This is a genomic window from Kitasatospora sp. NPDC096147 (assembly GCF_044763225.1).
Taxonomy (GTDB): domain Bacteria; phylum Actinomycetota; class Actinomycetes; order Streptomycetales; family Streptomycetaceae; genus Kitasatospora.
Genome location: NZ_JBIWFX010000003.1, coordinates 502548 through 556615, shown reverse-complemented (window position 1 = coordinate 556615; position 54068 = coordinate 502548). Strand labels below are relative to the sequence as shown.

General features: G+C 73.5%; 56 protein-coding genes and 3 tRNA genes (2 of these 59 cut by a window edge). 24 read left to right on the top strand and 35 right to left on the bottom strand.

The window, feature by feature from the left end:
- Positions 1–1113 carry the 5' portion of an ATP-binding protein gene (locus tag ACIRBX_RS13195; RefSeq protein ID WP_402296141.1) on the bottom strand. The gene continues 240 nt to the left of window position 1, outside the view, so only the first 1113 of its 1353 coding nucleotides appear in the window; its start codon is at positions 1111–1113; its stop codon lies off the left edge, out of view.
- 233 nt (positions 1114–1346) lie between these two features.
- On the opposite strand from ACIRBX_RS13195, the gene ACIRBX_RS13190 reads away from it, so the two are divergent.
- The 4 genes from ACIRBX_RS13190 (at position 1347) to ACIRBX_RS13175 (ending at position 6349) form a co-directional block, all read left to right on the top strand.
- Positions 1347–2627 (top strand): deoxyguanosinetriphosphate triphosphohydrolase, encoded by a 1281-nt coding sequence (locus tag ACIRBX_RS13190; RefSeq protein ID WP_402296140.1) that lies wholly within the window; start codon positions 1347–1349, stop codon positions 2625–2627.
- Between the two features lie 9 nt (positions 2628–2636).
- Positions 2637–4547 carry a DNA primase gene (gene dnaG / locus ACIRBX_RS13185; RefSeq protein WP_402296138.1) on the top strand — a complete coding sequence of 637 codons (1911 nt, stop codon included), beginning with the start codon at positions 2637–2639 and terminating at the stop codon, positions 4545–4547.
- A gap of 109 nt (positions 4548–4656) precedes the next feature.
- On the top strand, positions 4657–5718 hold the full coding sequence (locus tag ACIRBX_RS13180) for an RNA polymerase sigma factor (protein WP_402296137.1): 1062 nt from the start codon (positions 4657–4659) through the stop codon (positions 5716–5718).
- Between the two features lie 202 nt (positions 5719–5920).
- Positions 5921–6349 (top strand): nuclear transport factor 2 family protein, encoded by a 429-nt coding sequence (locus tag ACIRBX_RS13175; protein ID WP_402296477.1) that lies wholly within the window; start codon positions 5921–5923, stop codon positions 6347–6349.
- Positions 6350–6355: 6 nt separating this feature from the next.
- Here ACIRBX_RS13175 and ACIRBX_RS13170 read toward each other — a convergent pair whose 3' ends face one another.
- From ACIRBX_RS13170 to ACIRBX_RS13160, 3 genes are all read right to left on the bottom strand, one after another.
- Positions 6356–7099 (bottom strand): polyprenol monophosphomannose synthase, encoded by a 744-nt coding sequence (locus ACIRBX_RS13170; RefSeq protein WP_402296136.1) that lies wholly within the window; start codon positions 7097–7099, stop codon positions 6356–6358.
- Positions 7100–7291: 192 nt separating this feature from the next.
- Positions 7292–8728, bottom strand: a complete 1437-nt coding sequence (locus ACIRBX_RS13165) for an FGGY family carbohydrate kinase (protein WP_402296134.1) — start codon at positions 8726–8728, stop codon at positions 7292–7294.
- 150 nt (positions 8729–8878) lie between these two features.
- Positions 8879–9178 carry a hypothetical protein gene (locus tag ACIRBX_RS13160; RefSeq protein ID WP_402296132.1) on the bottom strand — a complete coding sequence of 100 codons (300 nt, stop codon included), beginning with the start codon at positions 9176–9178 and terminating at the stop codon, positions 8879–8881.
- Between the two features lie 304 nt (positions 9179–9482).
- On the opposite strand from ACIRBX_RS13160, the gene ACIRBX_RS13155 reads away from it, so the two are divergent.
- Positions 9483–9555 (top strand) — tRNA-Asn (locus ACIRBX_RS13155).
- 39 nt (positions 9556–9594) lie between these two features.
- Positions 9595–9667: transfer RNA gene (locus ACIRBX_RS13150), tRNA-Asn, on the top strand.
- A 121-nt stretch (positions 9668–9788) separates the two neighbouring features.
- On the opposite strand, the gene ACIRBX_RS13145 is transcribed toward ACIRBX_RS13150, so the two are convergent.
- Both ACIRBX_RS13145 and ACIRBX_RS13140 read right to left on the bottom strand, forming a co-directional pair.
- On the bottom strand, positions 9789–10628 hold the full coding sequence (locus tag ACIRBX_RS13145; protein WP_402296131.1) for a trypsin-like serine peptidase: 840 nt from the start codon (positions 10626–10628) through the stop codon (positions 9789–9791).
- Between the two features lie 132 nt (positions 10629–10760).
- Positions 10761–11639, bottom strand: coding sequence for a trypsin-like serine peptidase (locus ACIRBX_RS13140; RefSeq protein WP_402296129.1), 879 nt, complete (start codon positions 11637–11639; stop codon positions 10761–10763).
- Positions 11640–11860: 221 nt separating this feature from the next.
- On the opposite strand from ACIRBX_RS13140, the gene ACIRBX_RS13135 reads away from it, so the two are divergent.
- Together ACIRBX_RS13135 and ACIRBX_RS13130 are read left to right on the top strand one after the other, a co-directional pair.
- A tRNA-Ile gene (locus tag ACIRBX_RS13135) sits at positions 11861–11934 on the top strand.
- Between the two features lie 272 nt (positions 11935–12206).
- On the top strand, positions 12207–13613 hold the full coding sequence (locus tag ACIRBX_RS13130; RefSeq protein WP_402296127.1) for a hypothetical protein: 1407 nt from the start codon (positions 12207–12209) through the stop codon (positions 13611–13613).
- Positions 13614–14365: 752 nt separating this feature from the next.
- Here the strand turns inward: ACIRBX_RS13130 and ACIRBX_RS13125 are convergent.
- Positions 14366–14566: a hypothetical protein gene (locus tag ACIRBX_RS13125; RefSeq protein WP_402296125.1), complete on the bottom strand. Its 201-nt coding sequence runs from the start codon at positions 14564–14566 to the stop codon at positions 14366–14368.
- A 574-nt stretch (positions 14567–15140) separates the two neighbouring features.
- Here ACIRBX_RS13125 and ACIRBX_RS13120 point away from each other — a divergent pair.
- Positions 15141–16070 (top strand): pyridoxal-phosphate dependent enzyme, encoded by a 930-nt coding sequence (locus tag ACIRBX_RS13120; protein ID WP_402296123.1) that lies wholly within the window; start codon positions 15141–15143, stop codon positions 16068–16070.
- 106 nt (positions 16071–16176) lie between these two features.
- On the opposite strand, the gene ACIRBX_RS13115 is transcribed toward ACIRBX_RS13120, so the two are convergent.
- The 3 genes from ACIRBX_RS13115 to ACIRBX_RS13105 all read right to left on the bottom strand — a co-directional run bounded on the left by ACIRBX_RS13115 (position 16177) and on the right by ACIRBX_RS13105 (position 19578).
- A complete protein-coding gene (locus ACIRBX_RS13115; RefSeq protein ID WP_402296122.1) occupies positions 16177–17085 on the bottom strand; it encodes an EamA family transporter in 909 nt (302 codons plus the stop codon).
- A 240-nt stretch (positions 17086–17325) separates the two neighbouring features.
- Positions 17326–18912 carry an LCP family protein gene (locus tag ACIRBX_RS13110; protein WP_402296121.1) on the bottom strand — a complete coding sequence of 529 codons (1587 nt, stop codon included), beginning with the start codon at positions 18910–18912 and terminating at the stop codon, positions 17326–17328.
- A gap of 189 nt (positions 18913–19101) precedes the next feature.
- Positions 19102–19578: a MarR family winged helix-turn-helix transcriptional regulator gene (locus ACIRBX_RS13105; RefSeq protein WP_402296119.1), complete on the bottom strand. Its 477-nt coding sequence runs from the start codon at positions 19576–19578 to the stop codon at positions 19102–19104.
- Positions 19579–19674: 96 nt separating this feature from the next.
- Here ACIRBX_RS13105 and ACIRBX_RS13100 point away from each other — a divergent pair, with 96 nt between their 5' ends.
- Positions 19675–20721, top strand: a complete 1047-nt coding sequence (locus tag ACIRBX_RS13100; RefSeq protein WP_402296118.1) for an NADP-dependent oxidoreductase — start codon at positions 19675–19677, stop codon at positions 20719–20721.
- A gap of 424 nt (positions 20722–21145) precedes the next feature.
- A complete protein-coding gene (locus ACIRBX_RS13095; RefSeq protein ID WP_402296116.1) occupies positions 21146–21640 on the top strand; it encodes a DUF3145 domain-containing protein in 495 nt (164 codons plus the stop codon).
- 16 nt (positions 21641–21656) lie between these two features.
- Here the strand turns inward: ACIRBX_RS13095 and ACIRBX_RS13090 are convergent, their stop codons facing one another.
- From ACIRBX_RS13090 to ACIRBX_RS13065, 6 genes are all read right to left on the bottom strand, one after another.
- Positions 21657–22352, bottom strand: a complete 696-nt coding sequence (locus ACIRBX_RS13090; RefSeq protein WP_402296114.1) for a DUF4253 domain-containing protein — start codon at positions 22350–22352, stop codon at positions 21657–21659.
- Between the two features lie 70 nt (positions 22353–22422).
- Positions 22423–23688 (bottom strand): beta-ketoacyl-[acyl-carrier-protein] synthase family protein, encoded by a 1266-nt coding sequence (locus tag ACIRBX_RS13085; RefSeq protein ID WP_402296112.1) that lies wholly within the window; start codon positions 23686–23688, stop codon positions 22423–22425.
- A 114-nt stretch (positions 23689–23802) separates the two neighbouring features.
- Positions 23803–24051, bottom strand: a complete 249-nt coding sequence (locus tag ACIRBX_RS13080; protein WP_350668078.1) for an acyl carrier protein — start codon at positions 24049–24051, stop codon at positions 23803–23805.
- Positions 24052–24134: 83 nt separating this feature from the next.
- On the bottom strand, positions 24135–25166 hold the full coding sequence (locus ACIRBX_RS13075; RefSeq protein ID WP_402296110.1) for a beta-ketoacyl-ACP synthase III: 1032 nt from the start codon (positions 25164–25166) through the stop codon (positions 24135–24137).
- Complete coding sequence (locus ACIRBX_RS13070; RefSeq protein ID WP_402296108.1) at positions 25163–26101, bottom strand: ACP S-malonyltransferase; 939 nt, start codon at positions 26099–26101, stop codon at positions 25163–25165. The genes ACIRBX_RS13075 and ACIRBX_RS13070 overlap by 4 nt, the downstream gene beginning before the upstream one ends.
- Before the next feature lie 90 nt (positions 26102–26191).
- Positions 26192–27388: a PucR family transcriptional regulator gene (locus ACIRBX_RS13065; protein ID WP_402296475.1), complete on the bottom strand. Its 1197-nt coding sequence runs from the start codon at positions 27386–27388 to the stop codon at positions 26192–26194.
- 188 nt (positions 27389–27576) lie between these two features.
- Here ACIRBX_RS13065 and ACIRBX_RS13060 point away from each other — a divergent pair, with 188 nt between their 5' ends.
- Positions 27577–28356, top strand: a complete 780-nt coding sequence (locus ACIRBX_RS13060; RefSeq protein ID WP_402296106.1) for a pirin family protein — start codon at positions 27577–27579, stop codon at positions 28354–28356.
- Here ACIRBX_RS13060 and ACIRBX_RS13055 read toward each other — a convergent pair.
- Positions 28347–28796, bottom strand: a complete 450-nt coding sequence (locus ACIRBX_RS13055) for a hypothetical protein (protein ID WP_402296104.1) — start codon at positions 28794–28796, stop codon at positions 28347–28349. The genes ACIRBX_RS13060 and ACIRBX_RS13055 overlap by 10 nt on opposite strands.
- Positions 28797–28919: 123 nt before the next feature.
- Between ACIRBX_RS13055 and ACIRBX_RS13050 the strand changes: the two genes are divergently transcribed.
- Both ACIRBX_RS13050 and ACIRBX_RS13045 read left to right on the top strand, forming a co-directional pair.
- The gene (locus ACIRBX_RS13050) at positions 28920–30137 is read left to right on the top strand and encodes a sensor histidine kinase (protein ID WP_402296102.1); all 1218 of its coding nucleotides are present in this window, start codon (positions 28920–28922) and stop codon (positions 30135–30137) included.
- A complete protein-coding gene (locus ACIRBX_RS13045) occupies positions 30134–30835 on the top strand; it encodes a response regulator (protein WP_402296100.1) in 702 nt (233 codons plus the stop codon). Before ACIRBX_RS13050 ends, ACIRBX_RS13045 begins: the two co-directional genes overlap by 4 nt.
- A 7-nt stretch (positions 30836–30842) precedes the next feature.
- Here the strand turns inward: ACIRBX_RS13045 and ACIRBX_RS13040 are convergent, their stop codons facing one another.
- On the bottom strand, positions 30843–31343 hold the full coding sequence (locus ACIRBX_RS13040; RefSeq protein ID WP_402296099.1) for a hypothetical protein: 501 nt from the start codon (positions 31341–31343) through the stop codon (positions 30843–30845).
- Entirely contained in the window at positions 31340–32167 is an 828-nt protein-coding gene (locus ACIRBX_RS13035; RefSeq protein WP_402296097.1) for a serine hydrolase domain-containing protein, read from the bottom strand. Before ACIRBX_RS13035 ends, ACIRBX_RS13040 begins: the two co-directional genes overlap by 4 nt.
- A gap of 106 nt (positions 32168–32273) precedes the next feature.
- Here ACIRBX_RS13035 and ACIRBX_RS13030 point away from each other — a divergent pair, with 106 nt between their 5' ends.
- From ACIRBX_RS13030 to ACIRBX_RS13020, 3 genes are all read left to right on the top strand, one after another.
- Positions 32274–32780: a MerR family transcriptional regulator gene (locus ACIRBX_RS13030; RefSeq protein ID WP_402296095.1), complete on the top strand. Its 507-nt coding sequence runs from the start codon at positions 32274–32276 to the stop codon at positions 32778–32780.
- Positions 32726–33742, top strand: coding sequence for an aldo/keto reductase (locus ACIRBX_RS13025; RefSeq protein ID WP_402296093.1), 1017 nt, complete (start codon positions 32726–32728; stop codon positions 33740–33742). Before ACIRBX_RS13030 ends, ACIRBX_RS13025 begins: the two co-directional genes overlap by 55 nt.
- An 81-nt stretch (positions 33743–33823) precedes the next feature.
- On the top strand, positions 33824–34396 hold the full coding sequence (locus ACIRBX_RS13020; protein WP_402296091.1) for a dihydrofolate reductase family protein: 573 nt from the start codon (positions 33824–33826) through the stop codon (positions 34394–34396).
- Between the two features lie 66 nt (positions 34397–34462).
- Here the strand turns inward: ACIRBX_RS13020 and ACIRBX_RS13015 are convergent, their stop codons facing one another.
- On the bottom strand, positions 34463–35653 hold the full coding sequence (locus ACIRBX_RS13015; RefSeq protein WP_402296090.1) for a type III PLP-dependent enzyme: 1191 nt from the start codon (positions 35651–35653) through the stop codon (positions 34463–34465).
- A gap of 339 nt (positions 35654–35992) precedes the next feature.
- On the opposite strand from ACIRBX_RS13015, the gene ACIRBX_RS13010 reads away from it, so the two are divergent.
- Positions 35993–36949: a DUF4232 domain-containing protein gene (locus tag ACIRBX_RS13010; protein ID WP_402296088.1), complete on the top strand. Its 957-nt coding sequence runs from the start codon at positions 35993–35995 to the stop codon at positions 36947–36949.
- Between the two features lie 221 nt (positions 36950–37170).
- Here the strand turns inward: ACIRBX_RS13010 and ACIRBX_RS13005 are convergent, their stop codons facing one another.
- The 6 genes from ACIRBX_RS13005 to ACIRBX_RS12980 form a co-directional block, all read right to left on the bottom strand.
- The gene (locus tag ACIRBX_RS13005) at positions 37171–37605 is read right to left on the bottom strand and encodes an RICIN domain-containing protein (RefSeq protein WP_402296087.1); all 435 of its coding nucleotides are present in this window, start codon (positions 37603–37605) and stop codon (positions 37171–37173) included.
- Between the two features lie 83 nt (positions 37606–37688).
- A complete protein-coding gene (locus tag ACIRBX_RS13000; RefSeq protein ID WP_402296085.1) occupies positions 37689–38918 on the bottom strand; it encodes an alpha/beta hydrolase in 1230 nt (409 codons plus the stop codon).
- Positions 38919–39020: 102 nt separating this feature from the next.
- Positions 39021–39383 carry an MmcQ/YjbR family DNA-binding protein gene (locus tag ACIRBX_RS12995; RefSeq protein ID WP_402296084.1) on the bottom strand — a complete coding sequence of 121 codons (363 nt, stop codon included), beginning with the start codon at positions 39381–39383 and terminating at the stop codon, positions 39021–39023.
- Between the two features lie 44 nt (positions 39384–39427).
- Positions 39428–40648 (bottom strand): acyltransferase, encoded by a 1221-nt coding sequence (locus ACIRBX_RS12990; RefSeq protein ID WP_402296083.1) that lies wholly within the window; start codon positions 40646–40648, stop codon positions 39428–39430.
- Positions 40649–40673: 25 nt separating this feature from the next.
- A complete protein-coding gene (locus ACIRBX_RS12985; RefSeq protein ID WP_402296082.1) occupies positions 40674–41837 on the bottom strand; it encodes an alpha/beta hydrolase in 1164 nt (387 codons plus the stop codon).
- 519 nt (positions 41838–42356) lie between these two features.
- Entirely contained in the window at positions 42357–42998 is a 642-nt protein-coding gene (locus tag ACIRBX_RS12980) for an NAD(P)-dependent oxidoreductase (RefSeq protein WP_402296080.1), read from the bottom strand.
- A 98-nt stretch (positions 42999–43096) separates the two neighbouring features.
- On the opposite strand from ACIRBX_RS12980, the gene ACIRBX_RS12975 reads away from it, so the two are divergent.
- Positions 43097–43438, top strand: a complete 342-nt coding sequence (locus tag ACIRBX_RS12975; RefSeq protein WP_402296079.1) for a winged helix-turn-helix transcriptional regulator — start codon at positions 43097–43099, stop codon at positions 43436–43438.
- Between the two features lie 13 nt (positions 43439–43451).
- Here ACIRBX_RS12975 and ACIRBX_RS12970 read toward each other — a convergent pair whose 3' ends face one another.
- The 5 genes from ACIRBX_RS12970 to ACIRBX_RS12950 form a co-directional block, all read right to left on the bottom strand.
- The gene (locus tag ACIRBX_RS12970; RefSeq protein ID WP_402296077.1) at positions 43452–44126 is read right to left on the bottom strand and encodes a response regulator; all 675 of its coding nucleotides are present in this window, start codon (positions 44124–44126) and stop codon (positions 43452–43454) included.
- Entirely contained in the window at positions 44123–45412 is a 1290-nt protein-coding gene (locus tag ACIRBX_RS12965; protein WP_402296474.1) for a histidine kinase, read from the bottom strand. Before ACIRBX_RS12965 ends, ACIRBX_RS12970 begins: the two co-directional genes overlap by 4 nt.
- Positions 45413–45503: 91 nt before the next feature.
- Entirely contained in the window at positions 45504–45710 is a 207-nt protein-coding gene (locus ACIRBX_RS12960; protein WP_402296075.1) for a DUF397 domain-containing protein, read from the bottom strand.
- A gap of 14 nt (positions 45711–45724) precedes the next feature.
- Positions 45725–45925 carry a DUF397 domain-containing protein gene (locus ACIRBX_RS12955; RefSeq protein ID WP_402296073.1) on the bottom strand — a complete coding sequence of 67 codons (201 nt, stop codon included), beginning with the start codon at positions 45923–45925 and terminating at the stop codon, positions 45725–45727.
- Complete coding sequence (locus ACIRBX_RS12950) at positions 45915–46751, bottom strand: helix-turn-helix domain-containing protein (RefSeq protein ID WP_402296071.1); 837 nt, start codon at positions 46749–46751, stop codon at positions 45915–45917. Before ACIRBX_RS12950 ends, ACIRBX_RS12955 begins: the two co-directional genes overlap by 11 nt.
- A gap of 92 nt (positions 46752–46843) precedes the next feature.
- Between ACIRBX_RS12950 and ACIRBX_RS12945 the strand changes: the two genes are divergently transcribed.
- The gene (locus ACIRBX_RS12945) at positions 46844–47041 is read left to right on the top strand and encodes a hypothetical protein (RefSeq protein ID WP_402296069.1); all 198 of its coding nucleotides are present in this window, start codon (positions 46844–46846) and stop codon (positions 47039–47041) included.
- Complete coding sequence (locus ACIRBX_RS12940; RefSeq protein WP_402296067.1) at positions 47038–47331, top strand: hypothetical protein; 294 nt, start codon at positions 47038–47040, stop codon at positions 47329–47331. Before ACIRBX_RS12945 ends, ACIRBX_RS12940 begins: the two co-directional genes overlap by 4 nt.
- 201 nt (positions 47332–47532) lie before the next feature.
- On the opposite strand, the gene ACIRBX_RS12935 is transcribed toward ACIRBX_RS12940, so the two are convergent.
- Positions 47533–47964, bottom strand: a complete 432-nt coding sequence (locus ACIRBX_RS12935; protein ID WP_402296065.1) for a nucleoside deaminase — start codon at positions 47962–47964, stop codon at positions 47533–47535.
- Positions 47961–48815: a TIGR03619 family F420-dependent LLM class oxidoreductase gene (locus ACIRBX_RS12930; RefSeq protein ID WP_402296063.1), complete on the bottom strand. Its 855-nt coding sequence runs from the start codon at positions 48813–48815 to the stop codon at positions 47961–47963. The genes ACIRBX_RS12935 and ACIRBX_RS12930 overlap by 4 nt, the downstream gene beginning before the upstream one ends.
- 94 nt (positions 48816–48909) lie before the next feature.
- Here ACIRBX_RS12930 and ACIRBX_RS12925 point away from each other — a divergent pair, with 94 nt between their 5' ends.
- Positions 48910–49377, top strand: coding sequence for an Lrp/AsnC family transcriptional regulator (locus ACIRBX_RS12925; RefSeq protein WP_402296062.1), 468 nt, complete (start codon positions 48910–48912; stop codon positions 49375–49377).
- Positions 49378–49471: 94 nt separating this feature from the next.
- Here ACIRBX_RS12925 and ACIRBX_RS12920 read toward each other — a convergent pair whose 3' ends face one another.
- Positions 49472–50095, bottom strand: a complete 624-nt coding sequence (locus tag ACIRBX_RS12920) for a TetR/AcrR family transcriptional regulator (RefSeq protein ID WP_402296061.1) — start codon at positions 50093–50095, stop codon at positions 49472–49474.
- Positions 50096–50195: 100 nt separating this feature from the next.
- On the opposite strand from ACIRBX_RS12920, the gene ACIRBX_RS12915 reads away from it, so the two are divergent.
- On the top strand, positions 50196–51362 hold the full coding sequence (locus ACIRBX_RS12915) for an FAD-dependent oxidoreductase (protein ID WP_402296060.1): 1167 nt from the start codon (positions 50196–50198) through the stop codon (positions 51360–51362).
- A gap of 114 nt (positions 51363–51476) precedes the next feature.
- On the opposite strand, the gene ACIRBX_RS12910 is transcribed toward ACIRBX_RS12915, so the two are convergent.
- Positions 51477–52175 (bottom strand): TetR/AcrR family transcriptional regulator, encoded by a 699-nt coding sequence (locus ACIRBX_RS12910; RefSeq protein ID WP_402296058.1) that lies wholly within the window; start codon positions 52173–52175, stop codon positions 51477–51479.
- A 310-nt stretch (positions 52176–52485) separates the two neighbouring features.
- Between ACIRBX_RS12910 and ACIRBX_RS12905 the strand changes: the two genes are divergently transcribed.
- A protein-coding gene (locus ACIRBX_RS12905; protein ID WP_402296057.1) for an MFS transporter crosses the window boundary here: on the top strand, positions 52486–54068 show its 5' portion. 58 nt of this gene lie beyond the right edge of the window; only the first 1583 of its 1641 coding nucleotides appear in the window; its start codon is at positions 52486–52488; its stop codon lies off the right edge, out of view.

The following is a 54068-nucleotide window of genomic DNA, read 5'->3' as shown; positions in this document are numbered from 1 at the left end:
CCGGTGCGTGGCGCAGTCCACCCGCACGCTCCGGGCGCCGGCCCGCAGGGCGTTGCCGACCAGGTCGGGGAGCACCCGGCGGGCGGTCTGGTAGTCCATCGAGGAGAGCGTCAGCCGCTCGGCCTGCGGGGCGAGCACGCAGCGCTCGCGCAGCAGGCTCGGCACGATGCTCAGGGTGCTCTCGTAGAGCTCGCCGAACGGCCGGGTGCCGGCCGGCCGCCGGACGTCCAGCACGGTCAGCCGCATGTCCTCCACCCGGAGCATGAAGTTCCAGCACAGGCTGCGGAGTTCGGCCAGGTCCGGATCGTCCTCGTCCAGCTGCTGCTGGAGCAGTCCGGCCGGGTTCTTGACCTGGCTGTGCAGGTCGATGGCGAGGGTGCGACGCCAGCGCTCCAGGCTGGTGCGGTCCTGCTCGGAGGCGGCGTGCAGCAGTACGTCGAAGGCGGCCCAGCCCAGGTAGTGCAGCGGCAGCGGCAGCAGGCAGAGCAGGACGTAGAGGGTGGTGGGGAGTTCGGCCACCGCGGGGTGGTACGGCCAGAGCCCGACCGCGATGATCGCGGCCAGGATCGGCGGGATCAGCGGACGGAAGCGGCGCATCGCCCGAGACGGCGGGTGCTCGGTGCTGTACCAGCCGGGGTCGATCACCGCCTGGAGCACCGCCTGGGTGACGTAGCAGATGGCGAGGGTGGCGCCGAGCGCGCGGGCTTGCGACGGCAGGCCGTGCAGGGGGAACGGGCCGGCGAACAGCCAGGTGGCCAGCAGGCATCCGGCGCCCTCGGCCAGTCCGGAGGCGTCCACGGTGGCCCGGCCCGAGGTGCTCCGCAGGTGGTCGGCCAGCCGGGCCACCCCGGGCACCGCCCGGACCTCGGCGAGCCGCTCCAGCGCGTCCTGGCTGGTGTGCGCGAAGGCGATCAGCACGGCAACCGTGCCGACCGACAACTGCACGGCCGTGCGCGGGAGTTCGCTGCCGTCGACGGTGATCAGTACGGTGCCCCAGACGCCGGCCAGCAGCCCGGCCCGGATCCAGCACCCGGCCCGCCAGAGCGGGGTGGCGGCCCGGACCGCCGTGGCGAACGCCGCCTCGGCCCGGGCCTTCGCGTCCTCGTCCTGCACGGCAGGGCCTCCCTCCCTCGCCCGAACGCGGCCATCCTGGCGCCCGCCCGGTGGCGCCCGCAGCCGATTGCGGCCCGATACGACGATTGCGGTAGGGCACGACGGTCCGCGGGTCTTCGCCTCGGTGGGTCGGCGGGTCGGCGGGCTGGCGGGCTGGCGGGTGTGGCCGGGGCGGCCGTGCGGCGGCGGGGCGGCTGTGCGATGTCAGCCGGGCGGCGTACCGTGCAGGGCATATGAACGACACCGCGTACGACCCCGCAGCCGAAGCCCGTTGGGTGCCCGAGCCGGACAAGCGGCCGGGCCGGACGGCGTTCCAGCGAGACCGGGCGCGGGTGCTGCACTCCGCGGCCCTGCGCCGATTGGCCGGCACCACCCAGGTGGTGGCCCCGATGCGGAGTGACTTCCCGCGGACCCGGCTCACCCACTCGCTCGAATGCGCCCAGGTGGGGCGGGAGTTGGGGGCGGCGCTGGGGTGTGACCCGGATCTGGTGGAGACCGGCTGCCTGGCCCACGACATCGGGCACCCGCCGTTCGGCCACACCGGCGAGGAGGCGCTCGACCAGGCCGCCCGCAGCTGCGGCGGCTTCGAGGGGAACGCGCAGTCGCTCCGCATCCTGACCAGGCTGGAGCCCAAGCGCTTCGCCCCGCTCGACGCCCCGCCCGCCCGGCTGGCCGCCCGCCCGGGTCACAGCGTCGGGCTCAACCTCAGCCGGGCCGCGCTGGACGCCGCCACCAAGTACCCCTGGCCGCACGGCGCCCACCCCACCGACCCGGGCTCCACCAAGTTCGGCGTCTACACCGACGACCTCCCGGTCTTCCGCTGGATGCGCACCGGGGCTCCGGAGCTGCGCAAGTGCTTCGAGGCCACCGTGATGGACTGGTCCGACGACGTGGCGTACTCCACCCACGACGTGGAGGACGGCATCCAGGCCGGGCACGTCGATCCGTCCGCGCTGCGCTCCGCCGAGGAGCGGGCCGAGCTGTTCAAGATCGCCGACCGGTACGCCGAGGCCGAGCCCGAGGAGTACGGTGCCGCGCTGGACCGCCTCCAGCTGGAGGAGTGGTGGCCGCGCGGTTACGACGGCACGGCCCGCGCCCGGGCCGGGCTCAAGGACCTCACCAGCCAGCTGATCGGCCGGTTCTGCCTGGCGGCCGAGCAGGCCACCCGGGCCCGCTACGGCCCCGGCCGACTGACCAGGTACGCGGCCGAGCTGGTGGTGCCGCAGGAGGTCCGGGTCGAGGTGGCGGTGCTCAAGGCGGTCGCCGTCCGGTACGTGATGCAGCGGGACGAGCAGGCCCAGCTCCGGGCCCGCCAGCGGATCGTGATCGCCGAGCTGGCCGACAGCCTGGCCCGCAGCGCCCCGTACGGTCTCGATCCGGTCTTCGCCGACCTGTACCGGGAGGCCGAGGACGACCGGGCGGCGCTGCGCGTGGTGATCGACCAGATCGCCACCCTCACGGACGCCTCGGCCCTCGCCCTGCATTCCCGCCTGGTCGAGTCGAAGGCGACGTAGACTTCCGGGGTGGCAGGCCGGATCAGGGATGAAGACGTACAGCGGGTGCGCGAGACGCTGCCCATCGACGCGGTGGTCAACGACTACGTCCAGCTGACGAACGGGGGCGGCAGCCAGCTCAAGGGCGTCTGCCCGTTCCACGACGAGAAGTCCGCCTCGTTCTACGTGCACCCGGGCAAGGGCGTCTTCCACTGCTTCGGCTGCGGGGAGAGCGGCGACACCATCGCCTTCCTGATGAAGATCGAGCACTTCTCGTTCGCCGAGGCCGTCGAGCGGATGGCCGCCCAGGCCGGGATCACCCTGCGGTACGAGGAGGGCGGCTACTCGCCCCGTCAGCAGCAGGGCGAGCGCACCCGGCTGGTGGAGGCGCACAAGGTGGCCGCCGCCTGGTACCAGGAGCAGCTGGAGTCGGCGGAGGCCGAGATCGCCCGCCGCTTCCTGGCCGAGCGCGGCTTCGACGCCGACGCCGCCAAGCACTTCGGGGTCGGCTACGCCCCGGCCGGCTGGGAGCACCTGGTGCGCTACCTGCGCGGCAAGGGCTTCGCCGACAAGGAGATCCTGCTCGGCGGCCTGGCCTCGCAGGGGCAGCGCGGCGGCCTGATCGACCGCTTCCGGGGCCGGCTGGTCTGGCCGATCCGGGACAGCGGCGGCGAGGTGATCGGCTTCGGCGCCCGCCGGCTGCGCGAGGACGACAACGGGCCGAAGTACCTGAACACCCCCGAGACGCCGATCTACAAGAAGTCGCACGTGCTCTACGGCCTCGACCTGGCGAAGAAGGAGATCGCCAAGTCCGGCCGGGCGGTGGTGGTCGAGGGCTACACCGACGTGATGGCCTGTCACCTGGCGGGCGTCACCTCGGCGGTGGCCACCTGCGGCACCGCCTTCGCCGAGGACCACATCAAGATCATCCGTCGGCTGCTGATGGACACCTCCACCTACCGGGGCGAGACGGTCTTCACCTTCGACGGCGACGCCGCCGGGCAGAAGGCCGCGCTGCGCGCCTTCGAGGACGACCAGAAGTTCGCCGCCCGCACCTCGATCGCCATCACCCCGGACGGCATGGACCCGTGCGAACTCCGGCTGGCCAAGGGCGACGACGCGGTCCGCGAGCTGATCGACCACCCGGTGCCGCTGTTCGAGTTCGCGCTCCGGTCGGCGGTGGACCGGCACCGGGTGGACACCCCCGAGGGCCGGGCCGCCGCGCTGGAGGAGGCGTCGGCGATCATCGTCAAGATCAAGGACCGCTCGATCCAGCACGAGTACGCCGTCCGGCTGGCCGGCATGCTGGGCATCCTGGACGAGCAGTTCGTGGTCCGCCGGATCTCCCAACTCGCCCGCTGGCAGCGGGAGAACCAGCAGAGCGGCGGCCGGCTCCGCCGTCCCGTCGGCGCCGCCACCGCCCCCGTGCCGGTCCAGCCCAGCCGCCCCGCCTACCGCCTGGACCCGCGCGATCCGGCCCAGTTCGTGGAGCGCGAGCTGCTCAAGCTCGCCCTCCAGCACCCGGACATGGTCAGCCCGGCCTTCGACAACTACGGCGACGACGAGTTCCCCACCCCGCCCTACACCGCCGTCCGGCAGGCCATCCGGGCGGCCGGCGGCGCGGCGTACGGGGCGAGCCTGGCGGACTTCACCTCGACCGTCCGGGAGGTCTGCCCGGACGATCAAGTGCGTTCGCTGGTAACCGAGTTGACGGTCGAGCCGATCCGCACCCGGCGGGCCGTCGACACGATCTACGCGGGGGAGTTCCTGGTCAAGCTCCGGCTCCAGGCGGTCGACCGCCGGATCACCGAGGTCCGCGGCCACCTCCAGCGCCTCGACCGGCGCGGCACCCCGGAGGAGCTGAACGCGGTGCAGAGCGAGCTCTTCGCCCTGCAGCAGTACAAGGAACGCCTGAAGACCCTCGGTGCCGCCGGGCTCTGACCACCCCGGCGTGACCTGAGTCACAGTCGGCCGAATCTCCGGGCTCCGTCCTGGGTATCCCCACCCTTGTGGCACGGCCGCCCCATCGGCCGTGCACCGCCGAGGGAGGATGCCCGTGGAGCTCTCCGCCGTGCACACCGCCGTCGAGCCGGCCGAGTCGGAGCTGGCGGCCGAGCAGGCCCGGGCGGACCGGGACGCCGAGGAGGACCGGGAGGCCGAACGCGCCGGGCGGCCGGGCCTGCGGGCGGTGGACGAGGGCACCGGGCCCGCCGCCGACCTGCTGCGGCAGTACCTGCGCGAGATCGGCCGGATCCGGCTGCTCACCGCCGTCGAGGAGGTCGAGCTGGCCCGGCAGATCGAGGCCGGTCTGTTCGCCGAGCAGGCCCTTCAACGGGGCGGCCTGGAGGGTGGGTTGGCCGTCGAGCTGGCAGTGCTGGTCCGGCTCGGCCGGCGGGCCAAACGGCGGCTGATCGAGGCCAACCTCCGGCTGGTGGTCTCGGTGGCCAAGCGGTACGTCGGGCGCGGCCTGACCCTGCTCGACCTGGTGCAGGAGGGGAACCTCGGGCTGATCCGGGCGGTGGAGAAGTTCGACTACGCCCGTGGCTACAAGTTCTCCACCTACGCGACCTGGTGGATCCGGCAGGCGATGAGCCGGGCACTGGCCGACCAGGCCCGCACCATCCGGGTGCCGGTGCACGTGGTCGAGCTGATCAACCGGGTGATCCGGGTGCAGCGCACCATGCTCCAGGAGAGCGGCACCGAGCCGAGCGCCGCCGAGGTCGCCGCCGCGCTGGAGCTGACCGAGGCCCGGGTGCTGGAGGTGCTCCGGCTGGCCCAGGAGCCGGTCTCGCTGCACACCCCGGTCGGGGACGAGGACGAGGTCGCCCTCGGCGACCTGATCGAGGACGCCGACGCGGCCTCGCCGGTCGAGACCGCCGCCTTCCTGCTGCTGCGCCGTCAGCTCGGCGCGGTGCTGGACACCCTGGGCGAGCGCGAGCGCCAGGTGGTCCAGCTCCGCTACGGCCTGGACGACGGCCGCCCCCGCACGCTGGAGGAGATCGGCCACCTGTTCGGCGTCACCCGTGAGCGGATACGCCAGATCGAGGCCAAGACGCTCAGCCGGCTGCGGGCCCACGCCTTCACCGCCCAGCTCCGGGCCTACCTGGACTGACCCCGCGCTTTACCCCGCAGGTAATCGCGGGGTGCCGGGGCGGCGGACCAGAATGACGGCAACGCCGCACCACCCCGGGAGCGGCACCGAGGCAGGGAGAGCCGTCGTGTCGTCAACCACCGTGTCCCGTCACAGCACCAGCACCGGCACCGGCACCGGCACCGGCACCAGCACCGGCACCGGCACCGGCGCTGGCACTGGTATCAGCACCGGCACCGGCACCCGCGCCGTGGTCGAGGAGCTGCTGCAGCGGATCGGCGCGGGAGACCCGGAGCGGATCGCCGAGCTCTACGCGGAGCGGGGCGACTGGCGGCTCTCCTGGCCCGAGGAGGAGCACGGCCGCCCCGCCACCCCGTGGATCCGCCACCGCTCCACCCGGGCCGAAGCGGCCGAGCACTTCCGCGCGTTGGCCGCCCACCACGTCCCGGAGGAGGCGGCCACCACCGTCGAGCGCATCCTGGTCGACGGCCCGGACGCGGTGGTGCTCGGCGAGATCCGCCAGACCGCCCGCGCCACCGGCCGCCGCTACCGGGCCCGCTTCGCACTCCACCTCACCGTCGAGGACGGCCTGATCACCCGTCACCACGTCTACGAGGACAGCCTCGCGGTGGCCACCGCCTTCACCGCCTGAGCGAGGTCAGGACTGCCGGGCGTTCCTGTCGCGCCGCAGCCTCCACGGGGCGCGGGCGGACTCGATCTGGACGGCGAGGCTCATCTTCGAGGCGCCCTTGACCCGCTCCTCGAAGCGGATCGGCACCTCGACGATCCGCATCCCGCGCTGCACGGTCCGGTAGTTCATCTCGACCTGGAACGAGTAGCCGTTGCTCTGCACCGTCGGCAGGTCGATCGCCCGCAGGGCCTCCGCCCGCCAGGCCTTGAAGCCGGCGGTGGCGTCCTGCACCCCGAGGTGCAGCAGGGTGTTGACGTAGAAGTTGGCCCAGACGGAGAGCGCCCTGCGGTACCAGGGCCACTCGGCCGCGGTCGATCCGCCGGCCACGTAGCGGGAGCCGAGCACCAGCGCGGCGTCCCGGACGTGCAGCGCCTCGACCATCGACGGCACCGCCGAGGCGGGGTGGGAGAGGTCGGCGTCCATCTGGATCACCACGTCCGCGCCCTCGTCCAGCGCCCGGGACATGCCGGCGACGTAGGCCCGTCCCAGGCCGTCCTTCTCGGTGCGGTGCAGCACCCCGATCCGGTCGGGCGAGCCGACGGCCAGCTTGTCGGCCACCTCGCCGGTGCCGTCCGGGGAGTTGTCGTCCACCACCAGCACGTGCAGGTCGGGCATCCCCAGGTCCTCGAGCAGGCCGATCAGGACGGGTAGGTTCTCCCGCTCGTTGTAGGTGGGAACGACGACGACGACCTTGGGGGGAGCATCAACCATGTAGACACCTTCGTGGGACCCGGAAGCGGTACGCGCCGAGTGTAGAAGACGTCCGGAGCAGGGCCGACCCGGGCCGGCCGGTCGGAGAACTCGCCGCCGCCGCCGGTGACATGAGGACCCGTCAGCGGCGGCCGGGCGGTCCGTCCGGTCCTCGGCTCAGCCCTCGGCTCAGCCCTCGGCCCGGTCCGCGGCTCAGTCCTCGGCCAGCTCCGGGTGCACCTGGTCGCGGACGGTCCGGTACTGCTGGCGGACGGCGCTGCCGACGGCTTGGTCGTGCTCGTGGTCGGCGACCAGGGTGACCGCCTCGGGCAGCTCCCACTCCGGCGGCTCGGCCGTGCCGGCCAGGGCCCAGGCGGCCTGCCGGGCGGCGCCCCGGGCGGCGTGGTCGCCGGCCGCCGGTATCACCACGGGGAGGCCGAACAGCAGCGGGGCGATCTCCTTCACGGCGGGCAGCCGGCCGACCGCGCCGAGCAGGAAGATCCGGCGCAGCTCCACGCCGTGGCCGCGCAGCACGTCCAGCGCGTCCGCGACGTTGCAGAGCATGCCCTCGACGGCGGCCCGGGCCAGGTGCGGCGGCGTCATCGACTCGGCCCGCAGGCCGGTCAGGGTCCCGGCCGCGGCCGGGAGCTTCGGGGTGCGCTCGCCGTCCAGGTAGGGGAGCAGCACCAGCCCGTAGGAGCCGGGGGTGGACTGCAGGGCGAGGTCGCTCAGGCCGGTCAGGTCGGTGCCGAGCAGGCCGGCCGTGGAGCGGAGCACCTGGGCCGCGTTCAGGGTGCCCACCATCGGGAGGTGGCGCCCAGTGGCGTCGGCGAAGGAGGAGACCGCGCCGGTGACGTCCACCACGGCCCGGTCGTGCACCGCGAAGACGGTGCCGTTGCCGCCGAGCGAGACCACCGCGTCGCCGGGCTGGAGGCCGAGGCCGAGTGCGGCGGCCATGTTGTCCCCCGTGCCGGCCGAGATCAGCAGGCCCTCCGGGGTGTGCCCGGCGGGCTCGGCCGGGCCCAACACGTCCGGGACGCGCAGCTGGTGACCGATCGCCAGCTCGATCAGGTCCTGCCGGTACTCGCCGGTGACCGGTGACCAGTAGCCGGTGCCGGAGGCGTCGCCCCGGTCGGTGGTGCGGCGCTTGGGGTGGCCGAGCAACTGCCAGACCAGCCAGTCGTGCGGCAGCAGCACCTCGGCGATCCGCTTGGCCGAGGCCGGCTCGAACTCGGCCAGCCAGCGCAGCTTGGCCACCGTGTAGGTCGGGGCCGGGACGGAGCCGATCGCCCGGACCCAGGCCTCGGGGCCGCCGAGCGCGTCGATCAGCTGCGCGGCGGCCCCGGCCGAGCGGGGGTCGTTCCAGAGCAGGGCGGGCCGCACCAGCACGCCGCCCGCGTCCAGCCCGATCAGGCCGTGCTGCTGGGCCGAGACGCCGATCGCCCGGACGCCCTCCAGCAGGCCGCCGGTGGCCGCCTCGCCGAGCGAGTGCAGCCAGAGCTGCGGGTCGATCTCGGTGGCCCGGGGGTCGGTGCCTTCCGGGGCCGGGTGCGGTGCCTTGCCGTCGCGCAGCACGGCGCCGGTCTCGGCGTCGCACGCGACGATCCGGGTGCGAGTGGTGGAGCTGTCGATGCCCGCGACGATGGCCATGCCGAGATCATGCCTCAGCAGGAGCCGCTCACACCGCCGCCCGCCCGAAGTGTTGCCCACTCGGCACACCCGTGGTCCGGACCACCCGGGGGAGCGGACTCCTCCGCAGTGCCGGCTGGTGCGGGTGGTGCCGGTGCTGTGGGCGGTGCCTCAGGGGCGGTAGGTGCCCCAGCTGTCGTCCTGCCCGCCGGCCCGGCTGCTGCTCAGGTACGGCACCCGGTCGGTGATCGCGCTCGGCAGGTGGTCGCCCACCCGGCCGGCCACCGCGCCCGCGGCCTTCCCGGCCACCGCCCCGGCCTGCTGCCGGGCCTTGCCCGCCACGTCCTGCACCGTGGGGTTCCGAGCGACCTGCCGGGCCGCGCCCGCGATCTGCTCGTACCGCTCGCGGCCCGCCTTCGACCCGAGGACGTATCCGACCCCGACTCCCACCACGAATGTCAGCTTCCACATGACCGGTCTCCACCCTTCCTTGCGGACCCTGCCGCGTTGCCCTACCCGCCCCGCCCCACGGCGAACCGTGGGTCCAGGATCCCTGCCGCCTACCCCCGCCGCCCACCGGGCACGCCGAACGGACGCTGATCGGGCGTGGTCGGGCGTGGTCGAGGCCGGCGGGGTGCGGTCGGCGGCCCGCCGGGGGCCCCGGGCGGGCCCCGGGCGAAAGCGATTGGCGGACCACCCCCCTGAGTGCGCTAATGTATGACCCGCAGCGGACACCGCGGCCGGAAGATCCTTCCGGAGCACGGTGGAAGCTCGGTCCCCCATAGCTCAATTGGCAGAGCAGCCGACTGTTAATCGGCAGGTTATTGGTTCGAGTCCAATTGGGGGAGCCCGGAAGGGCCGTCAGGCCGTTCCGCACCCAACAGCAGTCCCCCATAGCTCAATTGGCAGAGCAGCCGACTGTTAATCGGCAGGTTATTGGTTCGAGTCCAATTGGGGGAGCTTCACCCGTGCTTCGGGTGAGATGCGCAGAGCGAGGGCCCTTCGGACACCCGAGGGGCCTTCGTGTTTGTCCGGGCGCTCCCGTGGGTGCCCATCCGGGGGACACCCGGCCCGGCACCGCTCAGCCCGTGACCGCCTGCCGGTAGAGCTCGGCCACCCGCCGGTCGAAGGTGATGCTGTACGAGGTCCGCTCGGTGTCCCCGCCCTCCTCGTGCCCGCCCACCACCCCGACCACCTCACCGGCCTCGGTCAGCCAGGGGCTGCCGCTGGTGCCGTCGGTGTAGCCGTGGCAGTCGAAGCGCTCCTGGGTCGGGCTCTGCTCGGCGGTGGTGTTGGCGCAGGTGATCGGCTCCTCGGCGGCCATCGGATAGCCCGTCACGGTGACCGGCAGGCCGAAGCCCCGGTCGGTGCCGAGCGGGAAGCCGCCGAGCACCTCCTCGATCCGGCGGCCGTCCAGCTCGCCGACGGTGAGGAAGGCCACGTCGTACTCCGGGTCCGCCTCCTCCGACCAGGCGGTCGGTACCGTCATCCGCTCCACCAGCCAACTCCCGTGCGGCAGGCGGCCGTTGCGATATCCGGGGGCGAACTCCAGCTGGCCCGCCCGGCCGAAGAACCGGCTCTCCACGCAGTGCGCGGCCGTCACCAGCAGGCTCCGGCCGGGGCTGCTGACCACGCTGGCGGTGCAGCTCCGGGCGCCGTCCGGCCCGCCGACGAACAGCGTGCCGATCCGGTCCGCCGCCGCACTCGCCGGGGCGGTCCGGGCGGACGGGAAGCCGTCGGTGGTCACGCCTGCCGGGCCGGTGCCGGGCGCGGCGTCCTGGGCGGCGCCCGGCGTGCAGCCGACGACGGCGATGGTGAGGGCGAGGCCGGTCGCGGTGGCCGCGACGAGGGCGGCGGGCCGGTGCGCGGGCCGGACCGTACGCCGGGTCGCCGGTGCTGCGAGCCACCCTGCGCGTGCCATCGAAGTCCGTCCTCGGCTCCCGGGTGACCCCCACGGACCGTGAAGATCGACTGCCGCAAGGTGTACCAGCCCGGCCCTCCGCCGCGCCAGCCCCGACCCTGCTCAGCCCGTGCCCGGACCGGGGCGCCTGCCTCAGCCCGTCGCGCGGTCGTACAGGGCCTGCACCCGGCTCCCGAAGTAGCTGCTGTACGAGGTGTCCGGGGTGTCCCCGCCCTCCTGGTAGCCGCCGATCACCCCGACCACCGTGCCGGTGCGGGTCTGCGGGTCGAAGTCGGTGACCCAGGGGCTGCCGCTGGTGCCGCCGGTGTAGTCCGGGCAGTCGATCCGCTGCTGGGTCGGGCTCTGCTCGGCGGTGGTGTTGGCGCAGGTGATCGGCACTTCGCCGCTGCTCGGGTAGCCGGTCACCTTCACCGGCAGCCGGTGTCCCCGGTCGATGCCCAAGGTGTTCGCCCCGAGGACCTGTTGGATCTGCTGCCCGTTCTGCGGCAGCACCACGGCGAAGGCCACGTCCACGTCCGGGTCGGCGCTGTCCGCCCAGGCCTGGTCCACCGTGATCGAGGCCAGCTGCCAGACCCCGTTCGGGGTGTCGCCCTCCCGGTAGCCCGGGACGAAGACCAGGTCGCCGCGCTGTCCCACCTTCGGGTCGTAGACGCAGTGCGCGGCGGTCAGCACCAGGTTCAACCCCGCGCTGTCCACCACGCTGGCCGTGCAGAAGTGGTCGCCGTCGGAGTTGTGCGTGAACACCGCGCCGACCAGCGCGTTCAGCGGCGTCGGCTTGGCCGTCCTGGTGGTCCCCGCGTGCTTGGCCACGGCGGCCTTGATCCGGTCCTTCGACCAGCCGTGCGCGGTCGCCGTCGGACCGGCCCCACCGCTGCCGCTCCCGCCGACCGTCGCCGCCGGGCTCGCGCCCCCGCCGCCGTCCCCCGAAGACCCGCCGCACCCGGCCGCCAGCCCGCCCAGCGCGACGAGCACTCCGAGCGCGACCACCCGGGCCGACCATCCGCCACGCACCCGCCACCACCGCCCTGGACCCGAGCCGACCACCGGCCTCCAGTCTTCGCGAGCCCCCCGGCCGCTGCCAGGCCTGATCACCCGGACGGGCTCTCCCGCCCGTCCCACCCGGATGCACCCCCGGCGAGCACCGCGCCGGAGTGACCGGCTATGCTGCGGATGACGGCCCTGACGGGCCGTCTGCTGCTGCCCCGCCACCTCGGCCGACGGCACGGCGAACCGGGGCGGTAGCTCAGCCGGTTAGAGCAGGGGACTCATAATCCCTTGGTCGTGGGTTCGAGTCCCACCCGCCCCACATACGGTCATTGACGGTTCGTCACATAAGAGGACCAGCTGACCTGCGAAAACGCCTACAGATCCGATCGGAACTGTAGAGCATCAGGCGCCTCCGCCACCTCATCCCGCGCCGAAGTTCACCCTCCTAGCGGACATCCAGCGGACATCGCGGAGGAGAGTGGACTTCTGGAAGGCTCCTCTCGGCGGGCGCAGCACCAGGTCCAGCACCCGTCGACGTGAAGCCGCCCCAGCCGGAGAAGACGTCTGGCCGGGGGAGGGGAGGAGCAGCCTGTGATCAACCTCGAAGAACTCGTGACCCGGGTCCACACCCCAGAGGTCCGGCAGTTCGCCCACGACGCCTACCGTGCCTACGCCAGCGGGATCCATCGCGCCGCGATCGTCCTCACCTGGACCGCCGTCTGCGCCGACGTGATGGCCAAGGCCCGGGTGCTCGCGGACGACGGCGAGCCGGAGGCGACGGAGGTCACCAAGAAGGTGGAGGAGGCCCAGAGACTCGCCGCCAGTACCGATTCGAAGGAGCGAAGGAGCAGCGTCGAGCTGATGGGCGCTGTCGAGCGGGGGATGGTCGACACCGCGCTGAAGCTGGAGCTGATCGACTTCTCCCAGCGCATCCAGTTGGACCGTCTGCAAGAGGACCGTAACCAGAGTGCCCACCCGTCCCTGAGGCCCCTCGGCGAGCAGTACGAGCCGACCAGTGACTACGCCCGGGCTCACCTGGTGGCGGCCTTGGACGCGTTGCTGATCCACCCGCCGAGCCAGGGCCGCAAGCTCATCTTGAGTTTCGGCACCCACGTCGCCGACCCGGCGTTCGTCCTGCACCGTGGCCACCTTGCCCACACCTACTTCGACCGTGTCCGCCCCTCCGCCCGCCTCCGTGTGGTCGAGTTCGCAGCGAAGTTCGCCGCCCTCCAGGTCGAGGACCCCGCAGTTCCGGTGCCGGCTGGTCTCTTCGCTGACCGGATGGCCGATTGCCTGCGCTGCTTCGCGGACCAGGACGTCACTGTGGTGGAGAAGGCCCTAGCTAAGCAGATGGACAGGCTTGCGGCGGCCCAGCCCGGCGTCCAGCTCGCCGCACTTGCCCGGCTCGGTGACCTGCCCGCCTTCTGGAAGGTGGTCCCCGAGACATTGAGGGGCCTGTTCGAAGCCCGGATCGTGAAGATCGGAGAGAAGGGCAGCTCGTTGGCTGACTTTCTCACGCCGGACGAGGACAAGGTGCTCGCCTTGGTCACATACCCCGAGCTGAGGAAGACCTTCCCCAGGCTGGAGAAGGCGTTCGCCGGGTTGGGTGTTCACACCAGGGCGACCGTGATCAACCAGCGGCCGGACCCCTACTACACGAGCCACCTTCCCGGGCTTGTCAGCGACGTGGGCAGCTTCGACCTCGGGGACTTCGTGATGACGTGCGCGGTGATTCCGTGCGCGCCCTTCCTCGACAGGGAGTCGCTGCAGGCACTTCTGCGGGCCTGGTGGGACAACAGCCAGTGCTGGGGGCGGCGCGTCAACGGTGAGCTGGAGGAAACCTATGAGGCGACCGCTCACCTCGGCCCAGATCGGGACGCGGTGTGGAAGCCGTTCGTGGAGGAGCTGAAGGAGTTCGACGTTCTCTACCGCGATGTTCTTCGGCGTTTCAAGTGGCCTGTCCCGGAGCCGACGCCGGCGGCCAGCGGCCGGGAGTAGGACCCGGGGCATACGAGTGGGGCGGTGACCAGCTGGTCACCGCCCCCGCGCTGTGCTGGTCAGGCCGGTACGAGCTCGGCCTTCGCGGCGAGCTCCTTCTGCTGGCGCCGCAGTAGACGGGTGACCGGCCCCGGCCGGCACCAAGCCACGCATCTACTGTCACCCACGCAACGACGGCCGCCGCATCCGGACCACCGCCCTCAGCGGCAACCAGGCTGAGACTGTCACCCTTCACGGTTTGCCAAGGCACCGCGACATCCTCCTCCGCGCACCCCGCCCGATTGCCACCACGGTCCACGGCCGCTCCCACCAGACCGCCTGCCGTCCTCGGGAGCCGGATGGCCGCCCGAAGTGACAGCAACTGACCTCCTGACCAACGGATGCGCTGACCAGAGCGACCGAGTCGAGAGCGTCCGCCGTCTGCGCTTCGGAAGATCACCCCGAGCAGGTCAGAACCGATGACCAAGCCCAGTAGTTCACCCAGCACCCGGTGCAGAACGGCGACGAGGATGGCGCAGCTCCCCGGTGCAGCGCTCAACCCTCCCGTTAGGGCGATTTCAGCGCCAAGCCAAACCAAAGGCACAACGGCAGGGCGGGCCCGCAGTGACAGACGTGGCCCACCAGAGGCTCGCACACGGGCGAGCCCCGCTGCGTGGCGAGGAGGCGTCCCGGCAGCGTGCCTGAAGGCCCGAGGCCCCGGAGAAGACCCCGGGGCCCCGCACCTGCCACACGCCAACGCGCCTGGCGATGGGCTACGTCAGCGGTTCCTCCCGCTCCTCCAGATCGCCTCCTTCGCGGCGACCAGAGCAGGCCGCGCGCAGCTCGCCGAAGCTGACGATCACCTCGGCCAGCTTGCGGGACAGAGCCGAAGCCTGGTCAAGCAGCGCGCACACCAGCGTGCTGACGGCAATCAATGCACTGAGAGCCGTAGCGACCCAGCCGACAGCACCCATCAGATGCATCCCTCCCGGATGTCGTACCGAAGGCAGGCGCCCCCGAGCAGGTGTCAGCCCAACGCAAACACCTTGCACTGGAACGCGCGGCCCCGAAGACGTAAAGGAGGAAGTTCAGAAACCACTCGCACGCCGCTGTCGCACGTCGTCTTCGCCAGAATGCGAAACGGTACCGACCAAGCGGGACTTGGATTCTGCACGGTCCTTGGGGAATCGTCAAGACTGCCTGTTCACCCAAGGGAAAACTGCAGGTCAGAGCGCCTTCGTGATCCATGAAGGCGCAAAGGCCCACGGGCGCTGCCAGTCGATGACGATGTGCTGGACGGCTCGCGCGGCCCGGCTGCCTCAACAGATCAGACCGTTCTGACACATGAGAACAAGCCTCATTCTCATTGTGTTAAGCAACACCCGAGAGGGTGGGTGGGTAGGGCGCAAGAACCAGCCGGGGCCCTCGTCGAGGACCTGATTGCCGAGCCCGACGCCGGTCGAGGGAACTGACGCGAGGTCCGATGGGCTTCCACCGGACCCCACGACGGCGGCCTCGTCGTGACCGCCGCTCACCTACGCTGGGCGGATGCTGCTGCCCGCCGACCTGCCGACCCCGCTCCAGGTGCTGGACGACCCGGACTTCGCCCGGGCCGGGGTCGAGCTGCGGCTGAAGCGCGACGACCTGGCGCACCCGACCGTGCCGGGCAACAAGTGGCGCAAGCTGGCGCCGAACCTGGCGCACGCGGTCGACTCCGGCGCCCGTGGCCTGCTGACGTACGGCGGCGCGTACTCCACCCACCTGCGGGCGGTGGCCGCCGCCGCGCGGGCGCTCGGACTGGCGAGCATCGGGGTGGTCCGGGGGGAGGAGCTCGCCGGGGCGCCGAGGAACTGGTCGCTGCGCGCGGCGGAGGCGGACGGGATGGAGCTCCGCTTCGTCTCCCGGGCCGACTACCGGCAGCTGCTGACCGAGCGTCAGGCCCCGTCGGCGGAGTGGCTGGTGCTGCCCGAGGGCGGCTCGAACGCGGCGGCCGTGCGGGGGGCCGCCGCGATCCCGGCCGAACTGCCGGGGCTCGGACCGGAGGACCTGGTGGTCTGTCCGGTCGGCACCGGCGGCACCCTGGCGGGCATCGCGGCGGGTCTGGCGGCCGGGTCGCTGGCCGGGGCGGCCGGTGGCGACGGCGGCGACGGTGGAGCGGGGGCCCGGGCGCTGGGGGTGGCCGTCCTGAAGGGCGAGGGCTACCTGGAGGGCGAGGTGCGGGAGCTCCACCGCGCCGCCTACGGGCGGGAGTTCGCCAACTGGAGCATCGACCACACCCACCACGGCGGCGGCTACGGCCGGGTGCCGACCGAACTCGCCTCCTTCGCGGTGGAGTTCGAGCAGCGGCACGGCATCCGTCCCGAACTCCGGTACGTGGCCAAGACCCTGGCCGCCGTCCACCACCGTGCGGTCACCGGTCGGCTGACCCCTGGCACCCGGGTCACCGTGGTCGTCACGGGCCTGCCCGACCCCGGGTAGCGCCCGTCCGCCCAGCCCGTCCGCCCGGGCCGCCTGCCCGGGCCGTCCGCCCGGGCCGCCTGCCTGGGCCCTCCGCCGGAGCCCGGCCGCTCCAGGGGTGCGGCCGTCAGCCGAAGGCGATCAGGCCGAGGCCGGTCACGATCACGCCGGCCGCCAGCAGCCGGGCCCGTAGGTGGCCCTCGGCGAGCAGAGTGCCGCCGAGCAGGACCACCAGCAGGACGCTGGCCTCGCGGATCGGGGAGACCACGGCGGCCGGGGCCAGCCGGAGGGCGAACAGGAAGAGCAGGTACGGCAGCGGCATCAGGGTGGCCGCGCCCAGGATCAGCAGCCGGCACTCCCGCCAGAGCCGTCCCAGCGCCGCACGGCGGCGGTACGCGGACGGTCCGAGCAGTACCACCCGGCCGAGGTCGTCGACCCAGTTGAGCAGCAGCGGGGAGACCGCGAGCGGACCCACGGTGTGCTGGTCCCAGAGGGTGTACCCGGCGATGGTCAGGCCGGAGAGCAGCGCGTAGCCGAGGGCCCGGCCGTAGCCGCCCGCCGGTGGCGGTCCACCGTCGGCCGGGCGGGCCGAGAGACCGAGCGCGACCACCCCGCCGACCGCCGCCAGGGCCCCGAACAGGCCTGGTCCGGAGGGCACTTCACCCAGGAAGAGGATGCCGCCGACGATCGCCAGGATCGGGCCGGTGCCGCGCGCGATCGGGTAGACCAGGGAGAGGCCACCCAGCCGGTAGCCGTACTGGATCACCAGGAAGTACCCCAGGTTGATCACCACGCTGCCCGCCACGAAGGCGAGTTGAACGGGCGTCAGCCGCCACCCGCCGCCGCCCGCCGTCCCGCCGCTCCCGTGCTCCCCGCCGACCAGCGCGAGCACCAGCGGCGCGTACGCCACGAACGATCCCAGCGAGGCCAGCCAGACGAAGGCCACCGCGTCGTACCCGGCCAGCCGCTTGCTGACCAGGCTCCACACCGCGTGCAGCACCGCCGCACCGCAGGCCAGTGCGAGAGCAGAGCCCACCGAAGCCGTCCCCCGAGGCGTCGCAGAAGATCGAGATGACCCAGTCTCCCCGCCGCGCGGGACCACTCCGTCCACCGGCCGCCCGGATTCGACGGATCGGGCACCAATGGTCCCGCGACCGGACCGGACTGTTCACCCGGGGTCCACCGGGGCGTGGCGCGGTTGCCGGCCCGAGGTCGGGAGCCGCGCCGGACGTCGAGGCGCCCGGGAGGCGGTGCCCGCCGGATCCCCGACGGTCCGTCAGCCGCCGTCGCCGAAGGTGAGGTTGGAGCAGAGGTCGGAGTCGGCGGTGCGGGTGTTGTCCGCGATGCCGGAGGGGATCCCGGTCGGCGTTGCGCTGGGCGTGGCGCTCGACGAAGTGGTGGACGTGGCGGAGGGGGAGGAGGTGGTGGCGGCGACCTGGTCCGTGCCGGCGGCCTGATCGCGGCCGAGGGTGAGGGTGAGGGTGGCCACCGTGGTGTCGGGGCGGATCTCGGCGTCGGGGTAGAGCCGGCCGAGCCGCTCGGCCTCGGCGAGGTTCACCGGGGTCGGCGGGTAGCTGATCAGGGTGGCCCGGCGGGAGACCTCGGGGGTGGGGCCGGCGGTGAGGTCGGTCCAGCCGGCGGCCTTGAGTTCGGCTTCGACCCGGGTGGCGGTGTCGGCGGAGCGGCTGGCGTTGACCACGGTCAGCGGGGTGGCGGCCACCGAGGCCGACGCCGAGGCCGACGCCGACGGGGTCGGAGTGGCGGAGGACCCGGCGGTGGGGGAGGCGCCGGTGGCCCGGCCGTCCAGGGTGTGGTCCTGGCGGAGCAGTTCGAAGAGGCGGTTGCTGTCGGGCTGGACTAGGGCGACCCGGCTGCCCTTGTACTCCCAGGGGACGGTGACGAACTCGATGTCGGAGAGCTGGATCTCGCGCAGCGACTGGGCGAAGTCCACCAGCTTCATCGGGGTGCCGAGGCCGGGGTCGACGGTGAGCGAGCGGCTGGCGGCATCCGCCAGCGGGAGCAGCGTGGTGAGGTTGAAGCCCTGGTCCTGGACCTTCTTGATGAGCGAGGAGAGGAAGGCCTGCTGACGCTTGATCCGGCCGATGTCGGAGCCGTCACCGAAGCCGTGGCGGGCCCGGACGTAGTCGAGGGCGAGCTGCCCGGAGACGGTCTGACGGCCCTTGGCGAGCTTTATGCCGTAGGAGTTGACCGCGTTCGGCACGCAGACGTCCACTCCGTTCACCGCCTGGGTCATCGCGGCGAAGCCCTTGAAGTCCACCACGATGGTGTGGTCCACCCGCAGACCGGTCAGCCGCTCGACCGTGTTCTGAGTGCAGGCCGGGTTGCCCTTCTCACCGTCCCCCACGGTGAAGGCCGAGTTGAACATCTGGTTGGTGCGCTCGGCGGTCCAGCTGCCGTCCGGCCTCCGGCAGGGCGGGATGGTGACCAGGGTGTCCCGGGGTATCGAGACCGCGACCGCGTGCCGGCGGTCGCCGTAGACGTGCAGCAGCATGGCGGTGTCGGAGTGGCCGACGCCCGCGTCGCCGCCGCCGAGGTCGTCGTTGCCGTCGTTGCGGGTGTCCGAGCCGAGCAGCAGGACGTTCACCGGCACGTCGGCGCCGACCTCGGTCGGGGTCGGGGCCGGCGGGCGGCTGGGGGCGATGCCGGCCGCGTCGAAGGTGGTGATGTTGCTGTCCAGGCGCTGGTAGAACCAGGCACCGGTGCCCACCACGCCGAGCACCAGGACGGCGGCGGTGGCCACGGCGATCCGGGCCAGCCGGGTCCGGCGGGAGCGACGGGAGCGACGGGGGCGCTCGGATCTGGGCACGACGGCGCGGGCGGGCCGGGTCTCGGCGTCGATCATGGTGAGTGGAGGCGCTCTCTGCTGCGGCCGTTCGGCGGGGGAACCGTCGGAAGTGGTCGGTTGTCTCACCGGATAGACGGTCTGGCGAGCCGGAAGGTTACAGGGAAGCGCAATCTAGCAAGGGTGATTCGTGCAGAAGCAGTCACCCCCCCCGATGCGGGAGGGGTGACGGGAGGGTGGCCCCCGGGGTCAGGCCTGGTCGAGGTCGGCGTGCTTGAGCATCCGGCGCAGCAGGTCGCGCAGTTGGGTGCGCTCCTCCTCGTCCAGGGCGGCCAGCGGCTCGCGGGCGAAGTTCAGCGACTCGCGCAGCTCCTCGGTGGCGGCGTCGCCGGATTCGGTGGCGGCGACCAGCTTGACCCGGCGGTCCTGCGGGTCGGCCTCGCGGGTCACGAAGCCCCGGCCCTCCAGCCGGTCCACGATGCCGGTGATGTTGGACGGTTCGCAGCTGAGGGTCTGGGCGATGTGGCGCATCGGCATCGGGCCGCGCCGCAGCAGCGCGAGCACCTTGGCCTGGGCCCCGGTCAGCGAGCGGGCGGCGGCGGCCTCCTCGTACTCGCGGTGGAAGACCGCGACCAGCCCGGCCATGAGGTCCACGACCTCGCGGGTGATCGCGTCGGCGGGCGGCGCGTCGGCGGTCGGCGGAGTGCCGTGAGTGGGCTCGGTCATGTCCTTGAGTCTACCTGAACATTTGACAACATGAACCTTTCATGCCCACGATTGCTTTACCTACTCAAGCTTTCAGGTCGTCCGAGGAGCAGCAGCATGGCAGAGCAGGCCCCCACCGGTACCGTCCCCGCCGTCCCCGCCACCGGCCGCGAGTGGCACCTGACGGCCCGTCCGGACGGCTGGCCGGTGCCGGCCGACTTCGCCCTGGTCGAGGCGCCCGTCCGGCAGCCCGCCGAGGGCGAGGTGCTGGTGCGCAACCTCCACCTCTCGGTCGACCCCTACATGCGCGGCCGGATGAACGACGTGAAGTCCTACGTCCCGCCGTTCCAGCTCGGCAAGGCGATGGACGGCGGTGCGGTCGGCGAGGTGATCGCCTCGAACGCCGAGGGCTTCGCGGTCGGTGACACCGTGCTGCACGGGCTCGGCTGGCGCGAGTACGCGACCTTCCCGGCGAAGCACGCGGTCCGGGTGGACGGCGCGCTCGCTCCGCTCTCCTACTACCTCGGTGCGCTCGGCATGCCCGGCATGACCGCCTACGCGGGCCTGCTGGAGGTGGCCTCGTTCAAGCCGGGCGACACCGTCTTCGTCTCCGGCGCGGCCGGCGCGGTCGGTTCGCTGGTCGGCCAGATCGCCAGGCTCAAGGGTGCGAAGCGGGTCATCGGCTCGGCCGGCTCGGCCGCCAAGGTGGCCACCCTGCTGGACGGCTACGGCTTCGACGCCGCCTTCAACTACAAGGACGCCCCGGTTCGCGAGCAGCTGGCCGCCGCCGCCCCGGAGGGCATCGACGTCTACTTCGACAACGTCGGCGGTGACCACCTGGAGGCCGCGATCGGCGCCCTCAACCTGCACGGCCGGGTCACCCTGTGCGGGGCCATCGCGCAGTACAACGACACCGCCGCCCCGGCCGGGCCGCGCAACCTGGCGCTGGCGATCGGCAAGCGGCTGCGGCTGCAGGGCATGCTGGTCCGCGACCACGACTCGCTCCAGCCGCGCTTCCTGGAGGAGGTCGGCGGCTGGCTGCGGGAGGGTGCGCTGACCTACGACGAGACCGTGGTGGACGGCGTGGAGCACACCGTCGACGCCTTCCTCGGTCTGCTGCGCGGTGACAACACCGGCAAGATGGTCGTCCGCCTGGCCCACTGACCCGCCAGGGACCCCCTGCCGCACGGCAGTTCCACACCGCCTGCGTCCCGTCCGCGAACCGCCCCCGACCCGTGCCAGGGTCGGGGGCGGTTCGGCTACGGGCGCGTGCCGGGCGCCGCGCCCCCGTCGATTCGACGGACCGTCAGGTGCCGTGCCGTCAGCGGCGCTACGGTGGAGACTTCTTGGACAGGGCCGTTCGGGGGAGAGATCGGGGCCGGAGGTAGACCTCGGTGCGGTTCGGGCTAGCATGGGGTTGAAAGCTGTCCGTTTTGCTCAACTTAATTACCTATATGTCGAATAAGGTGAGCACGGCGGGGGCAGTACGACCGAGACAGTTACGCATCAGACCAGAGCAGCGCAGAGACCGGCGACGGGCACGAGGTAGCTGGGGAAGGCGACCCTCGTCCACAGCCTGGAGGTCCCGGTGACGACACGTGGAGTCCTGTACGTCCACTCCGCGCCCCGCGCGCTGTGCCCGCACGTCGAATGGGCGGTGTCGGGCGTGCTCGGGGTGCGGATCAGCCTCGACTGGATCCGCCAGCCGGCCGCTCCCGGCCACTGGCGGGCCGAGCTCTCCTGGCAGGGGGAGCCCGGCGTCGCGTCCAAGTTGGCCTCCGCCCTGCGCGGTTGGCAACTGCTCCGCTACGAGGTGACCAGCGAGCCCTGCTCCACCGCCGAGGGCGAGCGCTACAGCTCCACCCCGGCGCTCGGCATCTTCCACGCCGTCACCGGCATCCACGGCGACATCCTGATCCCCGAGGACCGGCTGCGTGCGGTGCTGCTGCGGGCCAACACCGAGGGCACCGACCTGGAGGCCGAGCTGGCCCGGCTGCTCGGCAAGCCCTGGGACGACGAGCTGGAGCCGTTCCGCTACGCGGGCGAGGGCGCACCGGTCCGCTGGCTGCACCAGGTGGTCTGACGGCGCGTCGGCCGGCTCAGTCCCACCACAGGGACCAGTGCGGTCCGGTGACCGTGCCCTCGCACTCCTGGTCCACGTCCATGCAGTAGGCCTGGAGCTCGTGGGCGGCGCGCAGCGCGGTGGCGTGGTCGGACGGCGGCCGGGCCACCTGGAGCTCCAGGGTGGAGCCCGCCGCGTAGTACACCTCGGCGCCGAAGCGGCGGTGCCAGTCACGGAGCACCGCCGCGTGGTGCTCGGCCGGGATCGACACGTCGCGGAAGTCGGTGAAGCCGGTCACCAAGGGGTCCAGCAGCACAGGCAGTTCGTGCCCGGCGGCGGCCGGCACCAGGAGCAGCCAGTACGGCCCGTCGGGCATCCGGCTGGACGGCCCCCGGTCGACCGGGGGCCAGGGCAGCTCGATCGGCGCGTCGCCGGCCCGGGTCACGTACTCGTCCAGCAGGGCCGTCGCGTCCAGCGAGGCGGCGTGGTCGAGGTGGTGCCAGATCCGGTCGGGCGACCCGTGCCGGCGCCAGCTCCGCGGGTCGGCCGGGCGGCTGGAGAGGAACGGGTACCAGCCGGTCTCCGGGTGCAGCGCCAGCAGGTGCCGCCAGGCCCGGTCGGCCTGCTGACGCTCCAGCAGCAGCCCGTGCACCGTGAGTCCGGCGTCGGTCACGGCCGACCCGGTCGCCGACGGGTGCAGCCAGGACGGCAGGGGCGGCAGGCTCTCGATCATCCGTGCACCCTAGGACGCCGACGGCCCGCCGTGCGAAGGTGATTCGCGCGACGGGCCGTCAGGCTCGGGCTCAGACGCTGCGGAAGGCCAGCACCACGTTGTGGCCGCCGAAGCCGAAGGAGTTGTTCAGCGCGGCGATCCGGCCCTCGGGGAGGGTACGGGCCTCGCCCCGGACGATGTCGGCGTCGATGTCGTCGTCGAGGTTGTCGACGTTGACGGTCGGCGGGGCCAGGCGGTGGTGCAGGGCCAGCACGGTGGCGACGGTCTCGATGCCGCCGGCGCCGCCGAGCAGGTGGCCGGTCATCGACTTGGTGGCCGAGATGGCCACGTGGTCGAGGTGCTCGCCGAGCTCCTTGCGGAGCGCCTTGATCTCGGCGGTGTCGCCCTGCGGGGTCGAGGTGGCGTGCGCGTTGACGTGCACCACCTCGGCCTTGTCCAGCTCGTTGTGCTCGAACAGGTCGGCGAGGGCCCGGGCCACGCCGGCCCCGGTCGGCTCCGGCTGGGCGATGTGGTGGGCGTCCGAGGAGAGACCCTGGCCGACCGCCTCGCAGTAGACCCGGGCGCCGCGGCGGGCGGCGTGCTCGGCCGACTCCAGCACGACCACGCCGGCGCCCTCGCCGAGCACGAAGCCGTCCCGGCCCTTGTCGTACGGGCGGGAGGCGTGCTGCGGGGCGTCGTTGTTCTTGGACATCGCCATCATGTTGGAGAAGGCGACGATCGGCAGCGGGTGGATCGCCGCCTCGGTGCCGCCGGCCACCACGACGTCGGCGCGGCCGTTGCGGATCATCTCGATCGCGTAGCCGATCGCCTCGGCGCCGGAGGCGCAGGCGGAGACGGGGGTGTGCACGCCCGCGCGGGCGCCGACCTCCAGGCCGACGTTGGCCGCCGGGGAGTTGGGCATCAGCATCGGGACGGTGTGCGGGGAGACCTTGCGGACGCCCTGCTCCTTGAGCACGTCGTACTGGTCGAGCAGGGTGGTGACGCCGCCGATGCCGGAGGCGATCACCGCGCCCAGGCGCTCGGGCGCCAGCTCGGAGTCCTCGGCGGTGGCGGAGCCGGTGAAGCCGGCGTCGGCCCAGGCCTCGCGGGCCGCGATCAGCGCGAACTGCGCCGAGCGGTCCAGCTTGCGGGCCAGCGGGCGGGGGAGGATCTCGCCCGGCTCCACTGCGGTGCGGGCGGCGATCCGGACGGGAAGCTCGGCGGCCCACTCCTCGGTCAGCGCGGCCACGCCGGAGCGGCCGGAGGTGAGGCCGTCCCAGAACGAGGCGGCGTCGCCGCCCAGCGGCGTGAAGGCGCCGATACCCGTGACGACCACGGTGCGGTTTTCAGCGGTCACTGGTTCTTCTTCTCTCACGTGTGGCAGGTGGCGGCGTTGCCGGGGGGCGGGGTGACCGGGCGGCCGGGGTGGGGACCCCGGCCGCCCGGGCGGTCAGCCGAAGCTGACGGGTGATCAGGCGGCGGCGTTGGCGAGGATGTAGTCCACCGCGTCGCCGACGGTCTTCAGGTTCTTGACCTCGTCGTCCGGGATCTTGACGTCGAAGCGCTCCTCGGCGGCCACGACGACCTCGACCATGGAGAGCGAGTCGACGTCCAGGTCGTCGGTGAAGCTCTTGTCGAGCTCGACGTCCTCGGCCGGGATGCCCGCGATCTCGTTGACGATCTCGGCGAGACCGGACAGAACCTCGTCCTTGGTAGCCATTCTGGCTGCTCCTCTTCGGTGTTGAACACGACCGCCCGGCGGGCCGTCGCACGATTTCTGATGGCGGGTCGGGAGGACCGCGCCTAGGGGAGGGTAACGACTGCGGCGGCGTACACGAGACCTGCCCCGAAGCCGATGATCAGAGCGAGGTCGCCGCTGCGGGCCTCCCCGCTCTCCAGCATCCGCTCCATCGCCAGCGGGATGGAGGCCGCCGAGGTGTTGCCGGTCTCGGCGATGTCGCGGGCCACCGGCACGCCCTCGGGGAGCTTGAGCGCCTTGATCATGGCGTCGGTGATCCGCATGTTCGCCTGGTGCGGGATGAACGCGCCGAGCTGGTCGGCGGTGACCCCGGCGGCGTCCAGTGCTTGCTGGGCCACCTTGGCCATCTCCCAGACCGCCCAGCGGAAGACGGACTGGCCCTCCATCCGCAGGGCCGGCCACTTCACCTCCTCGCCGGCGCCGTTCACGGCGTCCTCCTTGGCGAAGGCGGTGTCCCAGGCCTGGGTCTGCGAGATGACGTCGCGCTGCGAGCCGTCCGAGCCCCAGATCACCTTGCCGATGCCCGGGGTGTCCGACGGCCCGACGATCGCGGCGCCCGCGCCGTCACCGAAGATGAAGGCGGTGGAGCGGTCCGAGGTGTCGGTCAGGTCGCTGAGCCGCTCCACGCCGATCACCAGCACGTACTCGGCGCTGCCGCCGCGCACCATGCCGTCGGCCAGGCTCAGTCCGTAGCCGAAGCCCGCGCAGGCGGCCGAGATGTCGAAGGCCGGGGCGGTGCCGCAGCCCAGCCGGTCGGCGATCTCGGTGGCGATGGCCGGGGTCTGCTTGAGGTGCGAGACGGTGGCCACGATCACGCCGCCGATCCGCTCCGGCGCGATCCCGGCCTGGGCGATCGCCTTGCCGGCCGCCTGCACCGACATCTCGGCGACGGTCTCCTCCGGGCCGGCCCAGCGGCGCTCGGTGATGCCGCTGCGGCTGCGGATCCACTCGTCCGAGGACTCGATCCAGTTCAGCACCTCGGCGTTCGGGATCACCCGGACGGGGCGGTAGCCGCCGACGCCGTGGATGCGCGAGAAGGCCGCGCCGGTGGCGGGACGGATCTGAGGGGTGGTCATGCGTCCAACTCCTGCCCGCCGTGCTCCTCGATCAGCGCACGCGCCTTGTCGAGGTCGGCCGGGGTCTTGAGGGCCAGCGTCGCGACACCCTTGACGTTGCGCTTGACCAGATTGGTGAGGGTGCCGGCCGGCGAGAGCTCGATCACGGCAGTGGCGCCGAGCTGCTGCAGGGTCTCCATGCACAGGTCCCAGCGGACCGGGTTGGACACCTGGGAGACCAGCCGGGCCAGCACCTCGGAGCCGGCCTGCACGACCTCGCCGTCCCGGTTGGACAGGTAGGTGACGGCCGGGTCGGCGGTGGTCAGGGTGGGGGCCAGCTTGGCCAGCCGCTCCACGCCCGGGGCCATGTGCTCGGTGTGGAAGGCACCGGCCACCTTCAGCGCGATCACCCGGGAGCCGGCCGGCGGGTCGGCCTTGAGCGCCGCCAGCTGCTCCAGGGTGCCGGCCGCGACCAGCTGGCCGCCGCCGTTGTTGTTCGCCGCCGTCAGGCCGTGCTCGGCCAGCTTGGCGGCGACCACCTCGGCGTCGCCGCCGAGCAGCGCGGTCATCCCGGTCGGGGTCGCGGCGGCGGCCTCGGCCATCGCCAGGCTGCGCTCGCGGACGAAGAGCAGCGCGTCCTCGGGGCTGAGCACGCCGGCCAGCGCGGCGGCGGTGATCTCGCCGACGCTGTGTCCGGCCACGGCCGCGTACGGGCCGCCGGTGACCGCACCGAACAGCTCGGTGGCGGTGAGCAGGCCGGCGGCCACCAGCAGCGGCTGGGCCACTGCGGTGTCCTTGATCTCCTCCTCGGAGCCCTCGGTCCCGTAGCGGACCAGGTCGAGCCCGGCCACGTCGGACCAGGCCGCCAACCGGGCGGCGGCGCCGTCCAGTTCGAGCCAGGAGGTGAGGAATCCGGGAGTCTGGGCACCCTGCCCAGGGGCGACGATTACGAGCACGGTTCAACCCTCTCTCGCCAGGCACCCGGGGGCGGGTAGGCGACGGTAACGAATAAAAGGACGCCGCATTGTGGGGTCCCTACAGCTGCGTCAGTCCTGTTCGGCTGCCGAGCCGAGTCGGCCCAGGGCAAGCGCGATCCGCAGGGTGAAGGCCGATCGCACGTCCGAGGGAGCATAGCCGGTGACGTCGGTCACACGACGGAGCCGGTAGCGCACGGTGTTCGGGTGGACGAAGAGCATCCGGGCCGCGCCCTCCAGTGAGGAGGCCTGTTCCAGGTAGACGCTCAGGGTCTCCAGCAGGGCCGAACCGGCCTCGTCCAGCGGTGTGTAGATCTCCTCCACCAGCTGGCGCCGGGCCGCCAGGTCACCCGCCAGCGCCCGCTCCGGCAGCAGGTCGTCGGCCAGCACCGGCCGGGGGGCGTCCGGCCAGGCCGGGCAGGCCTTCAGCCCCGCTGCGGCGGCGTGCGCGGAGCGGGTCGCCGACAGCAGGTCGCCGACCGTCGGGCCGACCACCACCGGGCCGGGGGCGAACTGGCCGATCAGCGCCCGGGCGGCGTGCACCGGCTCCTTGTCGCCACCGACCACCACCACCAGCCGCTTGCCCAACACACCCGTCAGCACCTGGAGTTTGGCGTACCGGGCGGCCCGGCGGATCGCCTCCACCACCAGCTCGCTGTCCCCGTCCGGGGCGGAGCCCATCACCACCCGCACCTGGCTCGGCTGGCCCCAACCGAGCGCCGCGGCCCGGGACAGCACGCCCTCGTCGGCGTCGCCGGAGAGCAGCGAGTTGACCACCAGCGCCTCCAGTCGGGCGTCCCAGGCGCCGCGCGCCTCGGCCGCCTGCGCGTACACCTGGGCGGTGGCGAAGGCGATCTCCCGGGCGTAGACCAGCACCGACTCGCGCATCCCGGCCTCGTCGCCCGGGGCGGCCACCTCCTCGATCGCCTCCTCCATCACCTCGATGGTGGTGCGGATCAGCTCCACGGTCTGACGGAGCGTGATGGCCCTGGTCAGCTCGCGTGGGGCGGTGCCGAACACGTCGGTGGAGATCGCCTGCGGGGCGTCCGGGTGCCGGTACCACTCGGTGAACGCGGCGATGCCGGCCTGGGCCACCAGGCCGATCCAGGACCGGTGCTCCGGCGGCATCCGCCGGTACCAGCCGAGTTGGTCGTCCATCCGCGCGATGGCGGCGCTGGCCAGCTTCCCGGAGGACTTCTCCAGCCGCTTGAGCGTCGCGGCCCGCAGCTCGGCCCGCTCGGTGGCGAGCCTGCGCTCCTGCGCGGTCAGCCGTCCGCCCCGGCGCGGTCTGGGCTGCTCGGGTTGCTTGGCCTCTTCGGTGGCGGAGGCGGTCTTCTTGTCGGGATTCGCTGAAGCGGCTGGCACAGAGCTAAGACTGCCTCACCCGGGGCACGGCTCGTACCCGCCCCCGCCGGATCGACGCGGTGGCCCCGGTCACACCGGCTACCGTGGGCCGGGTGACCGACGCTCCCTCCTCCCGTCCCCGGGCCGACCACCGCCGCGCGGCCGAGCGCTACGCCTCCGAGCCCGAGCCGGGCATCAGCACCCGGCACGCCTTCTCCTTCTCCGGGCACTACGACCCGAAGAACGTCTCCTTCGGCGCCCTGCTGGCCGTCAACGAGGAGCTGATCGCCCCCGGCGCGGGCTACGCCGAGCACAGGCACCGGGACACCGAGATCGTCACCTGGGTGCTCGGCGGCGCCCTCGCCCACCGCGACGGCCACGGCCACGCGGGCGTGGTCCGCCCCGGCACCGTCCAGGTGCAGAGCGCCGGTTCGGGCATCACCCACACCGAACGCAACGTCGGCGGGGCCGCCGAGCCCGTCCGCTTCGTCCAGATGTGGCTCCAGCCGGACGTCTTCGACGCCGAGCCCTCCTACGGCCTCCGACGGGTGACCCCGGACCCCGCCGGGTTGACGCTGCTGGCCTCCGGCCTGCCCCGTGACGCCGCGTCGGACGCGCTCCGCCTGCGCCGCTCGGACGCCGCCCTCTGGCTGGTCACGGCCGGCCCCTGGGAGCCGCTGCCCGAACTCCCCGAAGCCCCGTACCGCTACGCCCACCTGACGGCGGGTGCGCTGGGCTACCGCACCGTCCCCGGCCCGCAGGGCGGCGGGCGCTCGATGGCTCCGGGCGACGCGGTCCGGGCCACCGGCGACGCCTTCGCCGACCCGACGGCGGGGGAGGACGGGGCGGAGCTGCTGCTCTGGGAGATGCACTCCCCGGTCCGCTACGGCTGACCGGAGCCGGCGGGCAGGGTGCGGCGCACGGCGCGGACCGCGAGCAGGGTGCCGAGGGCGGCGATCCCGGCCGTGGCGGCGGTGCCGGCGAGCACCGGCGGATGGCGGAACGCCCCGGGGTCGTCGAGCACCATGCCGAGCAGCAGGTACTGGCCCAGCGCGGTCACCAGGAACGCCAGCGCCGGGCCGGTCAGGCCGTTCAGCGCGGCGCTCCGGGGCAGCGCGCAGAGCACCCCGAGCACGAGCAGCTGGACCGGCGCCAGACAGAAGGCGCCCGCCAGGGCCCCGAGGATCGGGAACGTCCTTCCGTACAGCAGGAGTTCGAGGACCGCGCCGCAGAGCGCGCCGCCCGCCACCCCGGCCGCGGCCATCAGCACCGCGAGGCGGAAGCGCCATGGAGTGGCGAGTTCGCCCGCCGTTCGCATGAGGGGTGTGGTCATGGCACCGGTTCCTACGGCCTGACCGGCGTGCGGGTCAAGCGGGTTGCGCACCGCCGGGCTCCGGGTGGACGGTCCCCCGATCGGGGGAGGTCGTCCACGGAGCGGCCCGGAATACTGACGGCCATGACCACGGGAACCAAGCCGCTGCTACGCGGCTCCACGTACGCGGGCGCCCTGCTGGCCGCCTTCGCCGCCGGGCTCAGCGTGCTGCCGCTGGCCTTCGCCCTGGTGCCGGGACTGGCCTGGCGGACCGGGCCGGAGCCCGCCCGCTGGGTGCTGACCCTGCTGGTGTGGGCGGCGCTGACGGCGGCCGGCGGAGCGCTGCCGGGAGTGCGGCGGCTGCTGGCCGGGGCGGCCCGCCGGCTGCTGCGGGTGCCGGTGCCGCCGCCGGTCCCCAACGCCCGGGTCCGGCAGGGGCGTTGGCGCACCCCGCTGTGGCTGCTGCTGCTCGTGGTGCTGGGCTGGGTGGTGATCCTGCTGGGTGGGCTGCTGCTGTTGACGGCGGTGGCGCTGCCCTGGGCCGGGCTCGGCGGTACGGCGGAGATCGACCTCTACGGCTGGTCTCCGGAGCCGGCCTTCTGGTGGACCTGGCCGGCGGCGCTGCTCTGCCTGCTGCTGACCGGCCTGCTCTGCGCCGCCGTGACCGGCACGCTCGGCCAGGCCGCCCCCCTGTTGCTCGGGCCCTCGGCGGCCGAGCGGCTGGCCGCAGCCGCCGAGCGGGAGCGGGCACTGGCCGAACGGAACCGGCTGGCGCAGGAGTTGCACGACTCGATCGGCCACACGCTGACCGCCACCACCATCCAGGCAGCGGTGGCGGGCGAGGTGCTGGAGGCCGATCCGAACGCGGCCCGGGCGGCCATGCGCTCGATCGAGGAGTCGGCCCGGGCCGCCCTGGAGGACCTGGACCACGTGCTCGGCGTGCTGCGCGAGGAGCAGCCGGGCGCCGACCCGGCCCGGACCCTGGCCGATCTGCCCGAACTGCTGGAGCGGCTGCGGCACGCCGGGGTCGAGGTCCGGCCGGAGCTGTCCGGCGACCTCTCCCAGCTGCCCGGCATCCTCTCCCGGGCCGCCTACCGGATCGTCCAGGAGGGCCTGACCAACGCGCTGCGGCACGGCACGGGCGGCCCGGTCGGGCTCCGGGTCACCGCCCGGGACGGGGAGTTGGAGCTCCAGGTGGTGAACCCGACCGGGCCCGGCCCGGCCGCCTTCCCGCCCTACGGCCGGGGGCTGCGCGGCCTGACGGAGCGGGTCGGGCTGCTGCACGGCGAGCTGACGGCCGGCCCGGACGGGCCGCAGCGCTGGCGGCTGACGGTCAGTCTGCCGACCCGGGTGCGCGCGTGACGGCAGGGCCGGGGGCGGCGGAGCGCGGGGAGGCCGGCGGGCCGGTCACGGTGCTGATCGCCGATGACGACGAGGTGACCCGGAGCGGGCTGCGCACGCTGCTCTCCGCGCAGCCCGGGCTGACCGTCACCGGTGAGGCGGCGGACGGTGTCGAGGCGGTGGAGCTGGCTCGCGACCTGCGGCCGGACGTGGTGCTGATGGACGTCCGGATGCCGCGCCGCAACGGCATCGAGGCGACCCGGGTCCTCCTCGGCGAGCCGGGTCCCGAGCCGCCGAAGGTCGTGGTGATCACCACCTTCGAGAACGACGGCTACGTGACCGCCGCACTGAGCGCCGGGGCCAGCGGCTTCGTGCTCAAGCGGCGGCCGGTCCGGGAGATCGCCGAGGCGGTCCGGGTGGTGGCGGCGGGGGAGGCGATCCTCTTCCCCGCCGCCCTGCGGCGGATGGTCGCACCCCGACCGCTGGCCTCCGCCGAGGCGCTGCCGCGCGCGGCCCTGACGCTCCGTGAGGAGGAGGTGCTCCGGGAGATGGCCACCGGCCTGTCCAACCCGGAGATCGCCGAGGCGCTCCGGGTCAGCCAGGAGACGGTGAAGACCCACGTCGGCAACGTGCTCACCAAGCTCGGCGCGCAGAACCGCACCCACGCCGTGGTGATCGCCTACGAATCCGGCCTGGTGGTCCCGGGCGGCGTCGGCTGACCGGCCGTCAGCAGGCCTTCCTCGCCAGCCTGTCGAAGTCCGCCCGGGACACCACCCCACCGTGTGTCAGCACCTGCCCGGGCTCCAGGGCGGCGAGCCGGGCGGTGTCGAAGGTGACCGTGGCGTTGTACGCGTAGGTCTCCTCCGGATCGGCGAAGCCGAGCCGGTAGACCCGGTCGGGCTCCAGGGACTGCGGGCCGTGGGTGGTGACGGCCCACTCGGTGGGCGGGGCGAACAGCGGGAAGTCCGCCGCCTTCGGCCGGGGCTCGGTGGACTTCCAGGCGAGCCACTGGTCGTCCGGCCAGTACTGCTGGTCCGCGACCGCCGGTTCCATCGCGTACAGGGCCGGAGCCCGGACCCGCCCCTGGTCGTCGCAGCTGCGCAGCAGGGCCTGCGGGACGCCCCGGGCGTCCAGCTGCACCCCGACCAGCGGCAGCTCCTCCGGGGAGCAGCCCGTCAGCACGGCCAGGCCGGCTCCGGCGAGCAGGGCGGCCCGGGCCCGTCTCACGCCGCCTCGGTCAGCACCGCGTCGGAGAGCTGCGGCCAGACCTCGGCGGCCCACGGGCCGAAGTCCCGGTCGGTGAGGGCCAGGCAGGCCAGGCCGGCCGTCGGGTCGACCCAGAGGAAGGTGCCGGACTGGCCGAAGTGGCCGAAGGTGGCGGGGGAGTTGGCGGTGCCGGTCCAGTGCGGGGTCTTCTCCGAGCGGAGCTCGAAGCCGAGGCCCCAGTCGTTCGGGCGGCGGTGGCCGAAGCCGGGGAGCACACCGCTCAGGCCGGGGAAGGCGACCTCGCGGGTGGCGGCGGTCACGGTGGAGGGGTCGAGCAGGCGCGGGGCCTGGAGCTCGGCGGCGAACAGCGCCAGGTCGGCGGCGGTGGAGAGGCCGCCGGCCCCGGCGGGGGCGCGGTGGGCGGTGTTGATCAGGGTGTCGCGCATGCCGAGCGGGGCGAAGACCGCCTCGGCGGCGTAGTCGTGGAAGGCGATGCCCGCGGCCTTGGCCAGGGTGTCGGCCAGCACGTCGAAGCCCGCGTTGGAGTAGAGCCGGCGCTCCCCGGGCGGGGCCATCACCCGGTGCTCGTCGAAGGCCAGCCCGGAGGTGTGGGCGAGCAGGTGACGGACCGTCGAACCGTCCGGCCCGGCCGGGTCGTCCAGCTCGAAGACGCCCTCCTCCACCGCTACCAGCACCGCGTAGGAGGTCAGCAGCTTGGTCACCGAGGCCAGCGGGAAGAGGTGCTGCTGCGGCCCGGCCGTGCCCAGCACCGTCCCGTCGGCCCGTACCACTGCGGCCGCCGCGTTCGGCACCGGCCAGTCCTCGATCTTCCGCAAGCTCTCCATGCCCCCGACTCTAACGACTCGCCGGGGCGGCACGCGGTGCGGTCCTTGCCTAGAGTGCACTCCAAGTCAGTAGCTTCGTGAGCGTCACTTCCACAGGGGGCACCGCGTGACGACGATCGAGACCACCCTCCGGCTCTGCGGAGCGCAGGAGGAACTCACCACCGAGGCGGACCCGACGCCCCGGCACGGCATCGGCGAGGTCGCCGAGGCCACCGGCCTGACCGCGCACACCCTGCGCTGGTACGAGCGGATCGGCCTGCTCGACCCGGTCGACCGCTCGCACTCCGGCCAGCGCCGGTACAGCGACGCGGACCTGCGCCGGCTCGGCTTCCTGAACCGGCTGCGGCTGACCGGGATGCCGGTGGCGGACATGCTCCGGTACGTGGAGCTGCTCCGCGCGGGCGAGCACACGCTGGCCGACCGGCGCGAGCTGCTGGTCGAGCACCGGGACGAGATCCGGCGCCGGCTCAGCGACCTGCACGCCACCTTGGCGGTCCTCGACTTCAAGGTCGACCTCTACACGCGGGCCCTCGACGACGAACAGACCAGGAGTCAGCAGTGCAGCAGCAGCACCTCCTCCCCACCGTCCCGCTCGGTCGCGGCGGCCGGCTGATCGGCGCCCAGGGCCTCGGCTGCATGGGCATGTCCGAGTTCTACGGCCCGACCGACACCGCCGAGGCCCTGGCCACCCTGGACGCCGCGCTGGAGGCGGGCGTCACCCTCTTCGACACCGCCGACATCTACGGCTCGGGGGCGAACGAGGAGCTGATCGGCCCGTTCGTCCGGGCCAACCGCGACCGGGTGGTGCTGGCCACCAAGTTCGCCATCGAGCGCCGGGCCGACGACCCCCGGTACCGCGCGGTGCGCAACGACCCGGAGTACATCCGCTCCGCCGTGGACGCCTCGCTGAAGCGCCTGGGCGTGGACGTCATCGACCTCTACTACATGCACCGCCGCGATCCGGCCGTGCCGCTGGCCGAGTCGGTCGGCGCGATGGCCGAGCTGGTCGAGGCGGGCAAGGTCCGGGCGCTGGGCCTCTCCGAGGTGACCGGGGCGGAGCTGCGCGAGGCGTACGCGGTGCACCCGATCGCCGCGCTGCAGTCCGAGTGGTCGGTGTTCTCCCGCGACGTGGAGCGCACCGCCGTGCCGGCCGCCGCCGAGCTGGGCGTCACCTTCGTGCCGTACTCGCCGCTCGGCCGGGGCTTCCTGACCGGCTCCTTCGCGGCGGCCGAGACGCTCAGCGCGGACGACTACCGGCGCCACCACCCGCAGTTCAGCGGGGAGAACGCGGCGGCCAACGCGGCCCTGGTGGAGCCGATCCGCAGCATCGCCGCCGAGCGCGGCATCACGCCGGCCCAGGTCGCGCTGGCCTGGGTGCACCAGCGGGCGCAGGTGCACGGGCTGACCGTGGTGCCGATCCCGGGCACCCGCAAGCGCACCCGGCTGGCCGAGAACACCGCCGCCGCCACCATCGAGCTGACCGGGGCCGAGCTGGCCCTGCTGGAGCCGATCGCCGGCCGGGTGACCGGCGACCGCTACGCCGACATGAGCTCCACCTCGGCGGCGCGTGAGTAGCCGGGTTGTCGGTCACCGTGGCTAGGGTGAGCCCATCCTGACCGACCGTCAGCACCGACCGCCAGACAACGAGGTCCCCCGATGCGCACCCTGATCACCACCGCCTTCGTCTCGCTCGACGGCGTCGTCGAGGCCCCCGGCGGCGAGCCCGGCTACCGGAACTCGGGCTGGACCTTCAAGGACGTCGAGTTCCTGCCCGAGGCGTACGAGCTGAAGGGGCGCGAGCAGGAGGAGGCCGGTGCGCTGCTGCTCGGCCGGGTCAGCTACCAGGCGTTCAGCCCGGTCTGGCCCGGCATGGCGGAGTTCGCCGGCTACAAGGCGATGCCCAAGTACGTGGTCTCCACCACCCTCGGCGAGGACGAGCTGGAGCCCGCCTGGGGCGAGACCACCATCCTGCGCTCGCTGGACGAGGTGGCGGCGCTCAAGGAGACCGAGGGCGGCCCGATCATCGTGCACGGCAGCGCCGCGCTGAACCGGGCGCTCTCCGACGCCGGTCTGATCGACCGTTACCACCTGCTGGTCTTCCCGCTGCTGCTCGGCGCGGGCAAGCGCCTGTTCAGCCAGACCGACAAGGACGCCCAGAAGCTGGCGCTGGTGGAGTACGCGGCGTACGGCAACGGCATCCAGAAGCAGGTCTTCGACGTCGTCCGCTAGCCGTGGCGGAAGCCGAGGGCCCCGTCCCCCCACGGGCGGGGCCCCCGGCCGTAGGTGGGGCGGGGCTCAGCCGCCGTCCACGAAGGCCACCGGCAGCGGGGCGAAGCCGTTGAAGCCCAGGGTGGTGTAGCTGGTGGCGTAGGCGCCGCAGGAGTGGATCCAGACCGGGTCGCCGGAGGCGGCGGCGGTCGGCACCTGGACCGGGCCGTCCCGGTGCGCGTAGGCGTCGTCGCTGTCGCAGGTGGGGCCGGCCACCACGGCGGGCACCCGGGGGCCGGCGGGGTGGCCGGGGAACTCCAGGCGGTACTGCAGCTGGTCCATCTCGTAGAGGCCGTTGAACTTGCCGCAGCTCAGGTAGAGCCAGGCCTGCCGTTCGCCGTCCAGCTGCTGACGGACCGACAGCCGGACCACCTGGGAGCGGATCGCGCCGTGGTCGGCGACCAGGTACCGGCCGGGCTCCAGGCGGAAGCCGAGCGGGGCGGCGGAGGCGGTGGTGATCCGCTGCATGCCCTCCCGGATCACGGTGAACATCTTCTCCATCGGCGGCTCCAGCGGCTCGCCCCGGCGGTTCAGGTAGCCGAGCGCGGGCAGGCCGCCGCCGAGGTTCACGTGGTCCGGGTGGATGCCCCGGGCGGCCAGCGCGAGCAGCACGTCGGAGAGCGCGTCGAAGGCGTCCCGCCAGGCCTCGGCGGTCATCTGCTGGGAGCCCACGTGCACCGAGAGCCCGGCCGGCACCAGCCCGGAGGCCCGGGCCACCGCCATCACCTCGACGGCGTCGGCCGGGGAGCAGCCGAACTTCTGGCTGAGGCCCCAGAGCGCGCCCGTCCCGGCGGTGGCCAGCCGGCAGAACACCCGGGCGCCGGGCGCGTGCCGGGCGATCGCGGTCACGTCGGCCAGGCTGTCGGTGGCGAAGTCCCGGACGCCCAGCGCGTACGCCTCGGCGATGGCGCGGTCGGACTTCACCGTGTTCCCGAAGTGCACCCGCTCCACCGGCACGCCGGTGCGCAGTGCCTGGGCGATCTCACCGGGCCCGGCCGCGTCGAAGCCGGCCCCGGCCCCGGCCAGGGTGGCCAGCACCTCGTCCACCGGACAGGCCTTGAGGGCGAACCGGACGTCCACGCCCGGCAGTTCGCGCAGCAGGTCGTGGTACTGGCGGCGGATGCCGGCCAGATCGAAGAGCAGGACGTCCTGTTCGGCAGCGGTCAGTGCGGCCTGCAGGGCCGGACTCGGACGCGGGTACCGGCCGGGCTTCGGCATGGGGCAGTCACTCCAAGGAAGGGGAACGGCTCGGGCAGCACGGATCGGACCGGACTCTGAGGGAAGGCCGGGATCTTCGCGGCGCCTGGCTCTGAATCCCAAAATGGACTAGACCAACTTGCGGTGTCAACCCACGACCGGTCCGCCGAGCGGCTACCCGGGGGTATTGCCCGAACGGGCAACTTCCGCTGCCCGCTGGGCAGTCCGGGCCAGGTCGGCGGGGTGGCGGACGATTCCCCCGACGGTGCGTCAGTTCCGCGCGGGTGTTGTGGCGGAACTGTTGCGCCCGTTGTGCCGGTGGTCACACCGAGGGGTGGCGCGGTCTGCTTCGATCGGGGAATGCACAGTTCGCGATCGATCCTTCCGCTCGCCCTGGCGGGGCTGTTCGCGCTCACCGCCTGCGGCTCGCGCCCGGCCGTCCAGGCCGGCGGGCCCGCGCTGCCGCCGGACGGCGGCGGCGAGTGCGCCGTCGCGGCGGCGGGCAGGGTGGCGGGTGGAGCAGCGGGTGGAGCGGCCACCCCGGGACCGATCACCCCGCCCGTCCCCACCGCCCCGGGCAAGGCCGGCCGCGATGGCACGGCCGCCCCGGGCCGGGCCGCCCGGGCCGTCGACGGGGTGCGGATCACCGCCGCCGACCGCTCCTGCTTCGAGTTCGAGGTCAGCAACCCCGAGGCCGAGGGGTACCTCTACACCGTGACCTTCGCGCTCGGCTCACCCGTGATGGACAACCTCACCCGGGTCGTCCCCTTCGTCGGAGCCGGGCAGACGGTGCGGGACGCGGTGAAGCTGACCGGCATTCAGAACGGTTCCGCCGAACCCTCGGTGGCCAAGGTGCGCAGCGTCCCGGCGGCCGAGGCCCCGCCCGTCCCCGGCAACTGCCCGCCGTCCGGCCTGCGGCTGACCGCCGACGAGGGCAGCGCCGCGATGGGCCTGCGGGCGGTCGGCCTGCTGCTGGAGAACTGCGGCCCGGCGCCGGTCCGGCTGAACGGCTTCCCGGCCCTGGAGCCGCTCGGCCTCGACCACCGGCCGGTCGCCGACGTCGCCGTGCTCCCCGGTGGCTCGGCCATCGCCGGGGGCACCGGGGCCGAGGACACCGCCCGGGAGTTCGAGCTGCTGACCGGCGAGTCCGCCCGCTCCGTGATCACCTGGCGCAACACCGTCACCGAGGGCACCCCGGTGCTCGCCCCCTACGTCCGGGTCCGCGCCCTCCCCGGCGCCGCCCCGGTCATGGTCACCCCCGAGCTGGACCTCGGTACCACCGGCCGCCTGGGCGCCGGGGCCTGGGTGAAGGTCTAGGGTCTCCCTCCCGGCGGGGCCGGGCGGTCGCCGATGTCCCCGCCCGGCCTTCGGCGTCGTGGCCACCGACTGGGGGTGCCCCTCCTCGGAGCCGCCGGGAGCGTCCCGGCATCGGGCGGGAAGGCCCCCTCGACGATGCCCGCCCCTCGGCGGAGTCGCACCACAGGTGCTCCGTCGCGGGGGCTGGCCTCCCGGGGCTGCCCGGAGTCTCGGACGGGGCGTCAGGCCGGGTCCAGGTGCCACCACTGGGCGGGATCGTCGCGGTCCTCCCACTGGCGGGCGGCGCCGTCCGGGCCGATCTCCAGGGTGCGACCGCTGATCAGCGCGACCAGGTTGAAGGTGTCCGGGGCGTCCACGTGCCGCTCCAGCAGCCAGTCCTGGGCGCCGAAGCCGTTCGGTGTCCAGAGCTGCACCGGGACGCCGTCCTCGGTCCGGGCCCCGGCCACGTCCAGCCGCCGGCCGCTGCCCTCGCTGGCCAGGTGGTAGAGCCCGCCGCCCGGGTGCACGGCGGTGATCCGCCAGAGCTGGCCGGCCGAGCCGTCCGGCTCGGCCGTGCACAGCTTGGCGCCGCTGCGCCGTCGTTCGTCCGCCACCGTGAGCAGTCGGCCGTCGGCCGCGCTGCGCAGGTGGTAGAGGCCCTCCTGAATCACCGTCATGGCCCCACCGTACGGCGGGGGTCCGTCACCGCCCGTCCGTCACGGCCCGGTCCGCCGCCCGTTCGCCGCCGACCGGTCCGCCGTCAGCCCGCGTCGCGGCGGGTGGCGGTGCGGACCTCGTCGTAGTGGCCGAGGCCCAGCTCGGCGAAGTTGCGCAGGCTGGCGGTGCCGGGGGAGAGGTAGCCGTTGTGGCCGGAGGCCCCGGCGGAGGAGATCACCACCGAGCCGAAGCCGGCCGAGGCGGGGTCGGCGCCGTGGCCGAGGCCGCCGACCTCCAGGTAGGGCACGTTGCCGATCCAGTCGCTGGGGTTGCGGGTGGCCCAGACCCGGACGCCGGTGCCGAGTGCGGCGGCGTCCGGCACGCCCATCCCGGGGCTGCCGAAGACCACCAGGTCGGTGCCGTCGTGGATGGCGGGTGCGGCCGTGCCGCAGACCACCGAACCGTAGGAGTGGCAGAACAGTGCCGGCGGCGCTTCCGTGCGGCCGGTCACCGCGAGGCCGGCCAGCAGCCGCTCCAGCCGGGGCGCGGCTGCCTCGGCCAGCCGGGAGGTGACGGCGTCCGGGCCCAGGCCGACCGGGGTGACGTACCCCGTCCAGGCGATCACCGCCGTCCGGGTGCCGGGGGAGCGCAGCCGCTCCTCCTCGTACAGCGCCCGCCCCATCCCGGCGGCCGAGCGCAGCGGGTCGGCCGCCTGGTCGAAGTGGCCGAGGTCGGCCTCCGAGCCGGGCACCACCACCGAGACCCGGCCGGCCGCCGCCAGGTCCCCGTAGACCTCGCTGACCAGGCCCCGGCCGCGCGGGTCGAAGGCCAGGATCTGCCGGCCCTCGGCAAGCAGGTGCTCGCTGTCGTTCGCCCGGGCCTCGGCCAGCGCGCGGGCGGCCTTGGTCAGCGACTCGTCGGCGGCCCGGGCGCGGGCCCGGTCGCGCTCGGCGGCGACCGCGATCCGGTTGGCCCGGTAGCGCAGCTCGGGCGGGACGCCGTCCAGGTTCCCGACCACCAGCGGGTACTCGGCGACCAGCCGGTCGACGGCCGGCCCGCCGAGCGAGGCGAAGAAGGCGGCCACGTCGCGCGGGGCGGCACTCGCCGGATCCGGCAGCACCCGGCCCAGCGAACGGTCCGCCACCCAGCGGTCGCTGCCGGCCGGGGGCGTGGTGATGGTGATCTGCTCGCTGCCGGCCGCCGCCTGGGCCGCCGCCGCGCCGGTGTCCGCCAGTACCGCGACGGTGGCGAACAGCCCCATCGCGACGCGCTTCAGACGGCGCCTGCGCTGCACCTCGCGGGGGGTGCGCTCACGCTCGGTGCGCTGCGGCAACTGGTCACCATCCTGGGGCTCGTGGTGGTACCACCGCCGGCTGTTCCCAGCCAGCGTAGGTGTTCGGAACGGACACCGTGCCCGGCCAAACTGTGTGATGGCTCACAGGGTTGCGCCGGTTCCCCCGCTCGCGTCGAAGTCCTTCACCAGCCGCTTGGGCGCGACGCTCCGCCAGGCCTCCGCCATCAGCTCCGCCAGCTCCCCGCCGTCCACCCCGGCCAGCCGCACCAGCACCCACCCGTGCCGCCCCACGTACGGCGCCGAGGAGAACACCTCGGGCTCCGCCGCCAGCAGCTCCGCCTGGTCCGCCTTCGAGGCCTTCACCGTCACCTCCCCGGTGCCCGGCGTCCCCATCGCGAAGATCTTCCCCCCGACCCGGAGCGTCACCCTGGTCTCCCAGGTCACCTGCTCGCCCGCCTCCGGCAGCGCGAGCCCCATCTCCAGGAACTGATCGAACGTCACCATCCGCTCAGCGTACGGCGTGTGGCCGACGCTCCTCCGCGTGTCGCTCACAGGGCACCGAGGGCGTGCACGGCGAACAGGGTGGCGGCCGTGGCGACGGCGGCCTTCCAGGCCCGGGGCAGCCGCCAGCGGGCGTCGAAGCGGCGGGCGTACCGGGCGATGGCGGTGAGCACCAGGGCGAAGACCGGCAGCCAGGCGAGGCGGGCGAGCACCCAGCCGAGCGAGTCGGGGGCGGCGGTCAGGCCGGGGACGGCGGTGTCGAGGGCCGAGGCCAGCGCGCCGACCGAGAACATCGCGCTCTGGTGCCAGCAGAAGATGGTCATCGCCGAGAGGTTGACCGCCACCACCGGCAGCCAGAGCAGCGGCCGGCGCAGCGCCCGCCCGATCCGCTCGCGCAGCAGCATCGCGGCGCCGCACTGCACCGAGGCCAGTGCCAGCACCAGCAGCGACGGCGGGTGCGAGTTGGTCCGGGCCGCGCCCGGGACGCCGACCATGCTGGCCGGGTAGTGGAAGACGGTGAGCAGCACGGTGAACAGGGCGGCGCCGCCCAGCGCCAGCAGCCAGGCGCCCGCCCGGTGGATCCGCCCCTGCGCCCAGGAGACGCCGAGCTGGTAGCCGAACAGCCAGCCGGGCAGCAGGTTGACCAGCGCGAGCCAGGACGGCACCGACTCCGCCCACGGCCCGTACCGCAGCACGTCCACCACGGCCACGGCGGCCAGCAGCGGGGCGGCGGCCCAGCCGCCGAGGCGGCGGCCGACCCGGACGCAGAGCGGGGTCAGCGCGGTGAGCGCCAGGTAGATGCCGATGTACCAGAGCGGCTGCACCACCAGCACGGTGCCGGTCCGCACCGTCCCGGCCGGCACCCCGAGCGCGCCGAGCAGCGGCACCAGCAGGGCCCAGACCGCCGCCACCCCGAGCACCGGCCGCAGCAGCCGCACCGCCCGCTGCCGGAACCACTCGGTGGTGGAGGCCCCGCGCTCCGCGGCCCGGGTCAGTGACCTGGCCGAGGAGTAGCCGCCGACCAGGAAGAACACGCCGAGCATCTGCAGCACCCAGCTGAGCGGGGCGAAGAAGCCCAGCGAGGAGAGCGGGCTCTCGTTGTGCAGCACGCCGTCCGGCGAGGTGGTGAAGCCGCCGAGCATCCAGTGGCCGAACGGAACGGCGAGCAGTGCGACGGCGCGCAGGCCGTCCAGGGCGCGGTCCCGGGTGGCGGGGGTCTTGGCGTCCACGGCGGCGGCGCTGCGGCGGAGTCGGGCGAGGGCGTTCACGGGGGAGGTCCTTCCTGAGGGAGGGTCAGCGGGTGGCGGGGGAGGTGCAGGCCGGGCCGTCGGCGGCGCACTCGATCCGGGCGTCCTCGCCCAGCGCGATGGCGGTGGTGTTGGCCAGCGAGGCGGTGCCGGGCACCAGGTAGCCGCTGTGGCCGTGCGAGCCGGTGGAGCTCACCAGCCGTGCGCCGTAAGCCGGTTCGTCCGGGTCGGCGCCGTGGCCGAGGCCGAACAGCGAGACGTTCGGGACCTTGGCGATCCAGTCCTCGGCGTTGCGCTTGACCACCCAGAGCGGCACCCGCAGGGCGTCCGCCCCGGCCACGTCCATCCCGGGGGAGCCGAGCGCCACCACGCCCCGCACCTGCTCGGGCCGGGGGTCGGCCAGCCCGCAGACGGCGGTGCCGTAGCTGTGGCAGACCAGGGTGACCGGCCCGGTCACCGGGGTCAGCCCGGCCAGGAAGGCCGACAGCCGGACCGCGCCGGCCTCCGCCAGCTCCGAAGTCGCCGCGTCCAGGCCGACCTTGACCGGGGTGGTGTAGCCCGTCCAGGCCACCACCGCGAGCCGCTCCCCGGAGGCGGACCGCAGCGCCTCGGCCGCGCCGCCCGGGGTGCCGTAGTGCGCGGAGGCCCGGTCGCCGGTCATCAGGTCGATGTCGGACCCCGGTACCACCACGGCCGTCCGCTCGGCCCGCCCCAACTCGCCGAAGACCTCGGCGTACTGGCCCCGTCCACGCGGGTCGAAGGCCAGGATCTGCCGCTGCCCGCCGCCGAGCTCCGCGTACCGCGCGGCCCGGGCGGCGGCGGACTTCCGGTCCCGCTCCGGCAGCGTGCCGTCGGCGGCCCGGGCCAGCTCGTGCCGCCGCTCCTCCTGGAGCGCCAGGGAGTTGGCCAGGTAGCGCAGCCGGTACGGGGCCCCGTCCAGGTTCCCCACCACCAGCGGGTGACGCACCGCCAGCGCCCGCTGCTGCGCCTGCGGCAGCCCGGCGAAGAACTCCGCCACCTCGCCGGCCGTGGCCCGCCCCGGCTCCGGCAGCCGCAGGCCGAGGGTGGTGTCCGCCACCCAGGCGGCCGTCCCGGGCGGCGGCCCGGTGACCGCGCTCTGCCCGTCCGCCGCCGCCCAGCCGCCGGCCCCGCCGACCGCCAGCACCGCCAGCAGCCCCCCGGCCAGTGCCCGCCGCCATCGCGCCTTCATCTCGCTCCGCCTCTCCCTCGTGCCGCTTTCGACGAGGAGGAAGGTAGGAAGCGGACGCCTGACGGGGCGTCACCCCGCAGCGCCAACCCGGCCGTCATACCGGGGTACTACGGGGACGACGGGGGCGGTGCTCCTGCCGGGGACGGAGGCCCCGGGCCGGGCCCGCCCGGCGGTCGCAGCCGGGGCGGAAGCGGCGGTGACGTGCACACGGGGCCCCGGAGCCGGGCCGGGGTGTGACTCCGCCTGCGTGCCTGCCTGCTCGGCTCCGCCTGTGCTCACGTCGCTTGCGTGCCTGCCTGCTCGGCTCCGCCTGTGCTCACGTCGCTTGCGTGCCTGCCTGCTCGGCTCCGCCCGTGCTCACCTCGCCCGCGTGCTCGCTCGTCTGGTGCCCACCCGCCCGGTTCCGCCGAGGCGACCCCGGAGCGCCCGGGTACGACGGAGCCCGCCCCGGACGGTGGTCCGGGGCGGGCTCGGGTCTGCGGATCCGCGGGTGGCGTGGCGGTCCGGGGTGGGGTGCGGTCAGTGCGAGACCGCCAGCTGCACCCGGTGGTGCTTCGGCACCTCGATCTCGTCCAGCAGCGCGACCGCCAGATCGGCGTGCGGGATCCGCCCGGTGCCGATCACCGCGCCGACCGCGCTCCGGTAGCTGCCGGTGGCCCCGGCCGCCGCGTCCAGCTCCATCGGCGGGACCACCATCAGCCAGTCCAGCCCGTCCGCCGTGGCGGTCAGCAGCTCGAACTCCGCCACGTGCCCCTGCGAGAACACCCGGTACTGCTCCGGGAACTGCGGATCGTCCATCACCCGCACCCCCGGTGAGACCTCCAGGGTGGTCGCGATCCCCAGCGTCAGCAGCCGCCCCACCCCGGCCCGCCGCAGCCCGTCCACCAGGGCCCGGGCGGCCGCCGTGAAGTACTCCTCGGCCGGCAGGTCCAGCCGCACCGAGGCGTTCACCGCCGCGTCGTGCCCCGCCGCGACCGCCGCCACCGACTCCGCGTCGGTGGCGTCCCCGCGCACCACCGTGACCGCCTCCGGGCCGCCCAGCTCCGGGTACTTCTCCGGCTCCCGGACCACCGCCGTGACGGCGTGCCCGCGCCGCACCGCCTCGGCCACCGCCGCCCGGCCCACGCGCCCGCCCGCTCCGAAGACCACGATCCGCTTCACGTCACCCTCCCTCGCCCGGACCGTCCGGGCTCGATGCGGGACGACCGTACGAGGAGGGCCCCCGGTTACTTCAACGGAACCGGTTCTATGGTCGGGGTATGACCACGCCCCTGGACGCCGACATGTTCGACCCGGACTGCAGCCATCGGATGCCCATCCGGGTCGGCGACAAGTGGAGCGGCATGGTGCTCCGCTGCCTGGCCGAAGGGCCGCGCCGGTTCGGCGAGTTGAAGGTGCCGCTGAAGGGCGTGACCTCGAAGGTGCTGACCGAGACGCTGCGGGCAATGGAGCGCGACGGCTGGATCGACCGCACCGCCTACCAGGAGAATCCGCCCCGGGTCGAGTACGCCCTCACCGAGTTCGGACGCTCGCTGCTCGGCCCGATGGACGTCGCCTGCGACTGGGCGCGCGAACACCTCGACGAACTGAGGCGCTATTGACCGGGCTGAGGCCCTACTGACCCGGCGTCACCAGACCCGACTCGTAGGCGAGCACCACCGCCTGGGCCCGGTCGCGCAGGTCCAGCTTGGCCAGGATGCGGCCGATGTGGGTCTTCACGGTCTGCTCGGCGACCACCAGCCGGTCCGCGATCTCCTGGTTCGACAGGCCCCGGGCGATCAGCTCCAGCACCTCGGTCTCGCGCGGGGTCAGCCCGTTCAGCCGGAGTCCGCGGTCCCGGCGCGGGGCGGGCCTGTTCCGGGCGAAGTCCTCGATCAGACGGCGCGTCACCGAGGGCGCCAGCAGCGCCTCCCCGGCCGCCACCACCCGGACGGCGGCGATCAGGTCGGCCGGCGGCGCGTCCTTGAGCAGGAAGCCGGACGCCCCGGCGCGCAGCGCCTCGTAGACGTAGTCGTCCACGTCGAAGGTGGTCAGCATCAGCACCTTCGGACGGTGCGTCACCCCCGGCGGCGGGTCGAGCAGCCGCCGGGCCGCCTCCAGCCCGTCCATCTCGGGCATCCGGACGTCCATCAGCACCACGTCCGGATGGGTCCGTCCGCTGACCTCCAGGGCCTGCTTCCCGTCGGCGGCGTCGCCGACCACGTCGATGTCGCTCTGCGCGTTGAGCAGCGCGGCGAAGCCGGCCCGGACCATCGCCTGGTCGTCGACGATGATTACGCGGATGGTCATCGGGGGCTCTCTCCGGTGCTGGTGACGGGCAGTTCGGCGAAGACCCGGAAGCCGCCGGCGGCGGTCGGACCGGTCTCCAACCTGCCCGACAGTAGCCGCACCCGCTCCCGCATCCCCACCAGCCCGTGCCCGGTGCCCTCGCCGCTCTCCACTCCCGGGGTCCCGCCCGGGCCGTTCTCCACCGTCACCAGCAGGGTGCGGCCCTCGGCCGCGAGCACCACCTCGGCCACCGCGCCGGGTGCGTGCCGCACCACGTTGGCCAGTGCCTCCTGCACGATCCGGTACGCCGACAGGCTGACCCCCTGCGGGAGTTCGCCGACCTCCTCGCTGCGCAGGGAGGCCCGGACACCGGCCTGACGGACCGTCTCCACCAGCCGCTCCAGCTGCTCCACCCCCGGCTGCGGCGCCCGGTCCGGCGCACTGCCGTCGCTGCGCAGCACCCCGAGCAGCCGACGCATCTCCGCCAGCGACCCGCGCGCCGCCGCCGCGATCGTCCCGAACTCCTCGACGGCCTGCGGCGGCAGGCCCTCGATCCGGTACGGCGCCGAGTCCGCCTGCACCGTGATCACCGACATGTGGTGGGCCACCACGTCGTGCAACTCCCGGGCGATCCGGGCCCGTTCCTCCAGCAGGGTGCTCCGCTCGCGCTCCGCCTCGCTGATCCGCTCCTGCTCCGCCAGCTTCCGCTGCGCCTCGCCCCGGCCCCGGACCGTCCAGCCCAGCAGCAGCACCGCACCGGAGACGGCCACCGTGATGATCGCGGTCTGCCCGGCCCGCGGCTGGTTCAGATCGGCGGCCACCACGCTCGCCGCCAGGGTCACCAGCCACACCGCCAGCAGCGTCCGCCCGCGCTCGCGCAGCGCCAGCGCCGCCATCAGGAACACGTACCCGATCAACGTCGGCACCGGCCACGGCCACGGCCCGGCCCCGGCCGGCGTCCACGCCGTCGTCAGGGCCCCGAGCACCACCCCCGAGGACATCACCCACCACGCGGCCAGCGGCCTGGTCACCGCCACCACCAACGGCACCGACTGCGCCAGCGCCAACGCCCCGGCCACCGCCGTCGGCAGCCCGTAGTCCTGCGCCAGCACCACCGTGCCGGTCGACAGCAGCGTGATCGCCGCCGCCACCGCCAGCAGGTACGGCAAGGCCCGCACCCACCCCCGCTGCGCCCCCGCGAGCAGCGGCACGTGCCCCTCGGCAGGCGTCATCAACGCCCGCCCGAGATCACCGAGCTGATCGCCGGCCCACTGGGCGGCACCGTTCACCGGAGGAGGCACCTGGATCTTCACCCTGGCCACCCTAGGCGCCCACCCCGGCCGACCGGGTCGTACCGGGGTGGGGTCTTGCTCGTAGTACCGGGGTATGAGGCCCGGCTCAGGCCGTGCCGAACTCGCCGGTCTTGACGGCCCTGACGAAGGCGGCGAACGAGCCGGCGGGGAAGAGGAGGGCGGGCCCCTCGGGGTCCTTGGAGTCCCGGACGGGTACGAGCCCGGGGAAGTCGTCGGCCACCTCGATGCACGCGCCACCACCACCACTGTGGGTGCTCTTACGCCAGGCAGCACTACTCAGCTCAAGGGACATATTCGGCCTCCGGGTCAGTTGAGTTCGCCGGTTTTAACGGCGCGGACGAAGGCAGCGAAGGAGGTGGAGGGGAAGAGGAGAGCGGGCCCGTCGGGGTCCTTGGAGTCACGGACGGGCACAAGTCCGGGGATGTGGTCGGCGACCTCGATGCATGCGCCGCCCTGGCCACTATGGGAGCTCTTGCGCCAAGCGGCGTTTCTCAGGTCAACAGGCATGTTCCAGTTCCTTCCGTACGTCGCGAATCAGCCTTGTTGAGGCGTCCCGTGACAGGGCGTCAACCTGGAGTCGAGCATAGTGGCGCTCCCAGGTTGCCACCTTGGCCGAGTCCCGTTCGAGGTAACCGCGTTGGAAGGTTTCGGTATAGCCCAGCAGGGATCGGTCGCCCATGGTAAGAAGCCACAACGCGGAGTGGAACAGGCATCGGTCGGCCATGTGACTTGGGGCGATCTGGAGGATAACGTTCGGCCGGGTCGCCAGCTGTTCGAGGTGAGCCAGTTGGCGTGCCATGACCGCTGGGCCGCCCATCCATCGGCGCAGGCAACCTTCATCCAGCACGGCGTAGACGAGTGGTGCGGCGGGGCGGTCCAGAATTGCCTGCCGTGCTAGGAAGAAGGCGACTCGTTCGTCGGCCTGTTGCTGGGTGACGTCGCCTGCCCGTACTGGCTCGACTTCGTGGGCCCTTGCGTACTCCTCGGTCTGCAGTAGCCCGGGGATGACACCGAGTTCGAAGACCCGGATCTCCTTGGCCATCGCCTCCTCCCGTGCGTACTCCGGGAAGCCCTCGATCAGCATCGAGTGCTGCAGCTGCCACCACATCAACTCCAGCGTCCCGCCCGTCTCCAACACCGCATCCGCCTTCGGCGCGAACCATGGCGGCGGCTGCCGCTCTGCCCGCTCGATGTACGACACGTACGAGTCCGAACAGCTCAGCAGTCGCCCCAGCTCCGCCTGCGACAACCCCTTCGTCTTCCGGCTGCGCCGCAGCTGCATCCCGAACGCCGCCAACGGCGAGGCCGCCCCGTCGAGTTCACGCTGATTCATCAACAGCCCCCACTGTCCAGTTGAAATCCTTCCGAGCGTACCGACCCGCCCGCCATCGTGGAGGCCGAACGAGCACACAGAGGAGTCGCCCCGTGACCAAGAGCAGCAATCCGGCCCTCCGCCCCCGCGTCGGCGAACTGGTGACCGACACCAGGTCAGGCCGGGTGGGGGAGTACCGGGACACCCTCGGCAGGGCCGCCTACCTGCGACCGGTGGGCGGCGGCTGTGAGTGGGAGACCGATCCGTCCTGCCTCGAAACAGTCTCGAACACCGAAGAGAGGGCCAGTTGAATCCCCGTCAGCAGCGCGACCGCGCACTCCGCGAAGCCGCCCTCGCCGAAGTGGCCGCCGTGGCGGCCCGCAAGGTCCGGGTCAAGGAGCAACTCACCACCCTCGACACCGAACTGCGCCTCGCCGCCCGCACCGCCTACGCCGCCGGCGCCTTCTGGTACGAGATCGGCGAGCAGGCCGGCGTCTCCACCGAGACGGCCCGCTTCTTCCGCTACGACCAGGTCGACGGCGCCCTCCGCGAGCCCGCCGTGCCGATGCCGCCCCGCGTCTTCCGGGAGCGCGGCGAGTAGCCGGTGGGGGCCGCTACGCCGGCGCGGTACTACCGGCGCGCGGCCCCACCACCCTTCAGCATCTCGACACCCCCCATCGGCCCATTGGTCCTCCGCGCACTGATCGGGGGCGATCCCCCGCCGAAGTCCCGGAGACGCAAGACGAGTTACCGGCCGCCGCGCGGCCTGCGGTAGCGCGGCGGCGTCACCCCTCGCGAGCGGTCAACTGCGGTAGTACGGCGCCACCGCCGCCCGGACCTCCTCCCACAGCGCGGGCCCGTCCTGCGGGACGGGCGGTCGGCCGCTGTCGGGGCGGATGGTGCGCAGCTGCTCGCCCGACAGGGCGAAGACCACCCGCCGCAGCCCCGCCACCCGGATCGCCGCCGCGCACATCCCGCACGGCTCGCAGCTGGTGTACATCGTCGTCCCGGCCGCCACCTCCGGGGTCAACTCCCGTGCCGCCCACCGGGCCAGCTTCAACTCCGGGTGCGCGGTGATGTCCCGGTCGGTCAGCGTGGTGTTCCGGTCCTCCGCCAGCACCACACCCCCGTCCGAGGCCAGCAGCGAGCCGAACGGCGGGTTCCCGGCCGCCCCGGCCTCGTCGGCCAGGGCGATGGCGCGGCGCAGCAGCCGCAGGTCCTGAGGGGTCGTCACGAGAGGTCCTTCCATGCGGAGGAGGCGGCGGCCACCACGGCCAGCGCGCGCCAGGCGGTCTCCGGCTCCCGGACCTCGGCCGGGTCGCCGCCGTAGGTGTCGAGGAGCACGGACTCGCAGCCGAGCGCCCTCAACGCGTCCAGATCGCCGAGCACCTGCTCGGCCGACCCCACTCCGGCCAGCCGCTCCGGGTCCTCGTTCCGTCGCTCGGTGATCCGCAGCTTGATCCGGGGTGCCAGGGCCGGCCGCGCCCGCCCCTGCCCGGCCGCCTCTTCGGCCAGCCGCCCCGCGGCGTCCCGCAGCCACGGCAGGGTGAGCCGCATCGGGTGCCAGGCGTCGCCGTACCGCACCGCCCGCCGGATGCCGGCGTCGCTGTTGCCGCCGATCCACACCGGGATCCGCCGCTCCCCGTACGCGGCGGTGTCCGCCCAGGCGGTCCGCAGGTCCCGCAGCAGCTCGTCGGTCAGCCGCCCGCGCCGCTCGAACGGGACGCCCAGCGCGGCGAACTCCTCGCGGGCCCACCCCACTCCCACACCCAGCACCAGCCGCCCGCCGCTCAGCTCGTCCAGGTTCGCGGCCATCCGGGCGGTCAGCAGCGGGTGACGGTACGGGGCGATCAGCACCGTGGTGCCCAGCCGCACCCGGCCGGTCAGCCCGGCCAGCCACGACAGGGTGGTGAACGGCTCGTAGAAGGGCGCGGGGTAGCGCTCGGCGACATCGGGGGTGATGGCCACGTGGTCCGAGACCATCAGCAGGTCGAAGCCCAGCTCCTCCACCGTCCGGGCCCAGTCGCGCAGCAGGCCCGGGTCGGTGCCGGGGCCGAAGTTGGGGACGTTCACACCGATCTTCACGCCGTCAAAACTAGCCACTCCGGACGGTCCGTCAGAAGGGCTTCCTCCCGGCATGATCGCCGATCCACCGGGGATTCCCCGGTAGATTGGCCCGATGGCCGAGAGTCTCGACGCGACCGACTGGGCGATCCTCGCCGAACTCCAGCAGGACGGCCGGATCGCCTTCACGGAGCTGGCCCGACGGGTGAAGCTGAGTGCCTCGGCCACCACCGAGCGGGTCCGGCGGCTGGAGTCGTCCGGGGTGGTCACCGGCTACCGGGCCGAGGTGGACCTCGCCCGCGCGGGGTACCCGGTGCCGGCCGTGGTGCGGCTCAAGTACCCGGGGCCGGGGAGCCGGCACGAGCCGCTGCGGCGCCTGCTGACGGAGCGTCCGGAGATCCTGGAGTGCGTGCGGACCACGGGTGACGACTGCTACGTCCTGCGGATCGCGGCCACCTCGACAGCGCACCTGGAGGAGATCGTGGACGAGCTGGCGCAGCTCGGCAGCACCACCACCAGCCTGGTGCTGAGCCACCCCCTCCCGCCGCGCGGCCCGGCCGCGCCCCGCCGCCCGGCGGACTGACCACCACCGGCCGCCGCACCGCCAGCGGCAGCACCACCGCCAACCACCTGACCACCGCAGCCCGCCCGGCCGCGCCCGGCGGGCCGACCGCCCGTCACTCGGGGGAGCCGCCCGCCAGGCCCCGGTGGAGCAGGGCGGTGAGGGTGTCCACGATCTGCCCGTCGTCGGCCGCGGGGCCGTGCTCGCCCGCCGTCAGCACCGCGTAGCCGAACATCGAGAGCATCGCGCCCATCGCGGCGGCCACCAACTCCGGCTCTCCGGGCAGCTGGTGGCCCTGCTCGCGCATCCGGGCCAGGTGCTCGCGGAAGACCTCGGTCTCGGCGGTCAGGCTCTGCCAGGCGCGCCCGGATCCGGGCGGCTCGGCCATGGTCGACTGCACCATGGCGACCACCACCGGGAGGTGGTCCCGGAAGACCTGCCAGGAGACGGCCAGGTGCTCCCTGAGCTGCTCCCGGTCGGCCAGGTCGTGATCGGCGTCGTGCCCGTGGCCGTCGGCGTCGATGGCCCGGTCGGCCTGCTCGCCCATGTCGCGGAGCAGGGCCTGCAACAGCTCCTCCTTGGAGCCGAAGTGGTCGTAGAACGACCCGGTGGACCGGCCGGCGGCCTTGGTGATGTCGGTGATCTTCGTCGTCAAGTACCCCTGTTCGACGAAGAGTTCACGTGCCGCCTGCTTCAGGGCGGCCTCGGTCCCGGCTGCCCTCTCCTTGCGCGTGCCCACCGGGCCGCTCCTTTCCCGCCACCCCTTGACGCCTGCTTCCGGGTCTCAGCATACTGAAGCCGCTTTCACCGAATCATGATTCACCGAATGGAGATTCACCATGAGCGCACCGTCCGGGATCAAGGTCGCCGTCATCGGCGGCGGGGTGGCCGGAGCCGCCGCCGCACTCGCCCTGGCCCGCACCGGAGCCGAGGTCACCGTCCACGAGGCCCATCCGGACCCGGCCGGGCCGGTCGGCTCGTTCCTCAGCCTGGCCGTCAACGGGCTGCGCGGCCTGGAACTGCTCGGCTGCCTGGAGCAGGTCCGGGCGGCCGGCTTCGAGGTGCCCGAGCAGCGGCTCTGGTCCGGTGGCGGCAAGCCGCTCGGCACCATGCCGCGCGGCCGACTGGCCTCCGACGACCTGCACGGCGTCACACTGATGCGCGGCCGGCTGGTCGAGGTGCTGCGGGCGGAGGCCGAGCGGGCCGGGGTCCGGATCGTCACCGGCCGGCGGCTGACGGGGCATCACGACCACGGCGCCGGTGTCCGGGCCGAGTTCGCCGACGGCAGCACCGCCGAGGCGGACCTGCTGGTCGGCGCCGACGGCCTCTGGTCGGCCACCCGGACGCTCCTCGACCCGGCCGCGCCGGACCCCGCGTACGCCGGGCTCTACAACGTCTCGGGCCGCGCCGAGCAGGTCGCGGGCGCGCCCGGCACCTTCAACATGGTCTTCGGCCGCAACGGCGCCTTCGCCTACCTCCCCGCCCCCGACGGCACCGTCTGGTGGTCGGCCCAGCCGGCCGAACCCCGGCAGCCCGACCTGGCCGCCGTCCCGCTGTCGGAGTGGCCCGAGCGCCTGGCGGAGACCTACGCGGCCGATCCGGTGCCGCTCGCGCTGCTGCGCGCCGCGACCGAGGTGCACCGGCCGACCCTGATGCACACCCTGGCGCCCGTCCCGGTCTGGCAGCGCGGCCGTACCGTCCTGATCGGTGATGCGGCCCACCCCGTCGGTGCAGGCCAGGGTGCCTCGATGGCGATCGAGGACGCCGTGGTGCTGGCCCAAGTCGTGTCGGCGGGAAGGTCGTTGGCCGAGTACGAGGAGCGGCGCCGGGCCCGGGTCGGACGGATGCTCAAGGCGGCGGCGGCCAACCGGGAGGCGAAGAAGGCCGGCCCGGTCGCCCGGCGGGTCAACGACCTGGTCATGCCGCTGTTCTCGCGGTACGCGTACACCAGGTCCACCGCCTGGCTCTACACCCACGACCTGGGGGAGCTCACTCCCGCCGCCTGAGGAGGCGTCAGGACGGGCGGGGGCACCCGCCCGCGCGTACGCCCCCGGAGGGGCGCGCGACCGAGCCGCCGCGCCCGGCGGGTGACGCGGCGTCAGCGGTGGCTCAGCGGTGGCTCAGCGCCAGTCTCCGGCCAGCGCCGGGCCGAGCTGGTCGAAGTGGGACTCGATGACGGCGATCATGCCCTCCGGGCCGGGCCCGGACTCCCCGCCGCTCCAGGCCAGGTGGGCGCTGCGCAGCACCCCGCCGAAGACGGCGGCCAGCACCCGGGGGCGCAGGTCCACCGCCGGGTCGAGGCCCTCGCGGGCCGCGATCAGCCCGGCCACCAGCCGTTCCTGGTCGGTGATCCGCCGCAGGTGGGCGGCGAGCAGGGTGGGGGTCTCCTCGATCAGCTGGATGAGTTCGAGGGCGGCCGTGATGCCCCGGCTGCCGTCGGCGTCGGCTCCGGTGCCCGCGGTCGCGGAGAGGTCGCGCCAGGTCTGGACGATCGAGCCGCGCAGCGCCTGCAGCGGGTTCTCCTCGGCCGGCCGGGCCCGGAGGGTGGCGATGAAGTGGTCCTCGGCGTCGGCCAGGACGGCCAGCGCGACCTCCTCCTTGTTGGCGAAGTACCGGAAGAAGGTGCGCTGCGAGACGTCCACGGCGGTGGCGATCTCGTCGATGGTGGTGCGGCTGTAGCCGTGGTCGAGGAAGAGCCGGTGGGCGGCGGAGACCAGGGCGTCCCGGGTGCGCTGCTTCTTCCGTTCGCGCAGGCCGAGGATCCGGCAGCCGTCCGGGAGGGCGGCGGGCGCGGCGGGCGAGGTGGGCTGCACGGCCATGCGGCGGGGCCTCCGAGGGGCGGCGGTGGCGGGAGGACGTCGTGGGTGCGGACGCAACGGCACGGCGACGGCGGAGCGGTGCTGACAACGATAGCGCGCTGACAAATGGCACACCTTGGCAGAAGTCAGCCATGCGCACAAGGCAGTGTTTGCCGAATGTCAGAGGCTGACATAATCTCGCACGGCGGTGACGCCCGCCAGGCCGGACGACTCGTGGGGACGGGTGGGCCGGGGCGTCACCGCCATGCCGTTCCTGCCGAGCAGCGCGGGCGGCAGCCGTCCCGCAGCGAACCCGGAGGGTCCGTCAGACATGAGCCAGTCCCTGACCAAGAGCGCCAAGGGCGCCAAGGGCGCGAAGCGCGCCGAGGCGGCCGGCCCGCCGAAGCCGGGCGCCACCCCGGGCGGCGGCCTCGCCCGCTTCCAGGGCCACCCCTGGCTGACCCTGCTCACCGTCGCCGTCGGCGTGATGATGGTCGCCCTGGACGGCACCGTGGTGGCGATCGCCAACCCGGTGATCCAGACCGACCTCGGCGCCTCGCCCGCCGACATCCAGTGGGTCACCAGCGGCTACCTGCTGGCCCTCGCGGTCTTCCTGATCACGGCCGGCAAGATCGGCGACCGGTTCGGCCACAAGGGCACCTTCCTGGTCGGCGCGGCCGGCTTCGCGGTCACCTCGGCCGCCATCGGCTTCGCCACCAACATCCAACTGGTCATCGCCTTCCGGGTGTTGCAGGGCCTGTTCGGCGCGCTGCTGCAGCCGGCCGCGCTCGGTCTGCTGCGCGGCGCCTTCCCGGCCGAGAAGCTCAACATGGCGATCGGCATCTGGGCCGGCGTGATCGGCGCCTCCACCGCAGCCGGCCCGATCGTCGGCGGCCTGCTGGTCGAGCACGTCAGCTGGCAGTCGGTGTTCTGGATCAACGTGCCGGTCGGCATCGCCGCCGTCCTGCTCGGCCTGGTGATCCTGCGCGACGTCCGCTCCGAGAACGCGGTGAAGTCCTTCGACCTGCCCGGCATCGCCCTGCTCTCGATCGCGATGTTCGCCCTGGTCTGGGGCATCATCAAGGCCCCGAGCTGGGGCTGGGGCGACGCCTCCACCCTGCTGTTCCTCGGCGGCGCGGTGCTCTCGCTGGTGCTGTTCGCGCTCTGGCAGACGAAGGCCAAGGAGCCGCTGATCCCGCTCGCGCTGTTCCGCTCGGTGCCGCTGTCGGCCGGTGTGCTGCTGATGGTCCTGATGGCCTTCGCGTTCTTCGGCGCGATCTTCTTCGTGACCTTCTACCTGCAGAACGTGCACGCCATGACCCCGGTCGAGGCCGGTGTCCACCTGCTGCCGATGACCGGCATGATGATCATCGGTGCCCCGGCGGCCGGCGCCGCGATCGGCAAGATCGGCCCGCGCATCCCGATCGTGGTCGGCATGGTGCTCACCACCGTGGCGATGTACGGGATGTCCACCCTCACCACCGAGTCCGGCAACGGCGTGATGTCGCTCTGGTTCGTGCTGATGGGCCTGGGCATCAGCCCGGTCATGGTCGGCGCCACCGAGGTGATCGTCGGCAACGCCCCGCTGGAGCTCTCCGGCGTCGCGGGCGGCCTCCAGCAGGCCGCCATGCAGGTCGGCGGCAGCCTGGGCACCGCCGTGCTGGGCGCGGTGATGGCCGCCAAGGTCACCGACGTGCTGCCGGGCAACTGGGCTAAGGCCGGTCTCCCGCCGGTCGCCCCCGAGCAGCAGGCCGGGCTCGACCAGGCCGCCCAGCTCGGCTTCGCCCCGCCGGCCCCGGCCGGCACCCCGGAGCAGGTGGTCCAGGGCATGGCCACCGCCGTGCACGACTCCTTCGTCAGCGGCATGTCGCTGGCCTTCGCGGTGGCGGCCGTGGTCGCCTTCGCGGCGGCGCT

Excerpts from the sequence above, each read along its gene's own strand:
- ACIRBX_RS13005 (WP_402296087.1), bottom strand. The coding sequence starts at position 37,605 with ATGACGGTGATTCAGGAGGGCCTCTACCACCTGCGCAGCGCGGCCGAC.
- ACIRBX_RS12955 (WP_402296073.1), bottom strand. The coding sequence starts at position 45,925 with ATGCCTGTTGACCTGAGAAACGCCGCTTGGCGCAAGAGCTCCCATAGT.
- ACIRBX_RS13080 (WP_350668078.1), bottom strand. The coding sequence starts at position 24,051 with ATGGCTACCAAGGACGAGGTTCTGTCCGGTCTCGCCGAGATCGTCAAC.
- ACIRBX_RS13125 (WP_402296125.1), bottom strand. The coding sequence starts at position 14,566 with ATGGGTGCTGTCGGCTGGGTCGCTACGGCTCTCAGTGCATTGATTGCC.
- ACIRBX_RS13010 (WP_402296088.1), top strand. The coding sequence starts at position 35,993 with ATGCACAGTTCGCGATCGATCCTTCCGCTCGCCCTGGCGGGGCTGTTC.
- ACIRBX_RS12915 (WP_402296060.1), top strand. The coding sequence starts at position 50,196 with ATGAGCGCACCGTCCGGGATCAAGGTCGCCGTCATCGGCGGCGGGGTG.
- ACIRBX_RS13015 (WP_402296090.1), bottom strand. The coding sequence starts at position 35,653 with ATGCCGAAGCCCGGCCGGTACCCGCGTCCGAGTCCGGCCCTGCAGGCC.
- ACIRBX_RS12910 (WP_402296058.1), bottom strand. The coding sequence starts at position 52,175 with ATGGCCGTGCAGCCCACCTCGCCCGCCGCGCCCGCCGCCCTCCCGGAC.
- ACIRBX_RS13020 (WP_402296091.1), top strand. The coding sequence starts at position 33,824 with ATGCGCACCCTGATCACCACCGCCTTCGTCTCGCTCGACGGCGTCGTC.
- ACIRBX_RS12950 (WP_402296071.1), bottom strand. The coding sequence starts at position 46,751 with ATGAATCAGCGTGAACTCGACGGGGCGGCCTCGCCGTTGGCGGCGTTC.
- ACIRBX_RS13190 (WP_402296140.1), top strand. The coding sequence starts at position 1,347 with ATGAACGACACCGCGTACGACCCCGCAGCCGAAGCCCGTTGGGTGCCC.
- ACIRBX_RS13050 (WP_402296102.1), top strand. The coding sequence starts at position 28,920 with ATGACCACGGGAACCAAGCCGCTGCTACGCGGCTCCACGTACGCGGGC.
- ACIRBX_RS13110 (WP_402296121.1), bottom strand. The coding sequence starts at position 18,912 with ATGATCGACGCCGAGACCCGGCCCGCCCGCGCCGTCGTGCCCAGATCC.
- ACIRBX_RS12975 (WP_402296079.1), top strand. The coding sequence starts at position 43,097 with ATGACCACGCCCCTGGACGCCGACATGTTCGACCCGGACTGCAGCCAT.
- ACIRBX_RS12960 (WP_402296075.1), bottom strand. The coding sequence starts at position 45,710 with ATGTCCCTTGAGCTGAGTAGTGCTGCCTGGCGTAAGAGCACCCACAGT.
- ACIRBX_RS13105 (WP_402296119.1), bottom strand. The coding sequence starts at position 19,578 with ATGACCGAGCCCACTCACGGCACTCCGCCGACCGCCGACGCGCCGCCC.
- ACIRBX_RS13160 (WP_402296132.1), bottom strand. The coding sequence starts at position 9,178 with ATGTGGAAGCTGACATTCGTGGTGGGAGTCGGGGTCGGATACGTCCTC.
- ACIRBX_RS12925 (WP_402296062.1), top strand. The coding sequence starts at position 48,910 with ATGGCCGAGAGTCTCGACGCGACCGACTGGGCGATCCTCGCCGAACTC.
- ACIRBX_RS13075 (WP_402296110.1), bottom strand. The coding sequence starts at position 25,166 with ATGACCACCCCTCAGATCCGTCCCGCCACCGGCGCGGCCTTCTCGCGC.
- ACIRBX_RS13035 (WP_402296097.1), bottom strand. The coding sequence starts at position 32,167 with ATGGAGAGCTTGCGGAAGATCGAGGACTGGCCGGTGCCGAACGCGGCG.
- ACIRBX_RS12985 (WP_402296082.1), bottom strand. The coding sequence starts at position 41,837 with ATGAAGGCGCGATGGCGGCGGGCACTGGCCGGGGGGCTGCTGGCGGTG.
- ACIRBX_RS13170 (WP_402296136.1), bottom strand. The coding sequence starts at position 7,099 with ATGGTTGATGCTCCCCCCAAGGTCGTCGTCGTCGTTCCCACCTACAAC.
- ACIRBX_RS13100 (WP_402296118.1), top strand. The coding sequence starts at position 19,675 with ATGGCAGAGCAGGCCCCCACCGGTACCGTCCCCGCCGTCCCCGCCACC.
- ACIRBX_RS13090 (WP_402296114.1), bottom strand. The coding sequence starts at position 22,352 with ATGATCGAGAGCCTGCCGCCCCTGCCGTCCTGGCTGCACCCGTCGGCG.
- ACIRBX_RS13165 (WP_402296134.1), bottom strand. The coding sequence starts at position 8,728 with ATGGCCATCGTCGCGGGCATCGACAGCTCCACCACTCGCACCCGGATC.
- ACIRBX_RS13120 (WP_402296123.1), top strand. The coding sequence starts at position 15,141 with ATGCTGCTGCCCGCCGACCTGCCGACCCCGCTCCAGGTGCTGGACGAC.
- ACIRBX_RS12995 (WP_402296084.1), bottom strand. The coding sequence starts at position 39,383 with ATGGTGACGTTCGATCAGTTCCTGGAGATGGGGCTCGCGCTGCCGGAG.
- ACIRBX_RS13180 (WP_402296137.1), top strand. The coding sequence starts at position 4,657 with ATGCCCGTGGAGCTCTCCGCCGTGCACACCGCCGTCGAGCCGGCCGAG.
- ACIRBX_RS13055 (WP_402296104.1), bottom strand. The coding sequence starts at position 28,796 with ATGACCACACCCCTCATGCGAACGGCGGGCGAACTCGCCACTCCATGG.
- ACIRBX_RS13145 (WP_402296131.1), bottom strand. The coding sequence starts at position 10,628 with ATGGCACGCGCAGGGTGGCTCGCAGCACCGGCGACCCGGCGTACGGTC.
- ACIRBX_RS12970 (WP_402296077.1), bottom strand. The coding sequence starts at position 44,126 with ATGACCATCCGCGTAATCATCGTCGACGACCAGGCGATGGTCCGGGCC.